The organism is Thauera sp. AutoDN2, assembly GCF_051280715.1.
Lineage (GTDB): Bacteria > Pseudomonadota > Gammaproteobacteria > Burkholderiales > Rhodocyclaceae > Thauera.
On the sequence record NZ_JBNCAR010000020.1, the window covers coordinates 1 to 55409 of the forward strand.

The following is a 55409-nucleotide window of genomic DNA, read 5'->3' on the forward strand; positions in this document are numbered from 1 at the left end:
TGAGAGGGTTCACAAGATGGCTGCATAACCTATTGAACGTGAACCACTTTTTCGGCAAATTTCAGAAAGGCCATGTCATTCGAGTGCGATGGCCCTGGGTGCGAAGGGGGCTGTACGCCCTTCGGGCGGATAGTGCCATCGGTTGGGTCGTGAGAACCGCACTGATTCATCATGGCGCTTGGCCTCGAGCGCCCGCATGCGGGCATCGTCATCCAGATCGACCATTTCCCGGTGCTGCCGGAGCCTGGCCTTGGGAGGATGTGATAGCGCATTCATCCGTGGGCGCGGGTTCTCCACTGACGACGCCAGCAAGCGCGCCATCGAAAACAATTTTTGTGAAGAAATGGCGCTCAAGAAGAAACCAGAGCATAACGGGAATAAGCATCGGGAGTATCAGATAACCCACCTGATAGCCGAGTCCGATGAGATTTGCATGCCCATCCGTGAAGTAGGTAACGGTTTGGCTCCATCGTCCGTACTGAATGCCAACCACCAGGAGCCAGTTCAGGCAGATCCCCCATGCCTGAAAGGGAAGCAGCAGCAGCGCAGAGAGGGGGAGTTTCCACCAGATGCCGCATGCGCGTGATGCGAGCAGCAATGCCGCCAGCAGCGGGAGGCCAAAGCCGTACTTGAGTGCAGAAATCTCCGGGGCGAGCTCGCCGAACACCCCTGCTGGCAGATTGGGTGCGGGAACGGTGGTATGCAAGCTCACGTTGCTCCCTTCGATCTCGTACCCGTACACCCACCCAGGGAACAGGGCGGTCATGGCCTCGCCTGCGAGCCATGAGATCGGCGCCGAAAAAAAGTCTCCGAACCAGAACCAGATGGCGATGGCCGGTATCAGCCACAACAAGGTTCGGATAAAGAAGCCGCCGATGATGCTAAGCGGCCCGAACATGCGCTTCCTCAGCCTTGGCGACTTGGCGAATCCACACCAGCCATACGATCAGTACGTCGACCATGATCAGAATTTGCCACAGGTAAAGGTGCGCGAATTCAAAGATGACGTGGTCCCAGGCGGCCAGGTAGAAGAGGCTGATGATCCGTCCGATATTGACGATCTGAATCGCAAGGAAACCCAGAATGAGACCAGCAACCCTGAGTTGCCAAGAGGATGGGTAGGCCAGTACTGCTGCCGCCAAAATGATGCAGGCCTCGATGCCGTTGCATCCCGCTTCGATGGATACGCCGAGGCCAGAGCCAGCGTGCTGCAAGATCTTGCCGTACGCGATGACGCTATGGTCGAACAGGCTGATCACCCAAGCACTGATGCTGGCCAGTAGTGCGGTCCAGGGCAGGACGACGGCTTCCTGCACTGGATGAGTGAGTTCGAGCGTGAACAGCGCGAGCAGAAGCGCGAGAAACGTGAGCAGGAAGCGAGTCATAAGCGTGCGGTAAGTACCGCTGCAGGATTGGCCGTCCAAAAGAACATCATTCGCGTTTCGTGCGTCGGGACGGATCGAGGTGGCTTAGTTCAGCTCGGCCCAAGTAGTACCTTTCTTACGGTCGTACCGCAGCGAGACCTTGGAAGTGGAGCACAGGTTGAGGTTCTCCCACACGGCTTCTTCGCCGTCATCGTAGACCACCTTCATGTCCCATTGGCAGCCCTTCGAGCCTTGCTCGAACTCGATGTCGACGCTTTCGTTGCTCGCGAGGACGTCGCTGCCCATGACGTCTTCTTCCCAGTCGTTGCTTGAGGCTGACGAGACATACACCTCACTTATCACGTAGCCAGTCTTGTTCAAGAGGCTAAAATCGAGGTTCTCGGCATGTGCGGCATTTGCGGCAAAGAGCGGAGCGCAGACGAGCGCCAGCATCGGGAAAAGCTTATTCATCATTGTCCTTCATCTTGATAATCGGCAAAGGCATTCACGAAGGTTCATAACCCTGTGGAGCCTTTATTGGGATGCGTTCTTCGCGGGGGCGGAGAATGCAGCAGCAGTATATTCGTGTGGGCAGCGCGAACGTCATGGGTGAGCAGCTTTTCGTGCAGTGCATCCCCGTGAACGAAAAATGCCATCCAGAAGGATGGCATTCTCTTTTGATGCTGGCTCCCCGACCTGGGCTCGAACCAGGGACCTACGGATTAACAGTCCGGCGCTCTACCGACTGAGCTATCGGGGAATTACCTTTTTACAGCTTTTGCTGCGAGTTACTCTTCCGCAGCCTTCGCTGCGACTTGCTGTTCCTGTGAGAAACACCAAGTCCTGAAACTTGGCTCCCCGACCTGGGCTCGAACCAGGGACCTACGGATTAACAGTCCGGCGCTCTACCGACTGAGCTATCGGGGAACAGAGGCGCGCATTTTAGGCAGACCACGCGCGCGCGTCAAGGCAGAGCGGCGTTTTTCTGGATGCCGCCTGCCTCGACGTGCTCCGGTGTCAGCCCTTGACCACCTGCGCGATCGCCTTGGCGACGTAGCCGATGTTCTTCGAGTTGAGCGCGGCCAGGCAGATGCGGCCGGTCGACACGGCGTAGATGCCGAAGTCGGACTTCAGCGTCTCGACCTGTGCGGCGGTCAGGCCCGTGTAGGAGAACATGCCGCGCTGCTTGATCACGAAGGAGAAGTCCTGCGCCACGCCTTCGGCCGTGAGCTGGTCGACCAGGCCGGTGCGCATGGCGCGGATGCGCTCGCGCATGCCGCCGAGCTCGTCTTCCCACATCTGGCGCAGCTCGGGCGAGGACAGCACCGCGGCGACGATGGCGCCGCCGTGGATCGGCGGGTTGGAGTAGTTGGTGCGGATCACGCGCTTGACCTGCGACAGCACGCGGCCGGCTTCTTCCTTGCTGGCGGTGACGATGGACAGCGCGCCGACGCGCTCGCCGTAGAGCGAGAAGCTCTTCGAGAACGAGCTCGACACGAAGAACTGCAGGCCGCTGGCCGACAGGGCGCGCACGGCCACGGCGTCGGCGTCGATGCCTTCGGCAAAGCCCTGATAGGCCATGTCGAGGAAGGGGATGAGGCCGCGCTCACGGCACACGGCGACCACTTCGTTCCACTGCGCATCGGACAGGTCGGCGCCGGTGGGGTTGTGGCAGCAGGCGTGCAGCACGATGATCGAGCCGGGCTGCAGGCTGTCGAGCTTGGCCTTCATGCCGGCGAAGTTCACGCCGCGGGTGGCGGCGTCGTAGTAGGGGTAGTTTTCGACCGGGAAGCCGGCGGATTCGAACAGCGCGCGGTGGTTCTCCCAGCTCGGGTCGGAGATGTACACGGTGGCGCCGGGCACCAGGCGCTTGAGGTAGTCGGCGCCGACCTTGAGCGCGCCGGTGCCGCCCAGGGCCTCGACGGTGATGGTCTGGCCGCTGGTGGCGAGCTGTGAGTCCTTGCCGAAGAGCAGGCCCTGCACCGCGTTGTTGTAGGCGGCGGGGCCTTCGATCGGCTGATAGCCGCGCGGCGGCATGGCTTCGAGGCGGGCCTTCTCGGCGGCGCGCACGGCGGCGAGCAGCGGGATCTTGCCGTTGTCGTCGTAGTACACACCGACGCCGAGGTTGACCTTCTCGGCGCGGGTGTCGGCGGCGAAGGCCTCGTTCAGGCCAAGGATCGGGTCACGGGGCGCCATCTCGACGGCGGCGAAGATCGAAGCGGACATGAGGACTCCAGTTGTTCCGGTAGGGCGGCGGTGGGTGTGCGTGGTGGGAACGGACTTGCGCCGTGCCTTGTCACGCGATTTGGGAAATAATCGGCGTTTTCGTCCGGTCTCGCCATGCGGCGGTGCACCGGAATGGAGCAGGAATTTTAGCATGACGAGTCAAGGCAATAGCGCCGGAAACGATGCACCGCAGCAAGGCGGTGCAGTGCTCACTTTCGAGGGCAGCCCCTTCCGCCTGCACCAGCCCTTTCCGCCCGCCGGCGACCAGCCCGAGGCCATCCGCCTGCTGTGCGAGGGGGTGGAAGACGGCCTGATGTACCAGACCCTGCTCGGCGTGACCGGCTCGGGCAAGACCTACACCATGGCCAACGTCATCGCCCGCATGGGCCGCCCGGCGCTGGTGCTGGCGCCCAACAAGACGCTGGCCGCGCAGTTGTACGCCGAGTTCAAGGAGTTCCTGCCCGAGAACGCGGTCGAGTACTTCGTCAGCTACTACGACTACTACCAGCCCGAGGCCTACGTGCCCTCGCGCGACCTCTTCATCGAGAAGGATTCGTCGATCAACGAGCACATCGAGCAGATGCGGCTGTCAGCGACCAAAAGCCTGATGGAGCGGCGCGACGTGGTGATCGTGGCCACGGTGTCGTGCATCTACGGCATCGGCGACCCGGTCGATTACCACGCGATGATCCTGCACCTGCGCGAAGGCGAGCGCATGGCGCACCGCGACCTCATCCAGCGCCTGGTGGCGATGCAGTACACCCGCGCCGACATCGACTTTCGCCGCGGCACTTTCCGCGTGCGCGGCGACGTGATCGACGTCTTTCCGGCGGAGAACGCCGAACTCGCGGTGCGCATCGAGATGTTCGACGACGAGATCGAGCATCTGACCCTGTTCGATCCGCTCACCGGGCACCTCAAGCACAAGCTGGCGCGCTTCACCGTATATCCGTCCAGCCACTACGTAACGCCGCGCGCCACGGTGCTCGAGGCGATCGAGAAGATCAAGGAGGAGTTGAAGGAGCGCATCGCCACGTTCCAGCGCGAGGGCAAGCTGGTGGAGGCGCAGCGCATCGAGCAGCGCACCCGCTTCGACCTCGAGATGTTGAACGAGATGGGCTTCTGCAAGGGCATCGAGAATTACTCGCGGCATCTGTCGGGTCGCGGCCCGGGCGAGCCGCCGCCGACGCTGATCGACTACCTGCCGGCCGATGCGCTGTTGTTCATCGACGAGTCGCACGTGGCCATCGGCCAGGTCGGCGGAATGTACAAGGGCGACCGCTCGCGCAAGGAGAACCTCGTTGGCTACGGCTTCCGCCTGCCCTCGGCGCTGGACAACCGGCCGCTGAAGTTCGACGAGTTCGAACGCCTGATGCCGCAGACCGTGTTCGTCTCCGCCACGCCGGCGAAGTACGAGGAGGAACACCAGGGGCAGGTGGTGGAGCAGGTGGTGCGCCCGACCGGCCTGATCGACCCGGTGGTCGAGGTGCGCCCGGCAATGACGCAGGTGGACGACCTGCTTGGCGAGATCAAGAAGCGGCTCGAGGTGAACGAGCGTGTGCTGGTCACCGTGCTCACCAAGCGCATGGCCGAGGACCTCACCGACTACCTCGCCGACAACGGCATTCGCGTGCGCTACCTGCACTCGGACATCGACACGGTGGAACGGGTCGAGATCATCCGCGACTTGCGCCTGGGCGAGTTCGACGTGCTGGTAGGCATCAACCTGCTGCGCGAGGGTCTGGACATCCCCGAGGTGTCGCTGGTGGCGATTCTCGATGCGGACAAGGAGGGTTTCCTGCGCTCCGAACGCTCGCTGATCCAGACCATCGGTCGCGCTGCGCGCCACCTCCACGGCACCGCCATCCTCTACGCCGACCGCATGACCGATTCGATGAAGGCGGCCATCGGCGAGACCGAGCGCCGCCGGCAGAAGCAGGTCGCCTTCAACGAGGCGAACGGCATCGTGCCCAAGTCGGTGACGAAACGCATCAAGGACATCATCGACGGGGTCTATGATTCGGATGGAGCCAAGCGCGATGCCGCACGCGTGGCCGAGAAGGATGCCGATTATGCGGTGATGGACGAGAAGGCACTGGCGCGGGCGATCAAGCGCCTGGAAAAGGAGATGCAGGAACACGCCCGCAACCTGGAGTTCGAGAAGGCCGCTGCAGCGCGCGACGAGCTGTTCAAGCTTCGCCAGCGCGCATTTGGCGCAGACCAGCACGGCAGCGTTTGACGAACGAACAAGAAGAAAGCATAGGAAGGAGGGGATGAAATGACGAGGGTTCTTTTCGTCTGCACTGGGAATATCTGCCGTTCGCCAACCGCGGAGGGCGTTGCGCGGCACTTCATCGAGACCGGTGGGCTGAGTGGCCTGGTGGAAGTCGATTCTGCCGGCACGCATGGTTACCACGCCGGCGAGGCGCCCGATCCACGTACGCAGAAGGCCGCGCAGCAGCGCGGTTACGACCTGTCGGGTCTGCGCGCGCGCAAGCTTGAGGCGCGTGATTTCCTCGAGTTCGACCTGCTGCTGGCGATGGACCGCGGCCATCTGGAAGCGATGCGTCGCCAGTGCCCACCGGTATACCAGCCGCGGCTGCGGCTGTTTCTGGAATTCGACGGTTTACGACGCTTCGGTGACGAGGTGCCCGATCCATACTACGGTGGGCCGCGCGGCTTCGATCTCGTGCTCGACATGTGCGAGCACGGCGTGCGCGGGCTGCTGGATGCGGTGGCAACCCGGGTCTGAGTTCTGGCTGGCGGCGCCTCTCCGGTGGGACGGCGCAGGGTGCGGACGAAAAGAAGGCCATCCGATTTTGGATGGCCTTCTTCCGCGTGAGACGCTCTGCCTGTAAGGCTTACTTCTGCGTTTCGACCTGTTGCAGCGGTTCGTCGATAACCACCGGTGCCGGACGCGGCTTGCGGCCCAGACGGACGGGCGCTTCGACGGCGCCCGTGCCGAACTGGGAGAGCTTGCCGGGATCAGTTTCAATCTTGATCAGGCCGCTGTCATCGGCCGGCACTGCGGCGACTGCCGGTGCCTCAGGCGTGCGTGCGGGCTGAGCCGCCTCGGTCTCCGTGGCCACGGTCCGTGCCTCACTCGCCGGCGTTTCGGGTGCCGCAGTCTGGGCGAGTGGTGCAGCAGGAGCAGGCCCCACGTCTGCAGCGGCCTCTGGCGCCGATTCGATGGAAACGGCGTCGGTGGCAACAGCTTCGGCGGCAGCGGCTTCGGTCGCAACCGTCTGCTGCTCGACGGCCTCTGCGAGGGAAGCCTCCACCTTTTCGTGCTCGACCGGTTCCTGGCTGGCGAGCGCGCTTGCGGCCTGTTCCGTTGCAGCCTCCGGTTCAGCGGCGGGCGCAGTGGTTTCGGCTTGCTCGGCCACTGTTGCGCTGACTGCCTCGGCGTGGGCGACCTGGGTGGCAGCGACCTGGGGGGCATCGCGTTCGGTGGCGAGCGCACCGGTTCCCGCCGGCAGCGGTGCCAGAGCCTGCTCGGACGGCGTGGTCTCTTCGGTCTGCACGGTTTCGGCTGCCGCGACGGCGACCGGAAGCTCGGCTGCAGCCTGTTCGGTCTGCAGGGCGGGGATCCCGGCGATGGTGTCGACTGCCTGCGGGGTAGCCTCGGTAGCCGTTGCGGCGCTCACGGTTTCGGCTGCGGGTTCGCCAGCGGTAGCGGTCGCTTCGGCAGAGGGCGCTTCTGCTGCGGGCGCGGAGTCGTCGCGCGCTTCGTCGCCGTCGCTCGACTCAGTGGCGGAGGTGACCGCCTGGCCTTCGCTGGTGCGACGGCCACGGCCGCGCCCGCGCCGACGGCGCTTCTCGGACGGTGCCGTTTCGCCCTCGGTGGATTCCGCCTGTGCGGTCGCGTCGACTTCCGCCGCGCCAGTATCGGTGCTCGGGGCGGCCATGCTTGCTGCGGCGGCGGTCTTTAGCAGCTCTTCCTCTGCGCTCGGTGCGCGGTTCTCGGTGCTGCGCTCCGTGCTGTCCTCGCTGCGGTTGCCGCGCTGGCCACGGCCGCGGCGGCTGCCCTCACTGCGCTCTGCGCGTTCGCCTCGCTCGCCCTGGCTGCGCTGAGGTTTCTCGGCGCCCTCGGGGCGTTCGCTGCGTTCGGTTCGCTCGGTGCGCTCGCCACGGCCACTGCGGCCGCCCTGCTGCGATTCGCCGTCGCGTTCGCCACGCCGGCTACGGTTGCCGTTGCTGCGGCGGCCTTCGCCGTTGCGCTCACTGCGACCGCGCGGCTCGCGCTTGGGCGTTTCCTCGATGACCGCTGCGGGCGCAGGCGCGGATTCCGCCTTACCAGCCGAGAGCCAGCCGAACAGACGTGCGAACAGGCCCTTGGCGGCAGGCGCAGCCGCAGCGGCGGGCGCGGGGGCCGTGACCGGGGCGGGCTGTGATGGTGCGATACCCTTGACCGCTGCTTCAGGACGGGCGGGGCGCTCGTTGGCCTTGGAGGGCAGACGGGCGTCCTCCTCGGCGGGCTTTTGCACCATCTGGTAGCTGGCCAGCGCGATGTCTTCGGCGTTGAGCTGGTCGTGACGCAGGCGAATGATCTCGTGTGCCGGCGTCTCGAGGTGGCGGTTCGGCACGATGATCAGCTGCACCTTGTGGCGCATCTCGATGCGTGCGATGTCGACCCGTTTCTCGTTGAGCAGGAAGGTGGCCACGTCGACCGGCACCTGCAGGTGCACTGCGCCCGTGTTGTCCTTCATGGCCTCTTCTTCGAGGATGCGGACGATGTGCAGGGCCGACGATTCGGTGCTGCGGATGTGGCCGGTGCCGTTGCAGCGCGGGCAGGGGATGTAGCTGGTCTCGGCCAGCGCCGGACGCAGGCGCTGGCGCGACAGTTCGAGCAGGCCGAAGCGGCTGATCTTGCCCGTCTGCACGCGGGCGCGGTCGTGGCGCAGTGCGTCGCGCAGGCGGTTCTCGACCTCGCGTTGGTTCTTGGCCGACTCCATGTCGATGAAGTCGATCACGATCAGGCCGCCCAGGTCGCGCAGGCGCAACTGGCGGGCGATCTCGTCGGCTGCCTCGCAGTTGGTGCGGAAGGCGGTTTCCTCGATATCCGAGCCCTTGGTGGCACGGCCCGAGTTGACGTCGATCGAGACCAGCGCCTCGGTGTGGTCGATCACGACTGCACCGCCCGAAGGCAGGTTCACCTGGCGCGAGTAGGCGGATTCGATCTGGTGCTCGATCTGGAAGCGCGAGAACAGCGGCACGTCGTCGCTGTAGCGCTTCACTCGGGCGACGTTGCCCGGCATCACGTGGGCCATGAACTGCGTGGCCTGCTCGTAGATGTCGTCGGTGTCGATCAGGATCTCACCGATATCAGGCTGGAAGTAATCGCGGATCGCGCGGATGACCAGGCTGCCTTCCTGATAGATGAGGAAGGCGCCGGACTGGCTCTGGGCTGCACCCTCGATCGCGCGCCACAGCTGCAGCAGGTAGTTGAGGTCCCACTGCAGTTCTTCGGCGCTGCGGCCGATGGCTGCGGTGCGGGCGATCAAGCTCATGCCCTGGGGCACTTCGAGCTGGTCCATGTTCTCGCGCAACTCGGCGCGCTCGTCACCCTCGACGCGGCGCGAGACACCGCCGCCGCGCGGGTTGTTGGGCATGAGCACGAGGTAGCGGCCCGCCAGCGAGATGTAGGTGGTGAGCGCTGCACCCTTGTTGCCGCGCTCGTCCTTCTCGACCTGGACGATGAGCTCCTGGCCTTCCTTCAGTGCCTCCTTGATGGAGGCCTTGCCGGCATCCACGCCCGGCTGGAAATAGGCCCGGGAAATTTCCTTGAACGGCAGAAAGCCGTGGCGATCAGCGCCATAGTCGACGAAAGCCGCCTCGAGGCTGGGCTCGATACGGGTGATGACCGCCTTGTAGATGTTGCTCTTGCGTTCTTCTTTTGCGGCCGATTCGATATCGAGGTCGATCAGTTTCTGACCGTCCACGATCGCGACGCGCAGTTCTTCGGCCTGCGTCGCATTGAAAAGCATGCGCTTCATTTGGATCGTTCTCCCGCGCAAATCACACGGGCAGGACGAACGGCGCGCACCATCGCGCTTTCCGGGTTCAGGAGCGATTGGGTAGAACTGCTGCTTTCATCCGGTGGGTTGATCGGGCTGTGATGGGTCGGCTGGTCGAAATTCTCTTGCTCCCGCCCGGCGTGCCGCGTGGGCTTCGGGCCGGAGCATTTGATCCTGCGTGTGTGACTTGTACGTCAAAATCCAACCCGTGGGCTGGATGGGTATGTCGAAGGTGATCGCTTGCGTTACCATCGGCGCCTTTTCGGCCTTGGATGGCATGCAAGGGTGTAGCCGGGAGCGCTCTTCAGGGCTCATTGCCAGCAGTCTGCCTGCGTCTTCCTTGGCAGATGTTTCGACCTGCAGGATGTTGTGACGCCGCACTTGGCTGGACGCGACCGGTTAACCGCGCAGAAGTATATTTCATGACGACGATTGAAAGCAAAGCGATCGCTGTGCGCCACGAGCGCATCGACGACGCGGCCGCAGGGCAGCGCATCGACAATTACCTGCTGCGCCTCGCCAAGGGCGTGCCGAAGAGTCACGTCTATCGCATCCTGCGCAGCGGTGAGGTGCGGGTGAATGGGCGTCGTGTGCAGCAGACCTACCGTCTGCAGGAGGGCGACGAGGTGCGCATCCCGCCCATCCGCATCGCCGAGCCGACGCGCAGCGCGCCCGCGCCGGCGGGCAAGCCGTTGCCGGTGGTCTATGAGGACGATGCGCTGCTGGTCATCGACAAGCCATCGGGCAAGGCGGTGCATGGCGGCAGCGGGGTGAGCTACGGCGTGATCGAGCAGTTGCGCGTGCAGCGCCCGGAGCTGCGCATGCTCGAGCTTGCGCATCGCCTCGATCGCGAGACCTCGGGCTTGCTGATCGTCGCCAAGAAGCGCTCGGCCCTGACGGCGCTGCACGACATGATGCGCGCGGGGAGTGTGGAGAAGCGCTACCTGACGCTGGTGCCCGGGCGCTGGACGAACGCGATGCAGCACGTCAGGGCGCCGCTGTACAAGTACCTGACCCCGGAGGGTGAGCGTCGCGTGCGTGTGGCCGAGGACGGCAAGCCTGCGCACAGCATCGTGCGTCTGGTTCGGCGCTGGCGCGACTACAGCCTGCTCGAGGTGGAACTCAAGACCGGGCGCACCCATCAGATCCGCGTGCATCTCGCCCACCTGGGCTTTCCCTTGTGCGGCGACGACAAATACGGCGATTTCGCGCTCAACAAGCAGCTCGAGGGCGAGGGACTGCGGCGCATGTTCCTGCATGCGGCGCTGTTGCGTTTCGCCCATCCCTTGAGCGGCGCGGCGCTGTCCTTCGCATCGCAGCTGCCCGACGACCTGCAATCCTTCATCGAGCGGCTCGATGCCGCGGAGAAAAATGCCCATGGCTGAACGTTTTGACCTCATCGTCTTCGACTGGGATGGCACGCTGATGGATTCGGCGGGCGCGATCGTGCGCGCGATGCAGGCCGCGACCCGCGACCTCGGCCTCGCCGAGCTGGCGGAGGAGCGTGCGCGCTACGTGATCGGGCTGGGGCTGGGCGAGGCCCTGCGTCATGCGGTCCCGGACCTGGAAGAGTCGGCCTATCCGCGCATGGTGGAGCGTTACCGGCACCACTATCTGTCCTCGGATCATGAGCTCTCGCTGTTCGAGGGCGTGGTCGAGATGATCGACGCGCTCGCAGCGCGCGGGCACCTGCTCGCGGTCGCCACTGGCAAGAGTCGGATCGGGCTCGACCGGGCGCTGGGGCATTCCGGGCTGGGGCGCTATTTCCACGCCACGCGCTGTGCGGATGAGTGCTTCTCCAAGCCCCATCCGGCGATGCTCGAGGCGCTGATGGACGAGCTGGGCGCCAGCCCGGAGCGCACGCTGATGATCGGCGATACCACGCACGACCTGCAGATGGCGAAAAATGCGCGCACTGCGAGTCTCGGCGTGGGCTTCGGTGCACACCCCCTGGCGGCGCTCGAGGCAGAGTCGCCGCTTGCCTGCGTTCGCACGCCGGCCGAGATGGCGAGCTGGCTGTTGATGCACGCCTGAGCAGCTTCCGGGGTGCTTTCGACCCGTAGCGCTTGCGTCGGGGTGGGGGCTGCTCGGGGCGTCAGGCGAGAACGAGGAACAGGGTCGGTCGCCGTGCCAATGCGGGCCGTTCCGCCTTTCGCCAGTCTCGCACGGTGCGGGTGAGGATCGTCTCGCCTGCCGTATTGAGGTCGCAGGCGACGCAGACGCGGGTGGCGGGGCCGAGCTGCTTCAGCAGTGCTTCGAGCATGCGTTCGTTGCGGTACGGCGTCTCGATGAAGAGCTGCGTGCGCCCGAGCCGGCGCGATTCTTCCTCCAGGGCGCGCAGGCGCGCATCGCGCTCCATCTCGGCGACCGGGAGATAGCCGTGGAAGGCGAAGCTCTGGCCGTTCAGTCCGGAGCCCATCAGCCCGAGCAGAATGGAGGACGGGCCGACCAGTGGCGCGACGCGGACCCCGAGCGCGTGCGCGCGGGCCACGAGGCGGGCGCCCGGGTCGGCCACCGCGGGGCAGCCGGCGTCCGACATCAGGCCGAGGTCGTGACCAGCGAGCGCGGGTGCGAGCAGGGCGTCGAAGGCGGCGTCCGTCGCCTTGTCCGGATCTCCGGGGAGTTCCTGGATGTCCGTTTCGCGCAGGGGGTAGGGGTAGTCCAGCTGTTTGAGATGCGCGCGTGCCGCGCGCGCAGTTTCGACCACGAAGTGGCGCAGCTCCGCCGCGACGGCTTGCGCCTGCGCGGGCAGGAAGGCTGGCCAGGGCGTGGTCTCGCCCAGCGCCACCGGCAGCAGGTACAGCGTTCCCTTGCTGGTGGCGTGGTTTGCCGCCGCGCTCATGGCAACGCCACGCCTTCGGCGCGCAGCATGCGGGACAGGGCGATCAGCGGCAGGCCGATCAGTGCGGTGGGGTCGTCGCCGCGCATGGCTTCGAGGAGCGCGATGCCCAGTCCTTCGGACTTCGCGCTGCCGGCGCAGTCGAGCGGTCGCTCGCGCGCAACATAGCGTTGGATCTCCGCGTCGCTCAAGTCGCGGAAGCGCACATGGGTGGGGACGCCTTCCACCTGGATGTGACCGCTGCGGGTGTTGAGCAGGGCGAGCGCGGTGTGAAACACGACCGTCCTGCCGCGCATGCGCTGCAACTGGGCGATCGCGCGCTCTTCGGTGCCGGGTTTGCCGAAGATCTCGTCATCGAGATAGGCAACCTGATCGCTGCCGATGATCAGCGCGTCCGGCCAGCGCGCAGCGACCGCGCGCGCCTTCTCGCAGGCGAGGCGCTCGGCGGTGGCGGCCGGGCGCTCGCCTGCGAGCGGTGCCTCGTCGGTCTCGGGTCGGTCCGTGTCGAAGGGGAGTTGCAGCCGCTCGAGCAGAATCTTGCGGTAGGCAGAGGTGGAGGCGAGGACGAGATTCATGATGTGGCTTTACACGCAAGTGGAAAAAATCATATCATGCGCGGCTTATGTCGCAACAAGGCGTTCCGTCCAGGATCATTCATGATCCGTTCAGGTTTGCTACCGAGCACCGCGCCCTGCAGGGTGAAGTGCAGGTGACGGATTTGCCGCGTCTGGCCGACGCGCTGGCCTCCACCGAGGCCGCGCTGAAGTGGTCGCTGGAGGGGGCGACGGTCGACGGTGTGCAAGGTACGGAGCCCCGTCTGCGGTTGACGGTTGCGGGCGAGCTCGATCTGTCTTGTCAGCGTTGTCTGGGCGGGCTTGCATGGCCTGTGCAGCTTGAGACGGTGCTGCAGCCGGTGCGCGCCGGTCAGCCGATCCCCGAGGAAGAGCTCGAGGACGATCAGGTCGATGCGATCGAGATCGATGGCGATCTCGATGTGCTTGCGCTGCTCGAGGACGAGGTGCTGCTTGCCATGCCAATCGCCCCGCGACACCAGGTTTGTGAACTGCCATCCCCAGCGGGGGCGGCGTCAAAAGAATCGCCTTTCGCTGCGCTGGCGTCGCTGCGAGGCAGTCCCAGCGCGAAATAGGCGCGATATTTGTTTTAGGAGTCTTATCCATGGCCGTTCAACAGAACAAGAAGTCCCCGTCCAAGCGTGGCATGCACCGTGCCCACGATTTCCTCACCGGCCCGGCGCTGGCGGTCGAGGCGACCACCGGTGAAGTGCATCTGCGCCACCACATCAGCCCGAACGGTTTCTACCGCGGCAAGAAGGTTCTGAAGGCCAAGGGCGAGTAATCCGGCAGCCTGGATGCGCGAAGGCGGCGCAGGGCGCTTGGCGCCCGCGCCGCCTTTTTTCCGACCACGATAACTAGAAAGCACGCGATATGCCGATGGGTGTCACCATTGCGATCGACTGCATGGGTGGCGATCACGGCCCGGTCGTGACCGTGCCCGCAGCGCTGGATTTCCTGCGCAGCCACCCCCAGGCCGGGGCGATCCTTGTCGGCCGGGAAGAGGCGATTCAGCCCCTGCTGGGCAATGCAGCCTCCGAATACGGCGCCCGGCTCCGGGTGCATCCTGCCAGCGAGGTCGTAGCTATGGACGATCCGCCTGCGATCGCCATGCGCAACAAGAAGGACTCTTCGATGCGGGTCGCGATCGACCTGGTCAAGTCGGGGGAGGCCAACGCGGCAGTGTCCGCTGGCAACACCGGCGCATTGATGGCGATCTCCCGTTTCGTGCTCAAGACGCTGCCTGGCATCGACCGGCCCGCGATCGCGACCATCCTGCCGTCGGTGAAGGGGCATACCTATGTCCTCGATCTGGGTGCCAACGTCGATTGCAGTGCCGAGCACCTGCTGCAGTTCGGCGTGATGGGCGCGATGCTGGTAGCGGCGATCGAGCACAAGGAACGCCCCAGCGTCGGTCTGCTGAACATCGGCGAAGAGGTCATCAAGGGTAACGACGTCGTGAAGGAAGCGTCCGAACTGCTGCGTGGCAGCGGGCTCAACTTCTACGGCAACGTCGAGGGCAACGACATCTACGAAGGTACGGTTGATGTGGTTGTCTGCGATGGCTTCGTGGGCAACGTCGCGCTCAAGACCTCCGAGGGGCTGGCGCAGATGATCGGCGCGTTCCTGAAGCAGGAGTTCAAGCGTTCCCTGCTGACCCGGCTGATGGGTCTGTGTGCGTTGCCGGTGCTGCTGCGCTTCAAGAAGCGGGTCGATCACCGGCTCTACAATGGCGCGCCGCTGCTGGGTCTGCGCGGGGTGGTGCTGAAGAGTCACGGGTCTGCCGACAAGCTGGCGTTCGGCAATGCGCTGGGGCGTGCAGCCGAGGCGGCTTCGAACCGCCTGATCGAGCGCATCAGCGAGCGTATGGCGAGCATGAACGAGGTGAATGGATGATCTACGCACGCATCGCGGGTACCGGAAGTTTCCTGCCCGGCAGTCCGGTCAGCAACGACGATCTCGTCGCCCGGGGGATCGATACCTCTGACGAGTGGATCGTCACCCGCTCGGGCATCCGTGCACGCCACCTCGCGGCCGCTGACGTGGGTGCCAGCGATCTGGCGCGCATCGCCGCCGAGCGCGCGATCGAGGCGGCCGGCTGCGAGGCCGATGACATCGATCTGGTCATTGTCGCCACCTCGACGCCCGACTACATCTTCCCCAGTACGGCCGCGCTGGTGCAGTCCAAACTCGGCATCCGTAACGGCGGTCCGGCGTTCGACGTGCAGGCGGTGTGCAGCGGCTTTGTGTACGCGCTCTCCATCGCGGAGAAGTTCATCCGTTCGGGCAGCCACAAGCGCGCGCTCGTGATCGGCGCAGAGGTGTTCTCGCGTATCCTCGACTGGTCCGACCGCGCTACCTGCGTGCTGTTTGGCGACGGCGCCGGCGCGGTGGTGCTCGAGGCTTCCGAGCGGCCGGGCATCCTGTCTTCCGCGCTGCATGCCGACGGCAGCCATCACCCGATCCTGTGCGTGCCGGGCGGCGTGGCTTCCGGGCAGGTGATCGGCGACCCCTTCCTGCGCATGGACGGCCAGGCCGTGTTCAAGTTTGCGGTCAAGGTGCTCGGCGACGTGGCCCAGGAAGTGCTGGACATCGCGGGCGAGGGTAACGAAAGTGTCGACTGGCTGGTCCCTCATCAGGCGAACATCCGCATCATTCAGGCCACGGCGAAGCGCCTCGGCCTGCCGATGGAGCGCGTGGTCACGACGGTCGATCACCACGGCAATACCTCGGCGGCGTCGATCCCGCTTGCCCTTGATGAGGCGGTGCGTGGCGGAATGATCCGTCCGGGGCACCGGGTCATCATCGAAGGCGTGGGTGGCGGCTTCACCTGGGGCGCCGCCCTGATCGATTTCTGAACATTCCCGAACTCCCAAAACTGGAGAACAGCATGGCATTTGCGCTGGTTTTTCCCGGCCAGGGCTCGCAGTCGGTCGGCATGATGGCCGCCTATGGCGAATCGGCCGTGATTCGTGACACCTTCGCCGAAGCGTCCGAGGCGCTGGGCGAGGATATCTGGACGATGGTCTGTGATGGCCCGGCGGAACGTCTGGCGCTGACCGTCAATACCCAGCCCCTGATGCTGACTGCGGGCGTGGCGGCCTATCGTGCCTGGCTTGCTGCAGGTGGTCCGAAGCCCGACATGGTCGCCGGCCATAGCCTCGGGGAGTACTCGGCTCTGGTCGCCGCGGGTGCGCTGGCCTTCAAGGATGCGGTGCCGCTGGTGCGCTTCCGCGCCCAGGCCATGCAGGAAGCGGTGCCGGCGGGCGAGGGCGCGATGGCTGCAGTGATGGGGCTGGAGGCCGACGCGGTGCGGGAGGCCTGCGCCGAGGCGGCGCAGGGACAGGTCGTCGAGGCGGCCAACCTGAACGCCCCTGGCCAGATCGTGATCGCGGGCGCAAAGGCTGCGGTGGAGCGTGCAGGTGAGATCGCCAAGGCCAAGGGCGCCAAACGCGCCGTGCTGCTGCCGGTTTCCGCGCCCTTCCACTGTGCACTGATGCGTCCGGCTGCGGAGCGCCTGGCTGAACGTCTGGCCGGTGTGTCGATCGCGCAGCCGGAGATTGCCGTCATCAACAACGTCGATGTTGCGGTGTACGACGAGCCGGAGAAGATCCGTGATGCGCTGGTGCGCCAGGCATATGCGCCGGTGCGCTGGATTGAACTGGTGCAGGCGATGGCCGGCCGTGGCATGAGCCACATCATCGAGTGCGGACCGGGCAAGGTGCTTGCAGGCATGACCAAGCGCATCGCCAAGGATGTGGAAGGGGGTTCGGCGCACGATGCGGCCAGCCTCGAGCAAGCCATTGGCGCAGTGAGGTGAATCATGAGTTTTTCGCTTGAAGGTCAGGTCGCGCTGATCACCGGCGCGTCGCGCGGCATCGGTCGTGCGGTGGCGCTCGAACTGGGGCGCCTCGGCGCTACCGTGGTCGGCACCGCAACGTCCGACTCCGGCGCTGCCGACATCGGTAAAGCGCTCGCCGAGACAGGTGTGCAGGGGGCCGGCATGGCGCTTGACGTCACCGATGCCGCGGCCTGCGAGGCGCTGGTCGGCGAGATCGAGAAGCGCTTCGGTGCCATCGGCATCCTGGTCAACAATGCCGGGATTACGCGCGACAACATCTCGATGCGCATGAAGGACGAGGAATGGGACGCGGTGATCGACACGAACCTGCGCGCCGTTTTCCGCATGAGCAAGCTCGTGATGCGCGGCATGATGAAGGCCCGCAACGGGCGCATCATCAACATCACCTCGGTGGTGGCCAGCTCCGGTAATGCGGGTCAGGCCAACTACGCTGCGGCGAAGGCCGGCGTGGCGGGCATGACGCGCGCACTGGCGCGCGAGTTGGGGAGCCGCAACATCACGGTGAACTGTGTTGCCCCCGGTTTCATTGATACCGACATGACGCGCGCGCTTCCCGAAGCCGCGCGCGACGCCCTGTTGGGCAACATCGCGCTGGGTCGCCTGGGTCGTCCGGAAGAGATTGCCGGCGCCGTGGCGTTCCTCGCATCTCCCGCGGCCGCGTACGTGACGGGAACCACCCTGCACGTGAATGGCGGCATGTACATGTCCTGACGCTCGTCGGGATAGCGGTTCCCCGGCGTTTTGGTAGAATACGCCGGCTTTTTAAATACACCTGTCTCAGGAAGGAGTTGGTTCATGGAGAACATCGAACAGCGCGTCAAGAAGATCGTCGCTGAGCAACTTGGCGTGAACGAATCGGAGATCAAGAACGAATCTTCGTTCGTGGATGATCTGGGCGCGGATTCGCTGGACACCGTGGAACTCGTCATGGCGCTGGAAGAGGAATTCGAGTGCGAGATTCCGGACGAAGAGGCCGAGAAGATCACCACCGTCCAGCAGGCGATCGACTACGTCAACGCCCACCTCAAGAAGTAAGCCTCGTTCGCGCTCCTGAAGCGTTGCCTGCCCGGTGCCCGCAGGGTTCTGCGGTGACCCCGGGCGGGTTTTCGTTCTTTGGGGTTTCATTCCTTATTACCGAATTCAACGGAGTTGCCTGTGTCGCGTCGTAGAGTCGTCGTCACCGGTCTGGGCGTGATCTCGCCGGTGGGCAATACGGTTCCGGAAGCCTGGAACAACCTGATTGCCGGCAAGAGCGGCATCGGTCCGATCACCCGCTTCGACGCCAGCAATTTCGCTTCGCGCGTTGCGGGCGAAGTGAAGGATTTCGATGTGTCCGCCTACCTCTCGCCCAAGGAGGCACGCCGCATGGATGTATTCATCCATTACGGCATGGCAGCGGGCATCCAGGCAATCCGCGACTCCGGCCTCGAGGTCACCGACGCCAACGCCGATCGCATCGGTGTCAATATCGGCTCCGGCATCGGCGGTCTGCCGATGATCGAGGAAACGCACAACGACTTCCTCGGCGGTGGTCCGCGCAAGATCTCGCCCTTCTTCATTCCCGGCACGATCATCAACATGATCTCGGGCAACCTGTCGATCATGTTCGGCATGAAGGGGCCCAATCTCGCGGTGGTCACGGCCTGCACGACCGGACTGCATGCGATCGGCATGAGTGCGCGCATGATCGAATATGGCGATGCCGACGTGATGGTCTGCGGCGGCGCCGAGTCGACCGTCACCAATCTCGCCATCGGCGGCTTTTCCTCGGCCAAGGCGCTGTCCACGCGCAACGACGACCCCGCGACTGCCAGCCGTCCCTGGGACAGGGATCGCGACGGCTTCGTGCTTGGCGAAGGCGCCGGTGTGATGGTGATCGAAGAGTACGAGCATGCGGTCAGGCGTGGCGCGAAGATCTACGCCGAGCTTGGCGGCTTCGGCATGAGTGGCGATGCCTATCACATGACGGCGCCCGATACCGACGGTCCGCGTCGCAGCATGCTTAACGCATTGAAGAACGCCGGCGTCAATCACGATCAGGTGCAGTATCTCAACGCGCATGGCACCTCCACGCCACTCGGCGACAAGAACGAAACCGAGGCGATCAAGCTTGCCTTTGGCGTCGAGAATGCCAGGAAGCTGGTCGTGAACTCGACCAAATCGATGACGGGTCACCTGCTCGGCGGGGCGGGCGGCGTCGAGTCGGTGTTTACTGTACTTGCGGTGCATAACCAGATTTCGCCGCCGACGATCAACATCTTCGAACAGGACCCCGAGTGCGATCTGGACTACTGCGCGAACGTCGCGCGGGAAATGAAGATCGATGTCGCGCTGAAGAACAACTTCGGCTTCGGCGGTACGAACGGGACGCTGGTCTTCCGGCGCTTCTGAACCCGGTCCGTCGCGGGCGACATGCAGTTCCCGCGCGAGATCAGGATGCAGCCCTCCCGGGCTGTGATGGCGTCAGTGCTGGTTGCGCATCTCGCAGCCGCGCTGGCGCTTTTTCACGTTTTCGGTTCGGGCGTCGGCGTGGAGGATGAAGTCGTGAATGGCGCTCGGATCGCAGCCCTGCTGATGGTGTGGGGCGTGCTGCTGGCGACTTTGTGGCACGGTCTGCGCGCCGAGGCTGCAAAACGTGGGGTGAGCATCCTGCTGGAGCCGGGAGGTGAACTGGTGTGGTTTGCCTCCGACGTGGAACAGGGTGTGCTGTGCGGCACAGCGCCCTCTGCGACCGTGGATCTTGGTTGGGCGGTGTGGCTGAGGCCGGTGCCGCGGGTCGAGATGGGCGAGGGCACAGGAATGCCGGCGCCGGTGCCTTGGCTCATGCTGGTGCGCGCCAACGTGGGAGGCAGCGACTGGCGCGCGCTGAAGGTCTGGTTGCGGCACAAGACATTACGGGGCCCGGCTGCCGCGACCGAATCCCCGCCGCACTCGGTGGTCTGAAGCTTCGCCGCCGGCGGCAGCGCGCGGCGGCGTGAGTCGGCCTTCAAGCGTCAGCGCGCAAGCCCCTTGGGTGTTGCCGGGCGCAGGACAGTGTCGCGAGCCCGTGGCAGCATCTCGGGGTAGTCGCGCGAATGATGCAGGCCACGGCTTTCCTTGCGCCGAAGCGCGCAACGCACGATCAGATCAGCGGTGACCACGAGGTTGCGCAGTTCGATCAGGTCGTTGCTGATGCGGAAATTCGAGTAGAACTCGTTGATCTCGCGTTCGAGCAGGCGGATGCGGTGCTGCGCGCGACGCAGGCGTTTGGTGGTGCGCACGATGCCGACGTAGTCCCACATGAAGCGGCGCAGCTCTGCCCAGTTGTGGGCGATGACGATCTCCTCGTCGGCATCGGTGACCCGGCTCTCGTCCCAGTCCGGCAGCTTCGGTGCCGGCAGGTGCTGCTTGGAAAGGATGTCCTTCGCTGCGGCTTCGCCAAACACCAGACATTCGAGCAACGAGTTGCTCGCCAGGCGGTTTGCGCCGTGCAGGCCGGTGCAGGCGGATTCGCCCACCGCGTACAGGCCCGGCACATCCGTACGTGCGGATAGGTCGGTGACGATGCCGCCGCAGGAATAATGCGCTGCCGGAACGACCGGGATGGGTTCGCGCGTGATGTCGATGCCCAGTTCCAGGCAGCGTGCGTAGATGTTCGGAAAATGCCCGCGCAGCCAGTCGGCAGGCTTGTGGCTGATGTCGAGGTAGACGCAGTCGATGCCGCGTTTCTTCATCTCGAAGTCAATCGCGCGTGCGACGATGTCGCGCGGCGCGAGTTCCTCGCGTGCATCGTGCTCGGGCATGAAGCGCGTGCCATCGGGCAGTTTCAGCAGTCCACCTTCACCGCGCACCGCTTCGGAGATGAGGAAAGACTTCGCCTGCGGGTGGTACAGGCAGGTGGGGTGGAACTGGATGAATTCCATGTTGCCCACCCGGCATCCGGCGCGCCACGCCATGGCCACGCCGTCGCCGGTCGCGACGTCGGGGTTGGTCGTGTACAGGTAGACCTTGCCGGTGCCGCCGGTAGCGAGCACGGTGTGCTGGGCGGAGAACGTGACCACACGGTCGTTGACGATGTCGAGTACGTAGGCGCCGAGGCAGCCGGCGCCGGGGTGGCCGACCTTGTCACCGACGACCAGGTCCACTGCGATGTGGTGGTCGTAGATGTCGATGTTCGGGTGGTTGCGAACATGGTCGCCGAGCGTGGCCTGCACTGCAGCGCCGGTGGCGTCTGCGGCATGGATGATGCGTCGGTGCGAGTGCCCGCCCTCGCGCGTGAGGTGGTAGCCGAGCTCTGAATCTGCCTCGCGCGTGAAGGGCACGCCGCGGTCGATCAGCCACTCGATGGCGCGCTTGCCGTTCTCGACCACGAAGCGGGTCGACTTGGGGTTGCACAGGCCGGCGCCGGCAACGAAGGTGTCCTGGATGTGCGCTTCGATGCTGTCGGTGGTGTCGAGCACCGCGGCGATGCCGCCTTGCGCCCAGTTGCTGGCGCTGTCGGCCAGTTCACGTTTGGTGACCAGCGCGACGCGAAGGTGGTCGGCAAGCCGGAGCGCCATGGATTGGCCAGCCGTGCCGCTGCCAAGAATGAGAACGTCGTACTGTTTCAGCAAGATGTCGCTCGGGCCGGATTAAAGGGAGAAGGAATATAGCACGCCATGAGAGGCCCCAATAAACCCGCTCGACCGTGCGGGCCTTGCGAGTGACTGCTCGCGAACTGCTCGATCCTGGCGGCTGGTGCCGCCTTGACAGGTGCGCCAGGCATGCAGGTCTGCATGCGAGGCGGGTTACTGAGCGGCGTTTGCGGATGAGCGCCTGAACTATTTTGCAGGGGCCGGGTCATCTGACTGTCTTCGACTACTGCTGTTGGCGTGACCGGTCGCTTATAATCCGGGCGTTTTGTCATTCAAATACCCGGAAGAACCCAGTTCCCATGAGCGATCGTGAACTCGATCAGCAACTCGTCGAGCGCGTGCAGCGCGGCGACAAGCAGGCGTTCGGCTTGCTGGTATCCAAGTACCAGCGCAAGCTGAACCGTCTGCTTTCCAGGCTGATACGCGATCCAGCCGAAGTCGAGGACGTTGCGCAGGAGACCTTCATCAAGGCCTACCGCGCATTGGGCTCGTTCCGGGGAGACAGTGCGTTCTACACCTGGCTGTACCGTATCGGTGTCAATACGGCCAAGAACTATCTCGTCTCCCAGGGCAGAAGGGCGCCAACGTCGACCAGTTTCGACTCCGAGGAGGCGGAAACCTTCGAGGACGGCGATCAGTTGCGTGACATCAACACGCCCGAGCGGCTGATGATGACCCGCCAGATCGGCGAGACCGTGGAGGACGCAATGGCCGCGCTGCCGGAGGAATTGAGAACCGCCATCATGCTGCGCGAGCTCGAGGGTCTGAGCTACGAGGAGATCGCCGGCATCATGGAGTGCCCGATAGGGACCGTGCGCTCGCGGATCTTCCGTGCGCGCGAAGCGATTGCTGAACGTCTGCGGCCTCTGCTCGATACGGCCCCGGACAAACGTTGGTAGGTAACGAGTATGAAGGACAAGGTATCGGCTCTGCTCGATGGAGATCTCGACGATCAGGCCTCTCTGGCCGTGTTCGAACGCTTGCGTCGGGATCCGGATCTGCGCGAGGACTGGGAAACCTACTGTCTGATCGGCGACACGCTGCGCGGAGACCAGCCGCGATCGAGCGGGTTCGTCGCGCGCGTCATGAGTGAACTCGAGGACGAACCCACGCTGCTCGCACCGCTCGCCCAGCCGGCGCGCGCGCAGGCGGATGGTGATGGGCGCAGACTGTGGCGGTCGCTGATGCCGCTGGCCGCCTCGGTGATGGGCGTGGCCGCGGTCGGACTCGTCGCTGCGACGCTCTATCGGCAGGAGGCGCCGGCGCCGCAGATTGCTTCCAACGCGGCCGTCGTGCAGCTCGTCAAGGCCGCGCCGTCACAGGCGGGTACGGCAGGCTTGGGCGACGACCCGCTGCGCGAATACGTGTTCGCGCACCAGGGCCTGTCGCGTAGCGGCCCGCTGCCGGCGGGCGTGCAGTACGTTCGCACCGTTTCCGATCAGCGTCTGGGTGCCAACCGATGAGGTTGTTCGCGGTCGCGCTCGGCTTTTGCGCCCTGCTGGCGCAGGGGCCCGCTCGGGCGGACGCGCCCTCCGATCCGTTGTCCTGGCTTGGCCGGATTGCCTCGGCCGCGCAGCGGCTCAATTATGTGGGTACGTTCGTCTATCAATCCGGCGGACAGGTCGAGACCTCCCGTATCGTTCATCGCGTGGAAGGTGGGGTCGAATACGAACGCCTCGAAGTGCTCGATGGCAGTCCGCGCGAGGTGATCCGGCGGGGGAACGAGGTTCACTGCGTGTTGCCCGAGCGGCGTACGGTGATCATCGACGAAGCGGCCGGGCGACGTGCCTTTCCTGCGCGGCTACCGGGCTCGCCAGGTGGTCTCGCCGAGCACTACCGCATCCGCAAGGGCGAGGTGAGTCGCGTCGCAGGATACGAGGCGCAATCCGTGGTGCTGGAGCCTCGGGACAACCTGCGCTATGGACATGTGCTGTGGGCGGAGATGCAGACGGGCCTGCTGCTGAAGTCGCGTACGGTGGACGCGGGCGGCGGGCTGGTCGAGCAGTTCAGTTTCAGTGACTTGCAGATCGGTGGCGAGGTCGATCCCGCCCTGCTCGAGTCCCGCTTCGATCAGGGCGAGGGCTGGCAGGTAGTCAATGCGCGCGGCAACGATCTGGACGAGCGTGATGCAGGGTGGTCGCTCGCGGAGCCCTTGCCCGGCTACACCCTCAGTTCGGTGATGCGCAGGCCGCTCGGCCGTGAGCGCGGTGAGGCCTTGCACATGGTGTTCAGCGATGGTCTCGCTGCGATCTCGGTCTTCATCGAGCCTGTCGGGGACGCGTCGGCGATCGGCCTCGGGCCGATCTCGAACGGAGCCATCAGCATTTTCAAACGCACGGTGAACGGGCATCTGGTCACGACCCTGGGCGAAGCGCCTGAGCAGGCCGTGCGGCGGCTCGGCGAGAGCGTGCGGGCCCGCGAGCAATGATGCAGGCGCGGGCGCGCGTTCTTCGGGTCGAGGGCGGGCAGGCCTGGTTGAAGCTGTCCGAGAGTACCGGTGGCTGCGGGCGCTGCGACGAGCCGGGGGGCTGCCGCTCGGTGCAGATCAGTCATGCCTTCGGCCTGCCGAAGGAGGAGTTCGTGCTGCCGACCGGGCTGGATCTGAAGCCGGGTGACAGCGTGCTGATCAGTATCCCGGAGGGCGCTCCGTTGCGCGCGGCATTCGCGAGCTACGGGCTGGCCTCGCTGCTGCTGCTGCTGGGGGCTGCGCTGGGAAATCACCTGGGCGGCGCAGTGCGGGCGGATCTCTACGCCCTGGTCGGTGCACTCCTTGGTCTCGGCCTTGCCTGGGCAGCCAACCGGGCGCTTCCGCGTAGCCGCAACTGGCGCAGTCGCCTGCACATGGAGCTCACGCGGGAGGACGAGTGCGTACGAACCTTGCGCCCCTTGCAGCAATGAAGCGTCCGTCCGCGCATTCTCCCGACTGGGCCTTGCGCGTCTTCGTGGTCGTGCTCTGCGCGTGGCTGCTGCTTCCCCTCGGGACCGTGCGTGCGGCACAGATCGTGCTGCCCGACTTCCGCGTGCTTGCCGCTCAGCAGGGCGCAGCCGTGGTCAACATCAGCGCGACGCAGCGCAGTGAAGCCCCGGTGCGCATGCCGTTCCGGCTTCCGGAACTGGACGAGTCGGACCCGATGTTCGACTTCTTCCGAAAATTCATCCCCCGCACGCCGGACAACCCCGGTCTGGGCGCCGACCCGGAGGACCGTTCGCTCGGGTCTGGCTTCATCATTGACGCGGACGGTTACATCCTCACCAATGCGCACGTGATCGAGGGCGCCGAAGAGGTGCTGGTGCGGCTCGCGGACAAGCGCGAGTACGATGCCACCGTAATCGGCGCGGATGTCCGTAGTGACATTGCACTGCTGCACATCGACGCCGCTGATCTGCCGCACGTGGTGCTTGGCGATCCGGAAGCGCTGCAGGTGGGGGAGTGGGTACTGGCGATCGGATCGCCGTTCGGATTCGAGCAGTCGGTGACGGCAGGCATCGTCAGCGCGAAGGGGCGCAGCCTGCCGGATGAGAACTTCGTACCCTTCATCCAGACCGATGTGGCGATCAACCCGGGTAATTCGGGTGGGCCGCTGTTCAACCTGCGCGGTGAGGTGGTCGGCATCAACTCGCAGATCTACAGCCGTACCGGTGGCTTCATGGGCCTGTCGTTCGCAATTCCGATCGATGTTGCCATGGACGTACAAGCACAGTTGCGCACCCAGGGCCGGGTGGAGCGTGGCCGGATCGGGGTGTCCATCCAGGAGGTCACGCGCGACCTGGCAGACAGCTTTGGTCTGCCCCGCCCTGCGGGCGCGCTGGTGAGCATGGTCGAACCGGAGGGGCCCGCTGCGCGCGCGGGCGTGATGCAAGGGGACGTGATCGTGCGCTTCAACGCGCGTGTGGTGGAAAGCTCCGCCGACCTGCCGCGCATTGTCGCCGCGGCGCGCCCGGGCAGCAGGGCGCAGGTGGAGATCTACCGCGGTGGCGTGCCGGAGGTGCTGGAGATCGAGGTCGGCGAGTGGCAGGATCCGGAGCAGGCGCCCGAGCAGGCCGCTGCGCAGGGGCCGGCTCAGGCGCCCAACCGCCTCGGTCTGGAACTGGCCGAGCCCACAGCGGTGCAGCGCCGTGAGCGTGGCATTGAAAACGGCCTGCTGGTGCAGCGTGCGCAGGGTCCAGCCGCGCGTGCCGAGATCGTGCCCGGCGACCTGGTGCTGGCGCTGGTGAGAAAGGGGCAGCAGATCCGCCTGGGCAAGCTCGCCGATTTCGAGCACGCGGTCGCTGGGCTTGCACCCGGCGAGCAGGTGACGCTGCTCGTCCATCGTGGCGATGGTGCATCCTTCGTCAGCCTGAGGGCGGCGCGATGACCGGCGAGACGGCAGATGCCTGCTTCACGGTCATGAGTCGGCAGTGGTGCCACCTGTGCCACGACCTTGTTGCCGCGCTCGAGCCGATCGCGCAGGAGTATGGCTGGCGCATATGCGTGCTGGACGTCGATGAGGATCCTGCGCTGGAGGCGCGCTGGGATGAACTGGTGCCCGTGCTGCTGCACGGCGAACAGGTGTTGTGCAACTACCATCTCGACGAAGCGGCGGTACGCGCTTATTGCAGTGGTTTTCCGCTAGAATCGCGGGCTTGACGCGGTCGCCAAGCACCGGCCGCGACCCTTCCGAACATTTTTCCGAAACGGGTGCTGTGAGGCACCCTTTTCGTTTCGCATGAACCACATACGCAATTTCTCCATCATCGCCCACATCGACCACGGCAAATCCACCCTGGCCGACCGACTCATCCACTTCTGCGGCGGACTGTCCGAGCGCGAGATGGAAGCGCAGGTGCTCGACTCGATGGACATCGAGCGCGAGCGCGGCATCACCATCAAGGCGCAGACCGCGGCGTTGCATTACAAGGCGAAGGATGGTCAGGTTTATAACCTGAATCTGATCGACACGCCGGGACACGTCGACTTCTCTTACGAGGTCAGCCGCTCGCTTGCCGCGTGCGAGGGGGCGCTGCTCGTCGTCGATGCCTCGCAGGGCGTCGAGGCGCAGACGGTGGCCAACTGCTATACCGCGCTCGACCTCGATGTCGAAGTGGTGCCGGTGCTCAACAAGATCGACCTGCCTGCGGCGGATCCCGAGAACGCGCGTGGCGAGATCGAGGACGTGATCGGCGTCGACGCCTCCGAGGCGATCCTGTGCTCGGCCAAGACCGGCCTGGGCGTGGAAGACGTGCTCGAGGCCATCGTGGCACGCGTGCCGCCGCCGGTGGGCGAGCCCGAGGGGCCGCTCAAGGCGCTGATCATCGACTCGTGGTTCGACAACTACGTCGGCGTGGTGATGCTGGTGCGGGTGGTCGATGGCGTGCTGAAGCCCAAGGACCGCATCCTGCTGATGTCGAACGGTCTGCAGTATCCATGTGACCAGGTCGGCGTCTTCACTCCGCGCTCGGTGGCGCGTGCAGAACTGCGGGCCGGCGAGGTGGGCTTCATCATCGCCGGTATCAAGGAGATCGAAGCCGCCAAGGTGGGCGACACCGTCACGCTCGCCAGCCGGCCCGCAGCCGAGGCGCTGCCCGGCTTCAAGGAGATCAAGCCGCAGGTGTTCGCCGGCCTGTATCCAGTTGAATCCTCCGAGTACGACCAACTTCGCGACTCGCTGGAGAAACTGCGCCTGAATGACGCCTCGCTGCAGTTCGAACCGGAGGTCTCGCAGGCGCTCGGCTTCGGCTTCCGTTGTGGCTTCCTTGGTCTGCTGCACATGGATATCGTGCAGGAGCGCCTGGAGCGCGAGTTCGACATGGACCTCATTACCACCGCGCCGACCGTGGTGTACGAGGTGGTGCTCAACGATGGCTCGGTGATCCACGTCGAGAACCCGGCCAAGCTGCCGGAGCCGGGCAAATACCAGGAGATCCGCGAGCCCATCATCACCGCGACCATCTTCCTGCCGCAGGACTACGTCGGTCCGGTGATCACGCTGTGCAACCAGAAGCGGGGCAACCAGATCGACATGCGCTACCACGGCCGTCAGGTGCAGCTGATCTACGAGATGCCGATGAACGAGGTCGTGATGGACTTCTTCGACAAGCTCAAGTCGGTGTCGCGCGGCTATGCTTCGCTCGACTACGACTTCAAGGAGTACCGCACGGCCGATCTGGTCAAGCTGGACCTCATGGTGGGCGGCGAGAAGGTCGATGCGCTGTCGGTCATCGTGCACCGCGCCAGCGCACAGTACCGCGGGCGCGAGCTGGCGAGCAAGCTGCGCGGGCTGATTCCGCGCCAGATGTTCGATGTGCCGGTGCAGGCGGCGATCGGTGCGCACATCATCGCGCGCGAGACGATCAAGGCGCTGCGCAAAAACGTGCTCGCCAAGTGCTATGGCGGCGACATCACGCGCAAGAAGAAGCTGCTCGAGAAGCAGAAGGAAGGCAAGAAGCGCATGAAGCAGGTGGGCAACGTGGAAATTCCGCAGGAGGCCTTCCTCGCCGTGCTGCGCACCGACGAAGGCAAGTGACGGAAACCGCATGAATTTCGCCCTGACTCTTTTCCTGCTGCTGGTCGCCACCGGCGTGCTGTGGTTCTTCGACCGCTTCCACGCGCGCAAGCTGCGCCCGGCCGGTGCGCCCAACCCCTGGTGGGTGGAGTACGGCGCGAGCTTCTTTCCGGTGATCCTGATCGTGTTCGGCCTGCGTTCCTTCGTGGTCGAGCCGTTCAAGATCCCTTCAGGCTCGATGATTCCGACGTTGCTGGTGGGCGACTTCATCCTGGTCAACAAGTGGACCTACGGTATCCGGCTGCCGGTGATCAACAAGAAGATCATCGACCTCAACGATCCTCAGCGCGGTGACGTAATGGTGTTCCGCTATCCGGCGGACCCCTCGATGGACTACATCAAGCGCGTGGTTGGCCTGCCGGGCGATCGGGTCGAGTACGTCAACAAGCGGCTTACCATCAACGGCGAGGCTGTCCCGATCGAAGAGAACGGCACCTACCTGCATCCGGACCGGCTGTATTACTCACCGCAATACACCGAGCAGCTCGGCACGGTCGAACACTCGGTGCTGATCGAGCGCGAGGCGCCGGCCTTTGTGCCGCATGTGCTGAATTTCCCGAACCGTGACAATTGCACCTATACGCACTCCGGCCTGCGCTGTACCGTGCCCGAAGGGCATTTCTTCGTGCTCGGCGACAACCGTGACGCAAGCAGCGACAGCCGGGTCTGGGGGTTCGTCCCGGAAGAGAACATCGTGGGGCGCGCCTTCTTCATCTGGTTCAACTTCAGCGACATGAAGCGCATCGGCAGCTTTCATTAAGACTCGGGAGACCTCATGAACCACACATCCCAACGCGGCGTGAGCCTGCTCGGCGTGATGATCGTCGGCGCCTTTGCGGCCTTTCTGTTGATCGTCGCCTTTCGCACGGTGCCGGTTTTCAATGAGTACATGGCGATCAAGCGCATCGTCGGCATCCTGGCCAATGACATCGACAATGGCACGTCGGTGATCGAGGCGCGACGCAATTTCGACCGGCGCAAGTCCATCGACGACGTTTCGAGTGTTTCCGGTGCCGATCTGGTGATCGACCGCAGCGGAGGAAAGACCGTGGTGGAGGTCCAGTACGCCCGCACGGTGCCGCTGGTGGCCAACGTGAGTCTGCTGTTCGAGCTCAGTCCGAGCAGCGAGGTGCGTTGACCCGATGACCGCGGAACGCTTGCAGGCCCGACTCGGGCACGTCTTCGCCTCGCCCGGCCTGCTGCAGGAGGCGCTCACGCACCGCAGCTTCGGCCAGCCGAACAACGAGCGCTTCGAGTTCCTCGGCGACAGCATCCTCAACTGCGTCATGTCGATCGCGCTCTTCGAGCGTTTCGAGGCCCTGCGTGAGGGAGAACTCTCGCGGGTCCGTGCGTCGCTGGTGCGTCAGGATGCGCTGTATCGCGTCGCGTTAGATCTCGAACTCGGCGAGTGCCTTCGCCTTGGGGAGGGCGAACTGCGGTCCGGTGGGGCGGGCAGGCCCTCGATCCTTGCCGATGCGGTGGAGGCGGTTTTTGCGGCTGTGTTTCTCGATGGCGGTTTCGCGGCTGCCAAGGCGGTCATCGACCGTCTCTACGCACCGCTGCTCGCCGAGGTCGACCCACGCAAGCCCAGCAAGGACCCCAAGACAGCGCTGCAGGAGTGGCTGCAGGGCCGCAGATTGCCGCTGCCGGCGTATTCGATGGTGCAGGTGCTGGGCGAAGCGCACTCGCAGGAGTTCGAGGTAGCCTGCGACATTCCCAAACTCGGTGTTCGCACCCTGGGCCGCGGCCCGAGCCGGCGCATCGCCGAACAACAGTCGGCCGAGCTTGCGCTCGCCGCGGTGAGAAAGAAATGAGCGAAGTCCCCAGCATGCCGGCGGCAAGCGCTGAAGGTCGCGACGAGCAGGCATCCCGTGCCGGCTTCGTCGCCATCGTCGGCCGCCCCAATGTCGGCAAGTCCACGCTGCTCAACCGTTTGATCGGGCAGAAGATCAGCATCGTCTCAAGTAAGGCGCAGACCACACGCCATCGCGTCACCGGCATCCTCACAGAGCAGGGGGTGCAGTTCGTCTTCGTCGATACGCCGGGCTTTCAGACCCACCACCGCAACGCGCTCAACCGTGCGATGAACCGCACGGTGTCGCAGGCGCTGGCCGACGTCGACCTGGTGTTCTTCGTCATCGAGGCGGGGCGCTTCACCGACGATGACCGCAAGGTGCTCAGCGTGATCCCGGAGTCGTCACGGGTGATTCTCGTCATCAACAAGGTGGATCAGCTCAAGGACAAGGCGCGCCTGCTGCCCTTCATTGATGAGCTCCGCCAGTTGCGGGCGTTCGCCGAGATCGTGCCGTTGTCGGCGGAGAAGGGGCGCAACGTCGAGGCCCTGATTGCTGCGGCCACGCCATTGTTGCCGGTCGGTGAGCCGATGTTCGAGGAAGACGAGGTGACTGATCGCAGCGAGCGCTTCCTCGCCTCCGAGTTCCTGCGCGAGAAGCTGTTCCGCCTGCTGGGCGACGAGTTGCCTTACGGTATCGCGGTCGAGATCGAGAAGTTCGAGGTCGAGGGCAATCTTCGCCGTATCTTCGCGGCGGTGATCGTCGACAAACCCGGCCACAAGGCCATGGTGATTGGCCGTGGGGGCGAGAAGCTCAAGCGGATTTCGAGCGAGGCGCGTGTCGAGCTCGAGAAGCTCTTCGATGCCAAGGTCTTCCTCGAGGTTTGGGTCAAGGTGAAGAGCGGCTGGGCCGACGACGAGCGCGCGCTGAAGAGCCTGGGGTACGAGTAAGCCGGGCGCCCTGTCATGGCAGGACCCAAGCAGCGCGTCGAGCAGCAGCCCGCATGGGTGCTCCACACCTATCCGTGGCGCGAAACAAGCCTGATCGTGGAGATCTTCGCGCGCGAACATGGCCGCGTGGGACTGGTCGCCAAGGGTGCGCGCAGACCGTATTCCCAGCTGCGTGGCGTGCTCCTGGCATTCCAGCCCTTGCGGATGGACTGGTCCGGCGGCGGTGAGGTGAAGACCCTGGTGCGCGCCGAATGGCAGGGTGGCCAGCCGCTGCTCTCGGGGCGGGGGCTGCTGTGCGGTTACTATCTGAACGAGCTTCTGGTGCGTCTGACCGCGCGCGAGGATGCGCACCCGCGTCTCTTCGATGCCTACGTCGATGCGGTGCGCGCGCTCGGCCGCGGTGAGCCGGCGTCGCCGATCCTGCGTCGGTTCGAGCTCGCCCTGCTGCAGGATCTGGGGTACGAGGCCGGGCTCGCGGTGGACGCCGACAGCGGCGCGGCGATTCAGCCCGACGGGCGCTACCTTTATATAATCGAACGCGGGCCCGTAAGGCTGGAAACGCTGGAGGCGGAGGGGATCGAATCCGGGGCGCTCGGCGAGCAGCCACTGCTCTCCGGACAGACCCTGCTCGACATGGCCGCCGACGATTTTTCCCGCGCAGAGACGCTGGCCCAGTCCAAGCAGTTGCTGCGCATGCTGATCAACCACACCTTGGGCGGCCAGCCGTTGCAGTCGCGCCGGGTGCTGAAGGAATTGCAGGAACTCTGATGATCGAACTCGGCGTCAATATCGACCACGTCGCCACGCTGCGCCAGGCGCGCCGCACCTGGGAGCCCGACCCGGTGTGGGCTGCGGTGGAGGCCCATCTCGGCGGGGCGGACGGCATCACCATCCACCTGCGCGAGGATCGCCGCCACATCAACGACGAGGATGTGCGCCGCTTGGCCGAGCTCACCCAGGTCAAACTCAACCTCGAGATGGCGGCCACCGACGAGATGGTCGCGATCGCCTGCCGCACCCAGCCGCAGATGGCGATGCTGGTGCCCGAGGGGCGCCACGAGATCACCACCGAAGGCGGGCTCGATGTGGTAGCGCAGGAGGCGCGGCTCAAGGACGTCATCGCCCGCCTGGCCGACGCCGGCATCGTCACCAGCGTCTTCATCGACGCGGAGCTTGAGCAGATCGAGGCTGCCGCCCGCATTGGCGCGCGTGTCTGCGAAATCCACACCGGTCCTTACGCCCACGCCTTCCACGCCGCCGGCCGCGATGCCGAGGCGCCGGACGTGGTCGGCGAGATCGACAAGATCCGCAACGCGGGTGAGGCCGTGCGCCGCCTGGGCATGCGCTTCAACGCGGGCCATGCGCTCAACTACTACAACGTGCAGCCGATCGCCCGCCTGCATGGCATCCGCGAGCTGCACATCGGCCATTCGATCGTCAGCCGTTCGGTCTTCGTCGGCCTGCGCGAGGCGGTGGTCGAGATGAAGCGCTTGATGCGCGAAGCCGCGCAGACCGCGTGAGCCAGGCGCGCAAGGAACGCAAGCGGTGAGCGGCCGACAAGACAAAGGGCAGGGCGCACCATGATCCACGGCATCGGTACGGATCTCGTGCAGTTGCGGCGCATGCGCGAGGCGCTTGAACGCCACGGCGAGCGCTTCGCGTTGCGCATCCTGGCAGCGAGCGAGGTCGAGGGCTGGCGCGCTCACCGCGACCCGGCCCGCTTCCTCGCCAAGCGCTTTGCCGCCAAGGAAGCCTTCGGCAAGGCGCTCGGCACCGGCGTCGCCGTGCCGGCCACGCTACACGCCGTCGCCGTCGGCCATGACGCGCGCGGCAAGCCCGAATACCGCTACGACGAGCGGCTCACAGCGCACATGCGCGACAACGGGCTGCGTGCGCACTTGAGCATCAGCGACGAGGACGAGCACATCGTCGCGTTTGCGCTCATAGAGCGGCTTGGGTCCAACGACCTACCTTGATCTGTACAGCCTGCTCGGCGCAGTGCTGGAGACCCTTGGCACGCGCTCTCGAGGTGTTGGGGGCAGTGGTGGCCAGGGTGGTCATGGCGGGCTCCGTGTTTGATGGATGACGACATTGTTCACGCTCTGAACGATCAAGCAGCCAGGCGCTGCCAAATAGGGTAATCATTCATTAATCGGGGTAATGAAATGGTGCGTTACCCCAATTATGGGTACGATTACCCCATTTACGGCCCCCGAGAAACTTCATGCACTCACTCTTGCCCGACTACCTCGCCAAACTGCGCTTTAATGCCCAGCAACTGGCGACGCTGCGCGCTTTGGGCGAGTACCGGGGCAAGCAGCAGCTGTATGTGGCGCAGTCGCCGGAGGTGTTGAGCGACTTGCAGCAGGTGGCCGTGGTGGAGTCCACCGAGTCATCTAACCGCCTGGAGGGCGTAGTGGTAGCGGCGCACCGCCTGAAGTCGCTGGTGCTCAAAAACGCCACGCCGCAAAGCCGTTCTGAGCAAGAGGTGGCAGGCTACCGTGACGCGCTGGGCCTGATCCACGAAAGCGGCGAGCAGATGCCCTTCTCGGAGGGCACTGTTCTGCAGCTTCACGGCATTCTGTATCGCTATATGCCACAGCCGGGTGGGCACTGGAAAGCCACCAACAACGACATCGTTGAACGCCACCCTGACGGCAGCTCACGGATTCGCTTCAGGCCCGTGGCGGCGCATCTCACGCCTATGGCGATTACCGATCTGATTGCGCGCTACCGCACGGCACTGGATCAACATCTGGCCGACCCGCTGGTACTGGTTCCGCTGGTCATCCTCGATTTTCTCTGCATCCATCCCTTCCCGGATGGCAACGGCCGCATGGCACGGCTGTTAACCCTGCAATTGCTCTATCACTTCGACTACGCGGTGGGCCGCTTCATCAGTCTGGAGCGCATCTTCGAAGAATCGAAAGAGAGCTACTACGAAACGCTGGAGGCTAGTTCGCAAGGCTGGCATGACGGCGCCCACGATATTGCCCCGTGGCTCGACTACTTCTGGGGCGCACTGCTTCGGGCCTACAAGGAATTCGAGGAGCGTGTCGGCACCATCGAACGTGGACGCGGCGCCAAGGGCGACCGTGTGCGCGCCGAAATCCTCAAGCGCAACCTACCGTTCTCGATCTCCGAAATCGAAGAAGCCTGTCCCGGCATAAGCCGCGACATGGTCCGCGTCGTCTTGCGTACTATGAAATCTGAAGGGCTGATCACGCCAACGGGCAAAGGCCGTGCGGCCAAGTGGGAACAGATACCGCAAGCTATCGGGCAAGCCACCCATGCCCAGCAAAATTCATCAGGGAAAAAGCAATGAACCCCATCGAACAACAATTCTTCATCGACCTTGAAAAAAAGCTCTGGACCGCCGCCGACAAGCTGCGCTCCAACCTGGATGCTGCCGTCTACAAGCACGTGGTGCTGGGCCTGATCTTCCTCAAGTACGTTTCCGACGCCTTCGAAGAGCGGCAGAAAGAGCTGCGCGAGCAGTTCCAGAACCCCGACCATGATTACTACATGGCCCCGGAGGACTATCCCGACGATTACGAAGCTCACATCAAAGCCGAACTGGAAGTCCGCGACTACTACACCGAGAAAAACGTCTTCTGGGTGCCGCTGGAAGCGCGCTGGCAAACCCTGCGCGACTGCGCCCAACTGCCGCCCAAAGCCCCGCTGCCGTGGAACAAGCCCGGCAAGGACGAGCCGGAAGAAATGCGCAGTGTTGGCTGGCTGATCGACAACGCCATGGAGGCCATCGAGCGCGAGAACGAGAAAAAGCTCAAGAACGTGCTCAACAAGGACTTCGCACGCACCCAGATCGACAGCCACAAGCTGGCCGACCTGATCGCCCACTTTTCCGACACCGACTTCAACCGCAAGGAATACAACGGCCAGCCGCTGAGCCTCAAGAGCAAGGACATCCTCGGCCACGTCTATGAATATTTCCTTGGGCAGTTCGCGCTGGCCGAAGGCAAGAAAGGCGGCCAGTACTACACGCCCAAGAGCATCGTCACGCTGATAGTTGAAATGTTGCAGCCCTTCAAGGGGCGCGTGTACGACCCGGCCATGGGTTCGGGCGGCTTTTTTGTGCAGAGCGAAGAGTTCATCGAAGAGCACGGTGGCAAGGTCGCCAACGGCAAAACCGGGCAGATCAGCGTCTACGGCCAGGAAAGCAACCCCACCACGTGGCGCCTGGCCGCCATGAACATGGCGATTCGCGGTATCGACTTCAACTTCGGCGGCGCTCCTGGCGACACGCTGCTCAACGACCTGCACCCCGACTTGCGCGCCGACTTCGTCATGGCCAACCCGCCCTTCAATATGAAGGAGTGGTGGAACGAAAAACTGGCTAGCGACCCGCGCTGGATGGCCGGCACCCCGCCGCAGGGCAACGCCAACTTTGCCTGGTTGCAGCACATGCTCTACCACCTGGCTCCGGCGGGCAGCATGGCGCTGCTGCTGGCCAATGGCTCTATGAGCAGCAATACCAACAACGAGGGCGAAATCCGCAAGAAGCTGATCGAGGACGACTACGTGGAATGCATGGTCGCGCTGCCCGGCCAGCTCTTTACCAACACGCAAATCCCGGCCTGCATCTGGTTCCTCACCCGCGACAAGCGCAACGGCCTGGCGCTCACCAAAACCAAGCGCGACCGGCGCGGTGAATTCCTGTTCATCGACGCCCGCCAGCTCGGCTACATGAAAGACAGGGTGCTGCGCGACTTCACGGTCGATGACATCAAAAAGATCGCCGACACCTTCCATGCCTGGCAGCTGGGTGAAGGTTATGAGGACGTAGCTGGCTTTTGTTACGCCGCCACGCTCGACGACATCCGCAAGCACGAGCATGTGCTGACGCCGGGGCGCTATGTGGGCGCGGAAGAGCAGGAAGACGATGGGGAGTTCTTCGCCGACAAGATGGCGCGGCTGACGGCGCAACTGGCAGAGCAGTTTGCCGAAAGCGCCAAACTTGAGGGCGAGATCAAGGGAAGCTTGGCGGGGTTGGGTTATGAGCTCTGAATGGATTGAGACAACCCTTGGGGAGGTGCTCACCCTTCAGAGGGGAATTGACCTGCCTGTGCAAGATCGACGTAGCGGTTCTGTACCGGTTGTCGCATCAACAGGCATTGTCGGTTTTCATAACGAAGCGCCTGTGAAGGGACCTGGCGTTGTCATCGGGCGAAGTGGAAGTATCGGCGGAGGGCAGTTCATTCGACAAGATTTCTGGCCCCTCAATACAACGTTGTGGGTTAAGGACTTCCACGGCAACGACCCCAGGTATTGCTATTACCTGCTTCGTTCAATGGACTTCTCGGGCCTAAATGCTGGGAGTGGTGTTCCCACGCTAAATCGCAATCACCTCCATCCGCTAAAGGTTCGGAGGCCGCCTATCGATCGACAACGTGCAATTGCAAATACTCTTGGCGGATTGGACGACAAAATCGACCTCAACCGCCACATCAACCAAACCCTCGAAGCCATAGCGCAAGCCCTCTTCAAATCGTGGTTTGTCGATTTCGACCCGGTCAGAGCCAAGATCGCCGCCAAGCAGGAAGGCCGCGACCCGCTGCGCGCCGCCATGAGCGCCATCAGCGGCAAGCCCGACGCCGAACTCGATGCCCTGCCGCCCGAGCAATACGAACAACTCGCCGCCATAGCCGCGCTGTTCCCGGATGAGATGGAGGAGTCGGAGTTGGGTGAGATTCCGAAGGGATGGTCCTGTGGTGCGCTCGGTGATATTTGTAGCTTTACGGCAGGCAGCGCGTTCAAACCGGAACATCAGGGTAGTACAGAGGGGGACTATCCGTTCATCAAGGTGAGCGATATGAACCTTGCGGGCAACGAAGTCTTCATTCAATCGGCTAACAACTACGTCAGCAAAGCTCAACAGTCTGAGATGAAGGCGAAGTTGCACCCGGTGGGCGCGACCGTTTTTGCCAAGATTGGGGTGGCACTGATTTCGAATCGCCGGAGATTGCTGACTTCCCCGACCATCATTGACAACAACTTGATGTCAGCCAGTCCCGTTGAAGGCAAATCCGGGCAGTACTTTTTTTATTCGCTGCTCAGTACACTCGATTTCAATACTTTGGTCTCGGGCACCGCCCTGCCGTACATCAATGTTTCCGACCTTAAGAAGATACCCATTGTGCGGCCACCGTCCGAAGCTTGCCGTGCTTTTGAGGCGAAGGCGTCCTCGATTTTCTCAATGATGCAGACGCTGGCAGCACAGAGCTCAACCCTTGCGACGACTCGAGATGTGTTGCTCCCTAAGTTGCTGTCAGGGGAAATTGAAACATCTGGAACATTTGAGGGCTGACCATGGATTTTTGGCGCCCGAAATATCACGAATATCTCAACTCTGAAGGGGATGTGGACATCATTGGCTCCACCTTCCAGCGCAGCAGAATATTGAGAGAGCTAGAGCCGGAAACATATCAATTGTCTTTTGAGGATTGGGTGGAGGAGCGAAAGAGCAACCTGCGCGACGTGTCGCGCCAGGTGCTTGCTGCGCACGACAATGCAAATCGTTTTAGTGCACTTAAGAAGGCATATGGCTCTCGAAATGTTGTCCCTTTTCTTGGTGCGGGACTTTCGGTGCCCAGCGGGTACCCAGGGTGGACGAAATTTTTATGGGATATGCAGTGTGAGTCGCACGTCAAGGCGGACGAATTGGAGTCGCTATTAGGCGCGGGGGATTACGAGGGGGCCGCTCAGTTACTTCACGATGATCTTGGTCCGGCGCTATTTGATAAGCAACTTCAGGAATGTTTCGACAAAGACTGTGCCGCGAATGGCGCAATCAATTTGTTCCCGCTCGTGTTTGCAGAAGCCAATGTCATTACAACCAATTTCGACAAATTGCTGGAATCCACCTTTTCCGGGCAATCGCAGGGCTTTGATCAAGTGGTTTTCGGCGGCAATTTGGGAGAGGCATTACGTGTTCTAAGTGCCGGTGGAAGATACCTACTGAAGCTACACGGCTCCTCTGAAACAGTTGCCAATCGCGTCTTGCTGCGTGATGAATATGCGCTAGCCTATGGTGAGGCTGGAGTCGTAGAGAAATTCTTCTCCCGTTTTTTGTTTGGCAAGTCACTGCTATTTGTTGGCTGTAGCTTATTGACAGACCGCACACTTCGAACGATGGAGCAAGTGGTCGCCACAGAAGGGGCGCACACCCTGCCACAGCACTACGCCTTCCTTGAATTGAAGGAGGGGATCGATCGCGTCGAGCGCAAAAAGGCATTGGCAAAGGCCAATATATTTCCGATCTGGTATCCAGAGGGTGAGCACGATGAATCTATCGAGGCGCTTCTGTTGGCATTGATGGAGGAGTGAAATGACCCAAATTCAGAAAATCACTATCAAGGGTTACAAATCCATCGCCAAACTGGAGAACTTTGCGCTGCGCCCACTGAATGTGCTGATTGGCGCCAATGGTGCGGGCAAGAGCAATTTCATCGGGCTGTTTCGCTTCCTGGCTTCAGTGGTGGGCGACAATTTCCCGGTCGATGTACAGAAGTGGGGGGGGCCTGAGGCGCTGTTACATTACGGCAGCAAGGTAACGTCCCAGATGGACCTGGAGGTGTATTTCACCCCTAGCAATGGCATCCAGAATGGTTATCGCATCAGCCTGACGCCGACTCAGGACAACCGGCTGATTTTCAGTCGTGAAGAGCCATGGATTGACGGTCACTATGCGATCAAGGCGTATTCCTTAGGAGCAGGCCATGAACTGGCCAGGATTCGCAGTGACAAGGACTCTCCCAGTGCGACGGTCAGTAGCCACGTGATGGACCGACTGAAAATCTGGCGGCAATATCACTTTCACGATACGGGTGATACGGCGGCGGTCAAGCGCATCCATGCCATCAATGACAACCTGCGTCTCAAACCCGATGCGGCTAACCTAGCCGCGTATCTGCGCAAGCTCAAGACCACGCCCTTCTTCGAGCGCAGTTATGACCGCATCGTGGAAACCATACGTCGCGCGGCGCCATTCTTTGGCGATTTCGTGTTTCGTGACGAAGCCAGCGAGTTCATTGAGCTGGAGTGGACAGAGCGCGGGCGGCCTGACACGCCATGGAAAGCGCATGTACTTTCCGACGGTACGCTACGGTTTATTTGCCTGACCACGTTGCTGCTGCAGCCGCAAGCTTTGCTACCCGACACCATCTTGATCGACGAACCGGAACTGGGACTGCATCCCTTTGCCATAAATTTGTTGGCTGAGATGTTGAAGGAAGCCGCCGAGTCGAAACAGGTGATCGTTTCCACACAGTCGGTGGAGTTGCTGAACAACTTTCAACCGGAAGACGTGGTGGTGGTTCAGCGCGAGGGCGATGCATCGGTGTTCAACCGTTTGGACGCCGACGAGTTGGCTGATTGGTTGACCGAGGATTACAGCCTGGGTGAATTGTGGAAACGCAATGTGCTGGGCGGGAGGCCAACCCGATGAGCCGCGTTGTGGTGGTCTGCGAGGGCGAGACCGAAGAAGAATTCGTCCGAGATGTGATGGCCCCCGGCTTTTATGGTGTGGGCCTGTACCTTGAACCGCAAATGGTGGAAACATCACCGGGACATCGCGGTGGCGCATTGAACTATGACCGGGTGAAACTGCATTTGCGCAACACCCTGTGCCAGAAGAGCGCCCCTGTGGTGACAACACTCTTGGACTTGTACAAGCTGGACAAGCGATTTCCGGGCTTTGAGCAGTCCAAAGCGATACCTGATTTGGGCCAAAAGCTTGATCTGCTTCGGCGTGAGTTGCATTCAGATATCGTGGCTGCTGCTGGCTGTCAGCCGGAACGGTTCATCCCCTACATCCAGCCCTATGAGTTTGAGGCCTTGCTGTTCAGTGATGTCTCTGCATTAACCCAGGTGAATCCCTCTTGGTCGAAAAAGTCTATTGAGCGGCTAATTGAAATCCGCGCGGCTGCCGAGTCGCCCGAACACATCAACGATCGACCAGAAACCAAACCGGCTGCGCATCTAGAACGCGAATTGAGCAACCCCAGCTATCGCAAGCGCAGGCATGGCCCGATCGCTGCGCAGAAGATTGGTCTGGCCAAGATTGAGGCCGAGTGTGCGTTCTTTGCCGCATGGCTGGCACGAATCAGGGAGTTGGCACAGCCATGATGAACGAACAACAACTCGAAGACCTGTGCATAGGCTGGTTTCAGGAAACCGGCTGGCAGTTTGTTCATGGGCCGGATATCGCGCCCGACGGTGCAAGCCCGGAACGGGCTGACTACCGGCAGGTGATCCTGCGCGACCGGCTGCTAGCGGCCCTGGGTCGGATCAACCCGCACATTCCAACCGCTGCGCTGGAACAGGCTGTACACGTTGTGCAAACCATCAGCGAGCCGCAGGCCGTGGTGCGCAATCGTAGTTTTCACCGGCTGCTGCTTTCGGGTGTGGCTGTGGAGTTCACGGTAGGGGACGAAAAGAAAAGCGATCTGGTACACCTGATCGATTTCGCCAACCCGCGGCACAACGAACTTCTGGTGATCAACCAGTTCACGGTCACCGGCAGCAAGCAACCTCGGCGGCCTGATCTGGTGGTCTTCATCAATGGCCTGCCGCTGGCGGTGATCGAGCTGAAGAATCCTGCCAACGAACAGACCGACGCTTGGGATGCGTTCAACCAGCTACAAACCTACAAGGACGAAATTAGCGACCTGTTCAACAGCAATGAGGCGCTGGTGGTCAGCGATGGCTGGACGGCGCGGGTGGGTTCGCTCACTGCCAACGCCGAGCGGATGTTGCCCTGGCGCACCATCGCCAACGAAGATGACCGCCCCCGCCTGCAACTGGAGTTGGAAACCGTGGTGCGCGGCTTTTTTGCACCGGAGCTGTTTCTCGATTACATCCGCCACTTCGTGCTGTTCGAGCAGGATGGTGATGCAGTGATTAAGAAAATCGCGGGCTATCACCAGTTCCATGCTGTGCGTGAAGCGGTGCGCGCCACGGTGATCGCGGCGAGTTCGCCCGACAAAGGCTTGCTGGAGGTGCGGGAAGAGCGCGCCACCTATAGCAAAGAAGTGAAGCCAGGCTCGCGCAAGGCCGGTGTGGTGTGGCACACGCAGGGCTCGGGCAAGAGCATCACCATGGCCTGCTACGCGGGCAAGCTGCTGCAACAGCCGGAGATGAAGAACCCCACGCTGGTGGTCGTGACGGACCGTAACGATTTGGATGGCCAGCTGTTTGCCACCTTCTGCGCTGCCGGTGACTTACTCAAAACCACGCCATTACAGGCGGGCAGCCGCGATGAGCTACGCGAGATGCTGGTCTCACGCCAGGCAGGCGGCATCATCTTCACCACGGTGCAGAAATTCGCCCTGCTGGATGAGGAAGACGAACACCCGCTGCTGTCCGACCGATCCAATATCGTGGTCATCTCGGATGAAGCGCATCGCAGCCAGTACGGTACCAAGGGACGTTTCGATGAGAAGGCGGGTAAGTATGTGTTTGGCTATGCCAAGCACCTGCGCGATGCGCTGAAAAACGCTACCTTCATCGGCTTCACAGGCACGCCCATTTCCTTGGAGGACAAGGACACCCGCGCGGTGTTTGGCGACTACGTCAGCATCTACGACATTCAGGATGCCGTGGACGATGGTGCCACGGTGCCGATCTACTACGAGAGCCGGCTGGCCAAGCTGGATGTGAAGCAGGCCGAGATCGACGCGCTCAACGAGCAGGTCGACGAGGTGGTTGAAGACGAAGAGGACATCGCCAGCCGCGAAAAGACTAAGAGCGAATGGGCCGCGCTGGAAAAACTGGTGGGTGCGGAACCGCGTCTAGCACAAGTGGCGAAGGACTTGGTTGAGCACTACGAAACCCGCAACGCGACGCTAGACGGCAAGGCCATGATCGTGTGCATGAGCCGTGACATTTGTGCCCAGCTTTACAAAGCCATCGTCACCCTGCGGCCAGACTGGCACAACGACGATCCGGAAAAAGGTGCCATCAAAGTGGTGATGACCGGCTCGGCGGCCGACAAGGAACTGCTGCAACCGCATCTGTACAGCAAGCAGGTGAAAAAGAGCCTGGAGAAGCGCTTCAAGGATGCCAAAGACCCGCTGAAGCTGGTGATCGTGCGCGACATGTGGCTGACCGGCTTTGATGCGCCGTGCTGCCACACCATGTACGTGGACAAGCCCATGAAGGGCCACAACCTGATGCAGGCGATTGCGAGGGTGAACCGGGTGTTCAAGAACAAGCCGGGCGGCCTCGTGGTGGACTACATCGGCATCGCCAACGAATTGAAGGCCGCGCTCAAGACCTACACCGAAGCCAAGGGCAAAGGCGACCCCACGCACAACGCCGCTGAAGCGCTGGCTGTGTTGTTGGAGAAGATGGACATCGTGCGCGGCATGATGCACGGCTGCGACTACAGCGGGTTCGAAACCAAGGCAGCGGCTTTGCTGGTGCCCTGTGCCAACCATCTGCTGGGCCTGAAGGATGGCAAGCAGCGCTTCCTGGACACGATGGTGGCGGTAGCCAAGGCCTATTCGCTGTGCGGCACGCTGGACGAGGCCACCGCGCTGCGAAAGGAAATCGCCTTTTTCTCAGCCATCAAGGCGGCCATCACCAAGTTCACTACGGTAGACAAGAAGCGATCCACCGAAGAGAAAAACAGTGCGCTGAAGCAGATCCTGGACAACGCCATCGTTGCCGACGGTGTGGCCGACATTTTTGCGCTTGCCGGATTGGACAAGCCGAACATCGGCCTGCTGTCCGACGAGTTCCTTGAAGACGTGCGCCAGATGGACAGCCGCAATCTGGCCGTCGAGTTGCTAGAGAAATTGCTGCGCGATGAAATCAAGGCGCGAGCGCGTAACAACGTGGTTCAGGAGAAGAAATACGGCGACCGGCTGCTGGAGACCCTGCGCAGGTATCACAACCGTGCCATCGAAACGGCACAGGTCATCGAAGAGTTGATCCAGATGGCCAAGGAATTCCAGGCCGTGCTGGAGCGTGAAGCCGCACTGGGCTTGGGGCAGGATGAGATCGCCTTCTATGACGCACTGGCCAATAACGAGAGCGCGATGCGCGAGTTGGGTGACGACACGCTGAAGAAGATTGCGATCGAAATCACGGAAAAACTCCGCGCCAGTACGACGGTGGACTGGCAGGTGCGGGAAAGCGTGCGTGCGCGGCTGCGGATTTTGGTGCGACGCTGTCTACAAAAGTGGAAGTACCCACCTGACAAACAGCCTGAAGCGGTCGAACTTGTGTTGCAGCAGGCAGAATCGCTTTCGCATAAGTGGTCCACCTGACCCGATTGGCCGACTGCGTTCGAGTTTGCCAAACCCCGCCACCAGAGAAGTTTGACCAATGAGCAATCCCATTTTCCGCCCGCGCGGCCCCGTCATGATCGACGTCGGCGGCACCGCCCTGACCGACGAGGAGCGCGAGCGCCTGCTCGACCCGCTCGTCGGCGGGGTGATCCTGTTCGCGCGCAACTACGCCGATTCCGACCAGCTGCGCGCGCTCACCGCCGATATCCGTGCGCTGCGCGACCCGGCGCTGATCATCGCGGTCGATCATGAGGGCGGTAGGGTACAGCGCTTCCGCACCGACGGCTTCACCCGCCTGCCGTCGATGCGCAGCCTGGGGGCGCTGTGGGCGAGGGACCACCTTGCGGCGCTCGAAGCGGCGCGTGCGACCGGCTTCGTGCTCGCGGCCGAGCTGCGGGCGCACGGCGTCGACCTCAGCTTCACCCCGGTGCTGGATCTGGATTACGGTTGCTGCCGCGCGATCGGTAACCGCGCCTTCCATCGCGACCCGCAGGTGGTCTCCGCGCTCGCGCAGGCGCTGTGCGCCGGCATGGCGGAGGCGGGCATGGGCTGCGTGGGCAAGCACTTCCCCGGCCACGGCTTCGTCGAGGCTGACTCGCACCACGATGTGCCGGTCGACACACGCGACTTCGATACGGTGTGGAACGAGGACATCGCCCCCTACCGCCACCGCCTCGGCCGTCAGCTCGCCGGCGTGATGCCCGCGCACGTGATCTACCCCAAGGCCGACCCCAGCCCGGAACCCCAGCCGGCCGGCTTCTCGCCCTTCTGGCTCAAGGACGTGCTGCGCGAGCGGCTCGGCTTCAAGGGCGTGATATTCAGCGATGACCTCAACATGGAAGGCGCCCGCGTCGCTGGCGACATCGTCGGCCGGGCGAAAGCCGCGTACGCCGCGGGCTGCGACATGCTGCTGGTGTGCAATCGCCCGGACCTCGCTGCCGAACTGCTCGACCGCTGGGCCCCGGTTCCCGACCCGGACAATCTCGCCCGCCTCGCCGCGATCGTGCCGACCGCCCCGCAGCCTGCGTGGCTCGCCGACCCCTTCGCGCTCGAACTCCATGCCGCCTATGTCCACGCCCGCGACCGCGTCGCCGCCATCCCCGACGACAGCAGCGCCGCACCCACCATGACCGCCGCCACCATCGGCGAGCAGCGCACCGAGGTCCTCCATAAGCACGGATGATCGACAGGGGGTTTTCCATGTACCGTCGAGCATGCACTGCGCTGGAGTGGATGCGGGGCGTTCCTGGAATGGGCGAGGACTGTCTGAGTGAGCGTAGCGAGCGAGTTCCGCAGCCCATGGAAGGAATGCCCCGTGTCCGCTCCGAGGCACAGATGGTTTCAAGCCCTAATCTGCATCACCACTCATGACCGATCCGACGTCCTCTAACGCCTTCGACCCCAAGCCCTTCCTGCGCACCCTCACCGAGGAGCCCGGGGTCTATCGCATGATCGGCGCCGACGACAAGGTGCTCTACGTCGGCAAGGCCAAGAACCTCAAGCGCCGCGTCTCCAGCTACTTCCAGAAGACCGTCTCCAGCCCGCGCATCGCCATGATGGTGGCGCAGGTGCTGCGCGTCGATATCACCGCCACGCGCAGCGAGGCCGAGGCCCTGATCCTCGAGAACAACCTCATCAAGAGCCTGGCGCCGCGCTACAACATCCTCTTCCGCGACGACAAGACCTACCCCTACATCGAACTCTCCGCCGACGAGTTCCCGCGCCTTGCCTACCACCGCGGCGCCTTCACCAAGGGCGCGCGCTACTTCGGCCCCTTCCCCAACGCCTGGGCGGTGCGCGAGAGCATCCACCTGCTGCAGAAGACCTTCCAACTGCGCACCTGCGAGAACACCGTCTTCGCCAACCGCTCGCGCCCCTGCCTGCTGCACCAGATCAAGCGCTGCACCGCGCCCTGCGTCGGCCTCGTCGAGCCCGAGGCCTATGCCGCAGATGTGAAGCTCGCCACCCGCTTCCTCGACGGTCAGGCCAACGAGGTGATCGACGACCTGACCAGCCGCATGCAGGCCGCTGCCGAGCGCCTCGCCTTCGAGGAGGCTGCTGCCTGCCGCGACCAGGTGCGCGTGCTGCAGGCGGTGCTGCACAAGCAGTTCGTTGACAGCCGCAAGGACGAGGACGTCGATGTGCTCGCCGCGATCGAGGCCGACGGCCTGACCTGCGTGAACATCGCCATGGTGCGCGGCGGCCGCCACCTCGGCGACCGCCCGCAGTTCCCCAGCGGCGCGGCGGTGTCGGGCGCGATGGACAGCCTGCTCGCCTTCGTCGAGCAGCACTACAGCCAGCACCCGATCCCGGCGCGCATCCTGGTGAACCTGCCGCCGGAGGCCGTGAAGGAGACGCTCGCCGAGATCACCGAGCGCCCGCCGGGCGTGGTGTCGCCGCGCTTCGAGGCGGAAAGGGCGTGGGTGGAGATGGCGGAGAAGAACGCCCGCTTCGCCATCCAGGCGCGTGCGCGCGACACCGGCCGCATCGAGCAGCGCCTCGAGGCCCTGCGCGCCGCGCTCGACCTCGACGAGGCGCCGCAGCGCATCGAGTGCTTCGACATCAGCCACACCATGGGCGAGGCCACGGTGGCGTCCTGCGTGGTGTGCGAGGCGGGCGCCATGAAGCGCGCCGAGTACCGCCGCTACAACATCACCGGCATCACCGGCGGCGACGACTTCGCCGCGATGCGCCAGGCGCTGGAGCGGCGCTACGGCAAGGTCGCGGCCGGGGAGGGCGTGTGCCCGGACCTCATCCTGATCGACGGCGGCAAGGGCCAGGTCAGCGCCGCGCGGGCGATCCTCGCCGAGGTGGGGCTGGAGGCGGTGGCGATGGTGGGCGTGGCCAAGGGTGAGGGGCGCAAGGCGGGGCTGGAGACGCTGATCTTCCCCGACGGTCGCGAGGGGTTGGTGCTGGGCGGCGAGTCGGCTGCGCTGCACCTGATCGTGGAGATCCGCGACGAGGCTCACCGCTTCGCCATCACCGGGCACCGCGCCAAGCGCGGCAAGGCGCGGGTGGGCTCGAAGCTGGAGGACATTCCCGGCGTGGGACCCTCGCGCCGGCGCAACCTGCTCGCCGCCTTCGGCGGGCTGGACGGGGTGCGCGAGGCGACGGTAGAAGACCTCTGCCGGGTCGAAGGTGTCAGCCGCAAGCTCGCGGAGCAGATCCACGCCGCGCTGCGCTGAGCGGGGGCATCTGCAGGCCGGCCCGAGGCGCTGAGCGGCCGCATGGTGTGTTCAGGAGGTGAGCGCGTCCTTCACCCAGGCGTTGGCCTGTTTGGCGTCGAAGCTGCTCCCATACTTCGCCTTCAGCGCACCCATCACCGTGCCCATCTGCTTGGGCGAGCGCTCGGCGAGGCCGGCGACGGTCTCGGCGATGAAGGCCTTCACCTCGGCCTCGCTTGCCATCGGCGGCAGGTAGGACGTCAGGATCGTCGATTCCTGCCCCAGCAACGCGAGGCGGTCGGCGTCCTTTATCACGGCCACCGCTTCCTGATTGTTCTTCAGGAACTTGCGGATCGTCTGCTGCACCTCGTCGTCGCTGCTTTCGCGGTTGCCAGCATTCTTGCCGACCATTTCGGCTTCGGCGATCAGTGTGCTGAGCAGGGTTGCGCGTACGCCGTCGGCGGCCTTGCGGGCGAGCAGGGAATCCTTTTTCAGTTGGGCGATCAGGCTCATGGGGTGACTCCGTCGGGTTCTGTGGCGAGGCTCGCCGGGTGCGGGCGCCCCCGTGCGTGCCGGAAAAGTCGGGATTCTAGCGCAGCGATGATGTGCGCCGAGTGCTGCGCTCACTCGCTGCTGTCCCTTGGGCTCAGGGAGGCGATGCATCCTGGGTGCTCGGGCTGCTCGCGGGCCAGGGCGCACGGTTGCGATAGATGGAGCGCGCCCGCGCGGGTACGATTCAGGGAACAATCCGTTGCGCGATCCGCCGCACGACGATGTCTGACTACCATGAATTCTGAGGAGCCCTGAACATGAACGTTTCCTTGATCGTCACTCTCGTGGGCGAGGACCGCCCGGGGCTGGTCAATACGCTTGCCGAGTGTGCGGCCGCGAACGGTGCCAATTGGCTGGACAGCAGCATGGCGCACCTGGCCGGCAAGTTCGCAGGCATCGTGCGGCTCGACACCGCCGAGGCGAACGCCGACCGCCTCGAGGCGGCGCTGCGCGGGCTTTCTTCGGCCGGACTGAGCCTGAGCATCGAGCGCGGCACCCCCACCGCGGGCGCGGTCGGTGGCGAGCGGATTCACATGGAACTGCTCGCCCACGACCGCCCGGGCATCGTGCGCGACATCTCGTCGGTGCTGGCGCAGCACGGCGCGAGCATCGACCGCATGGACAGCGCCTGCGAAAGCGCGTCGTTCAGCGGCGAGGCGATGTTCCGCGCCGAGCTTGATGTGCGCGTGCCGGGGAGCGTGTCACCCGCGCAACTGCAGGCGGCGCTTGAGTCGCTGGCCAACGAGTTGATGGTCGACCTGAAGCTCGAAGCGAAGGGCTGAGCCCGCCATGACGGTGCGCAATGTTGGCACCGTCCGATTCGACGATTCGCTCCCCGGGGCATGAAGCCCCGGTACGAGTGCGTTGGTCAGGCTTATTTCTGGTCGGGGCGATAGATTTTTTCGGGGTTCATCTTTGCCGACCAGGGAAGGCCGCTGTTCTGCCAGCCGTTCTTGATGCGCAGGCCCGCCTGCGTGCCATCCTTCAGGGCACTGCCCTGGAATCCGTCCACCACGTAGCGAGCGTTCGGGAAGCCATTTTCGCGCAGGAAGGCAGCGCTGGGTTCGCCGCGCTCGCTGCCCGAGCGGCACATGGTGATGATTTCGGCATCCGAGCTCAGGCCGCGCTTGGCGAGTTGCAGCTTGACCTGGTTGATGAAGTCCGGGTTGCGGTAGAGGCGGAAGATGTTCTTCTCCGCGTTCCACTGCGTGCGATCGACAAGCATGTAGGGCACATTGGCGTGCACGGCGTCCGTGGAGCCGATGAACATGATCTCTACGGGGTCGCGCACGTCGATGAAGAGCACGTTCTTCTCGTCGTTCTGGATCTTGGCGTAGGCGTCCTTGTTGGAGATGGCGATGTCGGCTGCCTGGGCGGCGAAGCTGGTGAAGCCGATGGCGGCGGCGATCAGAAGTCGTTTCATGACGGGATGCTCCACAGGTTGGAAAGCGGGATGCTTGAATGAAAAAACCCCGCTGCGCAGCAGATGCGCCACGGGGCTCAGGACTCCAAGCTCAGCGAGCAGGCCGCATCATGGCCGCGATCGGCCAGGTGAGGGCGGCGCCCACGCCGCCGAAGGCGGCTGCGTAGAGGAAGAGGTTGCCCCAGTCGACCCAGTAACCCATGTTGGCGAATGAGGATTTGGTCATGCCCGGGGTGATGAAGAAGGTGATTGCGGTAACGACCACGAAGACCACGAGGGCGGGTTTGAGCGCCTTGGCCCAGCCTGCGTTGCCGCGCTTCACGGCCATGATCGTCAGCAGGATCCAGAGCGCCGCGGTGATGATCACCTGGGGCAGGTAAAGGAGCCCCAGTTCGAAGAGGATGTTGAGCGTCAGCCAGATTTCGTACATGTCGTCTCCTCCTTATACCCGGCCCTTGGCCACTGCCATGTAGGCGGGCTTGAGCAGGCGATATTTCATGACCCAGGCGAAGTAGCTGTCCTGCAGCGGGTCGATTGCCGGGAGCGATGGGGTCAGTCGGTTCTCGTAGTCGAACTCGATCAGCAGTGCAGCGCCTTCACGCACCAGCAGCGGGCAGGAGGTGTAGCCGTCGAAGACCTGGGACGGCTCGCGCCCCGCAATCACGTCGATCAGGTTCTGCACCACCATCGGCGTGCTCTTCTTGACCGTTGCGGCGGTCTTGCCCTTGGGCGTGCCGTTGATGTCCCCGATGCCGAACACGTTGGGGAAACGCTTGTGGCGCAGGGTGTCCTTATCCACTTCGAGCCAACCGCCCGCAGCGAAGCCACCTTCCTGCCAGGCGAGCGGACTGTTCTTCACCGAGTCCGGTGCGCGCATCGGGGGCACCACGTGGAGGAAGTCGTACTCCAGTTCGCTCCGCTCGCCTTCGGGGCTGGCGAAGGTCGCGCGACGGGCGCCAATGTCGACCGCCACGAGCTTGCTGTTGAAATGGACCGGGATGTCGAGTTTTGCCCAGCGCTCCAGCACCTCCTGGTTGATCCGTGGGACGCTGAAGATGTTGCCGAGGGCCGAATGGAACTGGACGTCCGACGTGTCACGCGTGCCGGCCTGCTTGAGCCGGTCCACCAGCATGAAGGTCATTTTCAGGGGCGCCCCCGCGCACTTGAGCGCGGTGGACGGCAGCGTCATCAGGGCTTTGCCGCCTTTCTGGCGGAAGCTGTCCATCGCGTTCCACGTAGCCTGCGCCGCCTCGGGACTGGGATATACGCAACCCAGACCGTTGGTGCCGATCGCGGCCACGTCCATGCCTTCGATCAGGTTGAAGTCCATGTGCAGGCCGGTGGCGACGATCAGGTAGTCGTATTCGATGCGGTGGCCTGCATCGGTGACGATTGCGTTCGCTTCGGGGTCGAACTCGGCAACCATCTCCTTCACCCACTCGACGCCGGAGGGGATCAGGTCGGCGTTGCGGTCGCTGACCTTCTCGACCGGCCACACGCCCGTGGCGACCAAGGTGTAGCCAGGCTGATAGTTGTGGATTTCCTTGCGGTCGACGATGGTGATCTTCGCGCCATCGAGTTCGCGCGCTAGCCGGTTGGCCGCAGCGAGGCCACCGAGGCCGCTGCCGGCGATCACGATCCGGGCGTTCGTCTTCAGGGCAGCCTGTGCCTTCCGTGGCGAGGCGCTCAGCCCGATCCCTGCCGCGACGGGCAGGGCCGATGCGCCGAAAAGCAGTCGACGCCGATTGGCGTCGACTTCCTGAACGGCTTCAGTCTGCGTGTCTTTCACTGTCATTGACTCCTCCGGTGCGAGTGAATCGGCGTGCCGGACCCGAAGCCGGCACGCCTGTTTTTGTGGGTATAACTATATAAGTAAAAACTTAACATTTGTTAAGGAATATTTTCCTCTTACCCTATAGCGCAAATTCCGCTACCCGCCATAGCGCCAGCGTGATGCCGGTGAGGCAGGCCAATGGTGAGAACAGATAGCGCGCAATCCGGTTATGCGCACGAAAACCGACACCACTGACAAAGCCCGCGCTCATTGCCCAGAACAGTGCCATTGCCGCCCAATGGTCGGCTGCGCCGTCCGGGCCAGACAGCGCGCCCGGCCAGGCGGTGATGCCGAGCATCACCGCGATCGCTGTCAGCAGCGGCAAAAGGCGGATACGGGGGGGGGCGGACGCGGACGCAGCGGTTGAACCCGCTGCGTCCGGTGGGGTGCGATCGGGTGCGCTCATGACGGCGGCCCTCATTCCTCGACTCCGGTGGGACGGCGCCCACGCGAGCGCTCGCGCGCTTCCTCGTTCTCGCCCCACAGGGCGTTCAGGATGGCCAGCAGCACCGCGAAACCGATGCCGAGTACCCAGGCGAAATACCACATGTCGTTCTCCTTGTTCGGTATGCGCGTTCAGTACGCGGAATGCTCGTTTTCGCGGATATAGGCCGCGGTGACCTTGCCGGCCATCACGCTGTAGGCCCAACTCGTGTAGGCGACGATGATCGGCATGAAGATGATCGTGGCCCAGAACATGATGCCCAGCGTGCGATGGCTCGAGACCGCGTCCCACACGGTGAGGCTGGCGCCCGGCACCGTGGAGGAGGGCATCACGAAGGGGAACATCGACACGCCGGCGGTGCCGATCACGCCGACGATGGCGAGCGACGAAGCGATGAAGGCGGCCAGCGTACGGCCCTTCCACACCAGCAACAGCGCAGCGAGCCCGCCCGCGTAGGCCAGTGCCGGCACCAACATCGTCAGCGGCGCCTTGTCGTAGTTGGCCAGCCAGGCGCCGGGCTGCAGCTCGACCGTCTTCGCGAGCGGATTGGGCAGCGCAGCGGTGTCCACCGCCGAGGTGATGGCGTAACCGAAGTTGCCGTTGGCGATCCAAAGCCCGGCGGCGGTGAAGCCGGCCAGCATCAGCACGCCGAAGATCAGCGCAGCGGTGGTGGCGCGGCGCTGGATGTCGCCCTCGGTGCGGTGCGCGAGGTAGATCGCGCCGTGGAAGGTGATCATCGCCGTGCTCACCACGCCGGCCAGCAGCGCGAAGGGATTGAGCAGGCCCCAGAACGAGCCGGTGTAATAGGGCACCAGAGTGTCGTCGAAGTGGAAGGGCACGCCCTGCAGCAGGTTGCCGAAGGCGACGCCGAAGATCAGCGGCGGCACCGCACCGCCGATGAAGAGCCCCCAGTCCCAGGTGCTGCGCCAGGTGGCGTTGTGGATCTTGCTGCGGTAGTCGAAGCCCACCGGGCGGAAGAACAGCGCCCACAGCACCGCCAGCATCGCCCAGTAGAAGCCCGAGAAGGCGGTCGCATAGACGATCGGCCAGGCGGCGAAGATGGCGCCGCCGCCGGTGATGAACCACACCTGGTTGCCGTCCCAGTGCGGGCCGACGGTGTTGATGACGACGCGGCGCTCCTCGTCGTTCTTGCCGACGAAGGGCAGCAGCGTGCCCACGCCCATGTCGTGGCCGTCCATGATGGCGAAGCCGACGAGCAATACGCCCACCAGCAGCCACCAGATGAGTTTCAGTGTCGGGTAGTCGAAGATCATGATGTCCGCTCCGGATCAGGCGTGGGCGTGGTGGGTTTCGTTCATGTAGCGGCCGGTGCCCAGGCTGCCCGGGCCCTGGCGGGCGAACTTCACCATCAGGTACATCTCGACGATCAGCAGCAGGGTATAGAAGCCGACGAAGCCGGCGAGCGAGCCGTAAAGGCTGTTGACCGTCAGCGTCGACACCGACAAATGGGTGGGTAGCACGCCGTAGATGGTCCAGGGCTGGCGGCCGTACTCGGCCACGAACCAGCCCATCTCGCACGAGATCCACGGCATGGGCAGGAACCACAGCGCCCACTTCAGCAGCCACGGCCGCTGGGCGAAATCACCCTTGATCGAGTACCACAGCGCCAGGCCGAATAGCGCCAGCATCGCGAAGCCCAACGCGACCATGATGCGGAAGGTCCAGAACAGCGGCGTCACCTTGGGCAGCGTGTCGCGTGCGGCGCGGTCGATCAGCTCGGGGGTGACGTCGTCCATGGAGGCGACGTATTTCTTGAGCAGAAGGCCGAAGCCGAGGTCGTCCTTGACCTTGTCGAAGGCCTCGCGCAGGGCCGCATCCTGAGGGTTCTTGCGCAGCGCCTCGAGCAGCTTCACCGCCTCCACGCCCACCTTCACACGCTCGCGGTTCAGCGCGTAGATCTGGTTGAGGCCGGGCAGCTCCTTGTCGAGCGAGCGCGTGCCGATCAGGCCCATCACCCACGGAATGTGGAGGGCGAAGTCGTTCTTCATCTCGGCTTCGTTGGGCACGGCGATGACGTTGAAGCTGGCGGGCGCGGGTTCGGTCTCCCACATCGCCTCCATCGCCGCGAGCTTGGTCTGCTGCGCTTCGCCCAGCGCGTAGCCGGACTCGTCGCCGAGCACGATCACCGAGCAGATCGAGGCGAAGCCGAAGGCCGCCGCAATGCGGAACGAGCGCTTGGCGAACTCCACGTCGCGCCCGCGCAGCAGGTACCAGGCCGAGATCGACAGCACGAACATCGCCCCGGTCACGTAGCCCGCCGACACCGTATGCACGAACTTGCCCTGCGCCACCGGGTTGAACACCACCGCCCAGAAATCGGTGAGTTCCATGCGCATCGTCTCGTAGCTGAACTCCGAGCCCACCGGGTTCTGCATCCAGCCATTGGCGATCAGGATCCACAGCGCCGAAAGGTTGGTGCCCACCGCCATCAGGATCGTCACCAGCAGGTGCTGCTGGCGCGACAGGCGGTCCCAGCCGAAGAAGAACAGGCCGATGAAGGTGGATTCGAGGAAGAAGGCCATCAGCCCCTCGATCGCCAGCGGCGCGCCGAAGATGTCGCCCACGTAGTGCGAGTAGTAGGCCCAGTTGGTGCCGAACTGGAACTCTAGCGTGATGCCGGTGGTGACGCCGAGCGCGAAGTTGATGCCGAACAGCTTGCCCCAGAAGCGGGTCATGTCCTTGTAGATCGTCTTGCCGGTCATCACGTAAACGCTTTCCATGATGACCAGCATCCACACCATGCCGATGGTGAGCGGCACGAACAGGAAGTGGTACATCGCCGTGGCGGCGAACTGCAGCCGCGACAGGTCGACGAGTTGCTCACTGACCATGGGTTTCTCCAGATGTCGTGTGTAGTTTTGAGCTTGCAGGGGTGGCAACCTGGGCGGCCATGGCGCCGGGATCGACCGGCACCTTCGCGTCACGGATGAAGGCCCACCACAGTGCGGTGATGAGCATCAGCTTGATGACGATGACCACGGTGATTTCACGCACCAGGCGACGATCGGTGGTGTTCATGAGGGGCTCCGGTTGTCGGTGCGCTCCCTTAATCAAGAGCCGTGCCAGTTCCTGTCATGTTCTGGATTTGATGTAAATCAAGACTTTCCGGTGGGATACACACGTCGGCATTGACGTGTTTTCTGTCACGGTGGCAGACTGGTGGCGTATAAACCGTCATGAGTGGCAGCCATGCAACCCGATTCACGTCCCTTGCCCGAACTCGTATCCTTTCTCGAAACCCTTGCTGAGCCGCACATCCTGTGCGACCGGGACTACCGCATCATTGCCGCCAACGCGGCGTATCGCAGCGCGCTCGGCGATGGGCGCAGCGTGGTCGGGCGGGCGTGCTACGACGTATCGCACCACTACAGCGTGCCGTGTGACCGGGCGGGCGAGTCCTGTCCGCTTGCGCGCAGCCTGCAGTCGGGTCAGCGCGAGCGCGTGCTGCACCTGCACCACACGCCGCGGGGGGAGGAATACGTCAACATCGAGCTCTCGCCGATACGCGACGCCAGCGGAGAGATCGCCTGGTTCATCGAAAAAATGGAGCCCATGCAGGTGGCGCGCGGCGCGACCGAGCATCAGGGCATGATCGGGCGCTCCCCAGCCTTCCAGCACATGCTCGAGCTGATCTCCAGGGTGGCGCCGTCCGATGCGAGCGTGCTGCTGCAGGGCGAATCGGGAACGGGCAAGGAGTTGCTCGCTGCGGCCGTGCATGAGGCCAGCCGGCGTGCCGAAGGGCCTTTCGTTGTGGTGGACTGCTCGGGGCTCCCCGAGACCTTGTTCGAAAGCGAGGTGTTCGGCCATGAGCGCGGTGCCTTCACCGGTGCCACCGCGCGCAAACCCGGGCTGGTCGAGGCGGCCAGTGGCGGCACCCTGTTTCTGGATGAAGTCGGCGACATTCCACTCGGCATGCAGGTGAAGCTGCTGCGCCTGCTCGAGACCGGCACCTACCGCCGTGTCGGTTCGACTGAACTGCGGCGCGCCGACATCCGCCTGGTCTCGGCCACGCATCGCCCGCTCAAGCGCATGATTGCCGAGGGCAGCTTCCGCCAGGATCTCTACTTCCGCATCAACACGTTCCCGATTCGCGTTCCGGCCTTGCGCGAAAGGGAGGGTGACCTCGCTCCGCTGATCGAGGCGCTGCTCGAACGGGTGGCACCCAAGCGCAGGTTGTCGCTGTCACCCGCTGCCATGCGGGTGCTGTGCGACTACCCCTTTCCGGGTAACGTGCGCGAACTGCGCAACGTGCTCGAACGTGCCAGCCTGATGTGCGATGGAGACATCATCGGTCCCGAGCATCTGCCGGAGGAAGTGCTGGACCCGGTGCCTGATGAGGACGACATGTTTGGCGTGGCCGCGATTCCCTCTCCCACCGTGCAAGGTGCATCGGTCGACCTCGACGAGATCCAGCGCCAGGCGATGTTGCGTGCGGTGCGTGGCCACCGTGGCAGCCGGCGCGAGCTGGCGCAGAAGCTCGGCATCAGCGAGCGCACGCTGTACCGCCGTCTGCGTGAGCTCGGCCTGCTTGAGGACCGGGGTGGCTAGGGCGTGGGGGAAGACGGACCTGGCGTCAGGAGTCCGGGGTCAGGAGCCTGCGCGCGCGGAGCTGGTCGCCTGCGAGCGCGGTGGAAAGGCAGTGAGGGGGTAGGGGGTGCTGCCAAACTGACCGAAATGGCAGGTGAAATGGCGGTTTGGCGGAGTTTGGCGGCTCGGCACCTGTTCTGTCGCGCTACACTGGCTTTATTTTCGGGTGTTTTGAGAGCTGGCACGGTCGTTGCTTATGTAGTGTCGTGCGAAGCGGGACGAGTCGTGATCGCTGCATGATCGTCCCCCCCTCAACGGTCTTGCCCCCGGCAGCGCTGGCCCGACGATATC

55 protein-coding genes and 2 tRNA genes are annotated in these 55409 nt (G+C 63.8%); 38 read left to right on the plus strand and 19 right to left on the minus strand.

The window, feature by feature from the left end:
- Positions 1–208: 208 nt before the first annotated feature.
- The 6 genes from ACPT9U_RS11550 to ACPT9U_RS11575 all read right to left on the minus strand — a co-directional run bounded on the left by ACPT9U_RS11550 (position 209) and on the right by ACPT9U_RS11575 (position 3590).
- Entirely contained in the window at positions 209–898 is a 690-nt protein-coding gene (locus ACPT9U_RS11550; protein ID WP_435751040.1) for an exosortase H-associated membrane protein, read from the minus strand.
- Positions 882–1385, minus strand: coding sequence for an exosortase H (gene xrtH / locus ACPT9U_RS11555; protein WP_435751041.1), 504 nt, complete (start codon positions 1383–1385; stop codon positions 882–884). The genes ACPT9U_RS11550 and xrtH overlap by 17 nt, the downstream gene beginning before the upstream one ends.
- A gap of 84 nt (positions 1386–1469) precedes the next feature.
- Positions 1470–1838, minus strand: coding sequence for a hypothetical protein (locus ACPT9U_RS11560; RefSeq protein ID WP_435751042.1), 369 nt, complete (start codon positions 1836–1838; stop codon positions 1470–1472).
- A gap of 210 nt (positions 1839–2048) precedes the next feature.
- Positions 2049–2124 (minus strand) — tRNA-Asn (locus ACPT9U_RS11565).
- Positions 2125–2215: 91 nt separating this feature from the next.
- A tRNA-Asn gene (locus ACPT9U_RS11570) sits at positions 2216–2291 on the minus strand.
- 90 nt (positions 2292–2381) lie between these two features.
- Positions 2382–3590, minus strand: a complete 1209-nt coding sequence (locus tag ACPT9U_RS11575; RefSeq protein ID WP_435751043.1) for an amino acid aminotransferase — start codon at positions 3588–3590, stop codon at positions 2382–2384.
- Between the two features lie 151 nt (positions 3591–3741).
- Between ACPT9U_RS11575 and uvrB the strand changes: the two genes are divergently transcribed.
- A complete protein-coding gene (gene uvrB / locus ACPT9U_RS11580; protein WP_435751044.1) occupies positions 3742–5829 on the plus strand; it encodes an excinuclease ABC subunit UvrB in 2088 nt (695 codons plus the stop codon).
- A 39-nt stretch (positions 5830–5868) separates the two neighbouring features.
- Positions 5869–6342, plus strand: coding sequence for a low molecular weight protein-tyrosine-phosphatase (locus ACPT9U_RS11585; RefSeq protein WP_418364680.1), 474 nt, complete (start codon positions 5869–5871; stop codon positions 6340–6342).
- Between the two features lie 109 nt (positions 6343–6451).
- On the opposite strand, the gene ACPT9U_RS11590 is transcribed toward ACPT9U_RS11585, so the two are convergent.
- A complete protein-coding gene (locus ACPT9U_RS11590; protein WP_435751045.1) occupies positions 6452–9586 on the minus strand; it encodes an Rne/Rng family ribonuclease in 3135 nt (1044 codons plus the stop codon).
- 443 nt (positions 9587–10029) lie between these two features.
- On the opposite strand from ACPT9U_RS11590, the gene ACPT9U_RS11595 reads away from it, so the two are divergent.
- Together ACPT9U_RS11595 and ACPT9U_RS11600 are read left to right on the plus strand one after the other, a co-directional pair.
- Positions 10030–10992 carry an RluA family pseudouridine synthase gene (locus ACPT9U_RS11595; protein WP_435751046.1) on the plus strand — a complete coding sequence of 321 codons (963 nt, stop codon included), beginning with the start codon at positions 10030–10032 and terminating at the stop codon, positions 10990–10992.
- The gene (locus ACPT9U_RS11600) at positions 10985–11641 is read left to right on the plus strand and encodes an HAD-IA family hydrolase (protein ID WP_435751047.1); all 657 of its coding nucleotides are present in this window, start codon (positions 10985–10987) and stop codon (positions 11639–11641) included. Before ACPT9U_RS11595 ends, ACPT9U_RS11600 begins: the two co-directional genes overlap by 8 nt.
- A gap of 61 nt (positions 11642–11702) precedes the next feature.
- Here ACPT9U_RS11600 and ACPT9U_RS11605 read toward each other — a convergent pair whose 3' ends face one another.
- The gene (locus ACPT9U_RS11605) at positions 11703–12449 is read right to left on the minus strand and encodes an SAM-dependent methyltransferase (protein WP_435751048.1); all 747 of its coding nucleotides are present in this window, start codon (positions 12447–12449) and stop codon (positions 11703–11705) included.
- Positions 12446–13021, minus strand: coding sequence for a Maf family protein (locus ACPT9U_RS11610; protein WP_435751049.1), 576 nt, complete (start codon positions 13019–13021; stop codon positions 12446–12448). Before ACPT9U_RS11610 ends, ACPT9U_RS11605 begins: the two co-directional genes overlap by 4 nt.
- Before the next feature lie 47 nt (positions 13022–13068).
- Between ACPT9U_RS11610 and ACPT9U_RS11615 the strand changes: the two genes are divergently transcribed.
- From ACPT9U_RS11615 to ACPT9U_RS11655, 9 genes are all read left to right on the plus strand, one after another.
- The gene (locus ACPT9U_RS11615; RefSeq protein WP_435751050.1) at positions 13069–13593 is read left to right on the plus strand and encodes a YceD family protein; all 525 of its coding nucleotides are present in this window, start codon (positions 13069–13071) and stop codon (positions 13591–13593) included.
- 29 nt (positions 13594–13622) lie between these two features.
- Positions 13623–13802, plus strand: a complete 180-nt coding sequence (gene rpmF / locus ACPT9U_RS11620) for a 50S ribosomal protein L32 (RefSeq protein ID WP_418364673.1) — start codon at positions 13623–13625, stop codon at positions 13800–13802.
- 95 nt (positions 13803–13897) lie between these two features.
- The gene (gene plsX, locus ACPT9U_RS11625; RefSeq protein ID WP_435751051.1) at positions 13898–14914 is read left to right on the plus strand and encodes a phosphate acyltransferase PlsX; all 1017 of its coding nucleotides are present in this window, start codon (positions 13898–13900) and stop codon (positions 14912–14914) included.
- Complete coding sequence (locus ACPT9U_RS11630; RefSeq protein WP_418364671.1) at positions 14911–15876, plus strand: beta-ketoacyl-ACP synthase III; 966 nt, start codon at positions 14911–14913, stop codon at positions 15874–15876. Before plsX ends, ACPT9U_RS11630 begins: the two co-directional genes overlap by 4 nt.
- A 32-nt stretch (positions 15877–15908) precedes the next feature.
- Entirely contained in the window at positions 15909–16838 is a 930-nt protein-coding gene (fabD, locus tag ACPT9U_RS11635) for an ACP S-malonyltransferase (RefSeq protein ID WP_435751052.1), read from the plus strand.
- Positions 16839–16841: 3 nt separating this feature from the next.
- The gene (fabG, locus tag ACPT9U_RS11640) at positions 16842–17591 is read left to right on the plus strand and encodes a 3-oxoacyl-ACP reductase FabG (RefSeq protein ID WP_418364669.1); all 750 of its coding nucleotides are present in this window, start codon (positions 16842–16844) and stop codon (positions 17589–17591) included.
- An 84-nt stretch (positions 17592–17675) separates the two neighbouring features.
- The gene (gene acpP / locus ACPT9U_RS11645; protein WP_011765359.1) at positions 17676–17915 is read left to right on the plus strand and encodes an acyl carrier protein; all 240 of its coding nucleotides are present in this window, start codon (positions 17676–17678) and stop codon (positions 17913–17915) included.
- A gap of 120 nt (positions 17916–18035) precedes the next feature.
- Positions 18036–19271, plus strand: coding sequence for a beta-ketoacyl-ACP synthase II (fabF, locus tag ACPT9U_RS11650; RefSeq protein ID WP_418364668.1), 1236 nt, complete (start codon positions 18036–18038; stop codon positions 19269–19271).
- Positions 19272–19316: 45 nt separating this feature from the next.
- On the plus strand, positions 19317–19823 hold the full coding sequence (locus ACPT9U_RS11655) for a hypothetical protein (protein WP_435751053.1): 507 nt from the start codon (positions 19317–19319) through the stop codon (positions 19821–19823).
- Positions 19824–19873: 50 nt separating this feature from the next.
- On the opposite strand, the gene nadB is transcribed toward ACPT9U_RS11655, so the two are convergent.
- Positions 19874–21472 carry an L-aspartate oxidase gene (gene nadB / locus ACPT9U_RS11660; RefSeq protein ID WP_435751054.1) on the minus strand — a complete coding sequence of 533 codons (1599 nt, stop codon included), beginning with the start codon at positions 21470–21472 and terminating at the stop codon, positions 19874–19876.
- 320 nt (positions 21473–21792) lie between these two features.
- Between nadB and rpoE the strand changes: the two genes are divergently transcribed.
- From rpoE to uvrC, 23 genes are all read left to right on the plus strand, one after another.
- Positions 21793–22392 (plus strand): RNA polymerase sigma factor RpoE, encoded by a 600-nt coding sequence (gene rpoE, locus ACPT9U_RS11665; protein WP_418364665.1) that lies wholly within the window; start codon positions 21793–21795, stop codon positions 22390–22392.
- 9 nt (positions 22393–22401) lie between these two features.
- Positions 22402–22956 (plus strand): sigma-E factor negative regulatory protein, encoded by a 555-nt coding sequence (locus ACPT9U_RS11670; protein WP_418364664.1) that lies wholly within the window; start codon positions 22402–22404, stop codon positions 22954–22956.
- Complete coding sequence (locus ACPT9U_RS11675) at positions 22953–23921, plus strand: MucB/RseB C-terminal domain-containing protein (RefSeq protein WP_435751055.1); 969 nt, start codon at positions 22953–22955, stop codon at positions 23919–23921. Before ACPT9U_RS11670 ends, ACPT9U_RS11675 begins: the two co-directional genes overlap by 4 nt.
- A complete protein-coding gene (locus ACPT9U_RS11680; protein ID WP_435751056.1) occupies positions 23918–24391 on the plus strand; it encodes a SoxR reducing system RseC family protein in 474 nt (157 codons plus the stop codon). Before ACPT9U_RS11675 ends, ACPT9U_RS11680 begins: the two co-directional genes overlap by 4 nt.
- Positions 24388–25848, plus strand: a complete 1461-nt coding sequence (locus ACPT9U_RS11685) for a Do family serine endopeptidase (protein WP_435751057.1) — start codon at positions 24388–24390, stop codon at positions 25846–25848. The genes ACPT9U_RS11680 and ACPT9U_RS11685 overlap by 4 nt, the downstream gene beginning before the upstream one ends.
- Positions 25845–26120, plus strand: a complete 276-nt coding sequence (locus tag ACPT9U_RS11690) for a glutaredoxin family protein (protein ID WP_418364660.1) — start codon at positions 25845–25847, stop codon at positions 26118–26120. The genes ACPT9U_RS11685 and ACPT9U_RS11690 overlap by 4 nt, the downstream gene beginning before the upstream one ends.
- A gap of 79 nt (positions 26121–26199) precedes the next feature.
- Positions 26200–27996: a translation elongation factor 4 gene (gene lepA / locus ACPT9U_RS11695; RefSeq protein ID WP_435751058.1), complete on the plus strand. Its 1797-nt coding sequence runs from the start codon at positions 26200–26202 to the stop codon at positions 27994–27996.
- A 10-nt stretch (positions 27997–28006) separates the two neighbouring features.
- Positions 28007–28795: a signal peptidase I gene (gene lepB, locus ACPT9U_RS11700; RefSeq protein ID WP_435751059.1), complete on the plus strand. Its 789-nt coding sequence runs from the start codon at positions 28007–28009 to the stop codon at positions 28793–28795.
- 15 nt (positions 28796–28810) lie between these two features.
- A complete protein-coding gene (locus tag ACPT9U_RS11705; RefSeq protein WP_418364657.1) occupies positions 28811–29173 on the plus strand; it encodes a DUF4845 domain-containing protein in 363 nt (120 codons plus the stop codon).
- A gap of 4 nt (positions 29174–29177) precedes the next feature.
- Positions 29178–29849: a ribonuclease III gene (gene rnc / locus ACPT9U_RS11710; RefSeq protein WP_435751060.1), complete on the plus strand. Its 672-nt coding sequence runs from the start codon at positions 29178–29180 to the stop codon at positions 29847–29849.
- Positions 29846–30778, plus strand: coding sequence for a GTPase Era (era, locus tag ACPT9U_RS11715; protein WP_435751062.1), 933 nt, complete (start codon positions 29846–29848; stop codon positions 30776–30778). Before rnc ends, era begins: the two co-directional genes overlap by 4 nt.
- A gap of 15 nt (positions 30779–30793) precedes the next feature.
- Positions 30794–31546 (plus strand): DNA repair protein RecO, encoded by a 753-nt coding sequence (gene recO / locus ACPT9U_RS11720; RefSeq protein WP_435751063.1) that lies wholly within the window; start codon positions 30794–30796, stop codon positions 31544–31546.
- Positions 31546–32298, plus strand: a complete 753-nt coding sequence (locus ACPT9U_RS11725; RefSeq protein WP_418364653.1) for a pyridoxine 5'-phosphate synthase — start codon at positions 31546–31548, stop codon at positions 32296–32298. The genes recO and ACPT9U_RS11725 overlap by 1 nt, the downstream gene beginning before the upstream one ends.
- A 60-nt stretch (positions 32299–32358) precedes the next feature.
- Entirely contained in the window at positions 32359–32754 is a 396-nt protein-coding gene (gene acpS, locus ACPT9U_RS11730) for a holo-ACP synthase (RefSeq protein ID WP_435751064.1), read from the plus strand.
- Positions 32755–33002: 248 nt separating this feature from the next.
- On the plus strand, positions 33003–34103 hold the full coding sequence (locus ACPT9U_RS11735) for a Fic family protein (protein ID WP_435751065.1): 1101 nt from the start codon (positions 33003–33005) through the stop codon (positions 34101–34103).
- Positions 34100–35806 carry a type I restriction-modification system subunit M gene (locus tag ACPT9U_RS11740; RefSeq protein WP_435751066.1) on the plus strand — a complete coding sequence of 569 codons (1707 nt, stop codon included), beginning with the start codon at positions 34100–34102 and terminating at the stop codon, positions 35804–35806. Before ACPT9U_RS11735 ends, ACPT9U_RS11740 begins: the two co-directional genes overlap by 4 nt.
- The gene (locus ACPT9U_RS11745; protein WP_435751067.1) at positions 35796–37106 is read left to right on the plus strand and encodes a restriction endonuclease subunit S; all 1311 of its coding nucleotides are present in this window, start codon (positions 35796–35798) and stop codon (positions 37104–37106) included. The genes ACPT9U_RS11740 and ACPT9U_RS11745 overlap by 11 nt, the downstream gene beginning before the upstream one ends.
- A gap of 2 nt (positions 37107–37108) precedes the next feature.
- The gene (locus ACPT9U_RS11750) at positions 37109–38125 is read left to right on the plus strand and encodes an SIR2 family protein (RefSeq protein WP_435751068.1); all 1017 of its coding nucleotides are present in this window, start codon (positions 37109–37111) and stop codon (positions 38123–38125) included.
- A gap of 1 nt (position 38126) precedes the next feature.
- A complete protein-coding gene (locus ACPT9U_RS11755; RefSeq protein WP_435751069.1) occupies positions 38127–39245 on the plus strand; it encodes an AAA family ATPase in 1119 nt (372 codons plus the stop codon).
- The gene (locus tag ACPT9U_RS11760) at positions 39242–39925 is read left to right on the plus strand and encodes a DUF4276 family protein (protein WP_435751070.1); all 684 of its coding nucleotides are present in this window, start codon (positions 39242–39244) and stop codon (positions 39923–39925) included. Before ACPT9U_RS11755 ends, ACPT9U_RS11760 begins: the two co-directional genes overlap by 4 nt.
- Positions 39922–43071, plus strand: a complete 3150-nt coding sequence (locus ACPT9U_RS11765) for a type I restriction endonuclease subunit R (protein ID WP_435751072.1) — start codon at positions 39922–39924, stop codon at positions 43069–43071. Before ACPT9U_RS11760 ends, ACPT9U_RS11765 begins: the two co-directional genes overlap by 4 nt.
- A 58-nt stretch (positions 43072–43129) precedes the next feature.
- Entirely contained in the window at positions 43130–44275 is a 1146-nt protein-coding gene (gene nagZ, locus ACPT9U_RS11770; protein WP_435751073.1) for a beta-N-acetylhexosaminidase, read from the plus strand.
- 184 nt (positions 44276–44459) lie between these two features.
- On the plus strand, positions 44460–46277 hold the full coding sequence (gene uvrC / locus ACPT9U_RS11775) for an excinuclease ABC subunit UvrC (RefSeq protein ID WP_435751074.1): 1818 nt from the start codon (positions 44460–44462) through the stop codon (positions 46275–46277).
- 51 nt (positions 46278–46328) lie between these two features.
- Here the strand turns inward: uvrC and ACPT9U_RS11780 are convergent, their stop codons facing one another.
- Positions 46329–46769 carry a GatB/YqeY domain-containing protein gene (locus ACPT9U_RS11780; protein WP_418364649.1) on the minus strand — a complete coding sequence of 147 codons (441 nt, stop codon included), beginning with the start codon at positions 46767–46769 and terminating at the stop codon, positions 46329–46331.
- 296 nt (positions 46770–47065) lie between these two features.
- On the opposite strand from ACPT9U_RS11780, the gene ACPT9U_RS11785 reads away from it, so the two are divergent.
- Entirely contained in the window at positions 47066–47590 is a 525-nt protein-coding gene (locus tag ACPT9U_RS11785; protein WP_435751075.1) for a glycine cleavage system protein R, read from the plus strand.
- Positions 47591–47682: 92 nt separating this feature from the next.
- Here the strand turns inward: ACPT9U_RS11785 and ACPT9U_RS11790 are convergent, their stop codons facing one another.
- The 8 genes from ACPT9U_RS11790 to cydP form a co-directional block, all read right to left on the minus strand.
- Entirely contained in the window at positions 47683–48231 is a 549-nt protein-coding gene (locus tag ACPT9U_RS11790; RefSeq protein ID WP_435751076.1) for a rhodanese-like domain-containing protein, read from the minus strand.
- Between the two features lie 91 nt (positions 48232–48322).
- The gene (locus tag ACPT9U_RS11795) at positions 48323–48661 is read right to left on the minus strand and encodes a hypothetical protein (protein WP_418364647.1); all 339 of its coding nucleotides are present in this window, start codon (positions 48659–48661) and stop codon (positions 48323–48325) included.
- A 12-nt stretch (positions 48662–48673) separates the two neighbouring features.
- Positions 48674–50026 (minus strand): NAD(P)/FAD-dependent oxidoreductase, encoded by a 1353-nt coding sequence (locus tag ACPT9U_RS11800; protein WP_418364646.1) that lies wholly within the window; start codon positions 50024–50026, stop codon positions 48674–48676.
- 118 nt (positions 50027–50144) lie between these two features.
- Positions 50145–50471, minus strand: coding sequence for a cyd operon YbgE family protein (locus tag ACPT9U_RS11805; RefSeq protein ID WP_418364645.1), 327 nt, complete (start codon positions 50469–50471; stop codon positions 50145–50147).
- Between the two features lie 11 nt (positions 50472–50482).
- Positions 50483–50614: a cytochrome bd-I oxidase subunit CydX gene (gene cydX / locus ACPT9U_RS11810; protein WP_418364644.1), complete on the minus strand. Its 132-nt coding sequence runs from the start codon at positions 50612–50614 to the stop codon at positions 50483–50485.
- A gap of 27 nt (positions 50615–50641) precedes the next feature.
- A complete protein-coding gene (gene cydB, locus ACPT9U_RS11815; protein ID WP_435751077.1) occupies positions 50642–51784 on the minus strand; it encodes a cytochrome d ubiquinol oxidase subunit II in 1143 nt (380 codons plus the stop codon).
- Between the two features lie 15 nt (positions 51785–51799).
- Positions 51800–53362: a cytochrome ubiquinol oxidase subunit I gene (locus ACPT9U_RS11820; protein WP_435751079.1), complete on the minus strand. Its 1563-nt coding sequence runs from the start codon at positions 53360–53362 to the stop codon at positions 51800–51802.
- A complete protein-coding gene (gene cydP / locus ACPT9U_RS11825; protein ID WP_418364641.1) occupies positions 53352–53549 on the minus strand; it encodes a cytochrome oxidase putative small subunit CydP in 198 nt (65 codons plus the stop codon). Before cydP ends, ACPT9U_RS11820 begins: the two co-directional genes overlap by 11 nt.
- Positions 53550–53720: 171 nt before the next feature.
- Here cydP and ACPT9U_RS11830 point away from each other — a divergent pair, with 171 nt between their 5' ends.
- Positions 53721–55079, plus strand: coding sequence for a sigma-54 interaction domain-containing protein (locus ACPT9U_RS11830; protein WP_418364640.1), 1359 nt, complete (start codon positions 53721–53723; stop codon positions 55077–55079).
- The last annotated feature ends 330 nt before the right edge of the window (positions 55080–55409 follow it).

Bases quoted from the DNA above. Each gene is read 5' to 3' on its own strand.
- ACPT9U_RS11630 (WP_418364671.1), top strand. From the start codon at position 14,911: ATGATCTACGCACGCATCGCGGGTACCGGAAGTTTCCTGCCCGGCAGT.
- fabD (WP_435751052.1), top strand. From the start codon at position 15,909: ATGGCATTTGCGCTGGTTTTTCCCGGCCAGGGCTCGCAGTCGGTCGGC.
- ACPT9U_RS11655 (WP_435751053.1), top strand. From the start codon at position 19,317: ATGCAGCCCTCCCGGGCTGTGATGGCGTCAGTGCTGGTTGCGCATCTC.
- era (WP_435751062.1), top strand. From the start codon at position 29,846: ATGAGCGAAGTCCCCAGCATGCCGGCGGCAAGCGCTGAAGGTCGCGAC.
- ACPT9U_RS11690 (WP_418364660.1), top strand. From the start codon at position 25,845: ATGACCGGCGAGACGGCAGATGCCTGCTTCACGGTCATGAGTCGGCAG.
- uvrC (WP_435751074.1), top strand. From the start codon at position 44,460: ATGACCGATCCGACGTCCTCTAACGCCTTCGACCCCAAGCCCTTCCTG.
- rpmF (WP_418364673.1), top strand. From the start codon at position 13,623: ATGGCCGTTCAACAGAACAAGAAGTCCCCGTCCAAGCGTGGCATGCAC.
- ACPT9U_RS11560 (WP_435751042.1), bottom strand. From the start codon at position 1,838: ATGATGAATAAGCTTTTCCCGATGCTGGCGCTCGTCTGCGCTCCGCTC.
- cydP (WP_418364641.1), bottom strand. From the start codon at position 53,549: ATGAACACCACCGATCGTCGCCTGGTGCGTGAAATCACCGTGGTCATC.
- ACPT9U_RS11585 (WP_418364680.1), top strand. From the start codon at position 5,869: ATGACGAGGGTTCTTTTCGTCTGCACTGGGAATATCTGCCGTTCGCCA.
- nagZ (WP_435751073.1), top strand. From the start codon at position 43,130: ATGAGCAATCCCATTTTCCGCCCGCGCGGCCCCGTCATGATCGACGTC.
- plsX (WP_435751051.1), top strand. From the start codon at position 13,898: ATGGGTGTCACCATTGCGATCGACTGCATGGGTGGCGATCACGGCCCG.
- cydB (WP_435751077.1), bottom strand. From the start codon at position 51,784: ATGATCTTCGACTACCCGACACTGAAACTCATCTGGTGGCTGCTGGTG.
- ACPT9U_RS11590 (WP_435751045.1), bottom strand. From the start codon at position 9,586: ATGAAGCGCATGCTTTTCAATGCGACGCAGGCCGAAGAACTGCGCGTC.
- ACPT9U_RS11820 (WP_435751079.1), bottom strand. From the start codon at position 53,362: ATGGTCAGTGAGCAACTCGTCGACCTGTCGCGGCTGCAGTTCGCCGCC.
- ACPT9U_RS11685 (WP_435751057.1), top strand. From the start codon at position 24,388: ATGAAGCGTCCGTCCGCGCATTCTCCCGACTGGGCCTTGCGCGTCTTC.
- ACPT9U_RS11740 (WP_435751066.1), top strand. From the start codon at position 34,100: ATGAACCCCATCGAACAACAATTCTTCATCGACCTTGAAAAAAAGCTC.
- acpS (WP_435751064.1), top strand. From the start codon at position 32,359: ATGATCCACGGCATCGGTACGGATCTCGTGCAGTTGCGGCGCATGCGC.
- ACPT9U_RS11830 (WP_418364640.1), top strand. From the start codon at position 53,721: ATGCAACCCGATTCACGTCCCTTGCCCGAACTCGTATCCTTTCTCGAA.
- fabG (WP_418364669.1), top strand. From the start codon at position 16,842: ATGAGTTTTTCGCTTGAAGGTCAGGTCGCGCTGATCACCGGCGCGTCG.
- ACPT9U_RS11600 (WP_435751047.1), top strand. From the start codon at position 10,985: ATGGCTGAACGTTTTGACCTCATCGTCTTCGACTGGGATGGCACGCTG.
- ACPT9U_RS11745 (WP_435751067.1), top strand. From the start codon at position 35,796: ATGAGCTCTGAATGGATTGAGACAACCCTTGGGGAGGTGCTCACCCTT.
- ACPT9U_RS11805 (WP_418364645.1), bottom strand. From the start codon at position 50,471: ATGAGCGCACCCGATCGCACCCCACCGGACGCAGCGGGTTCAACCGCT.
- ACPT9U_RS11760 (WP_435751070.1), top strand. From the start codon at position 39,242: ATGAGCCGCGTTGTGGTGGTCTGCGAGGGCGAGACCGAAGAAGAATTC.
- recO (WP_435751063.1), top strand. From the start codon at position 30,794: ATGGCAGGACCCAAGCAGCGCGTCGAGCAGCAGCCCGCATGGGTGCTC.
- rpoE (WP_418364665.1), top strand. From the start codon at position 21,793: ATGAGCGATCGTGAACTCGATCAGCAACTCGTCGAGCGCGTGCAGCGC.
- ACPT9U_RS11790 (WP_435751076.1), bottom strand. From the start codon at position 48,231: ATGAAACGACTTCTGATCGCCGCCGCCATCGGCTTCACCAGCTTCGCC.
- xrtH (WP_435751041.1), bottom strand. From the start codon at position 1,385: ATGACTCGCTTCCTGCTCACGTTTCTCGCGCTTCTGCTCGCGCTGTTC.
- rnc (WP_435751060.1), top strand. From the start codon at position 29,178: ATGACCGCGGAACGCTTGCAGGCCCGACTCGGGCACGTCTTCGCCTCG.
- ACPT9U_RS11755 (WP_435751069.1), top strand. From the start codon at position 38,127: ATGACCCAAATTCAGAAAATCACTATCAAGGGTTACAAATCCATCGCC.
- ACPT9U_RS11785 (WP_435751075.1), top strand. From the start codon at position 47,066: ATGAACGTTTCCTTGATCGTCACTCTCGTGGGCGAGGACCGCCCGGGG.
- ACPT9U_RS11705 (WP_418364657.1), top strand. From the start codon at position 28,811: ATGAACCACACATCCCAACGCGGCGTGAGCCTGCTCGGCGTGATGATC.
- lepB (WP_435751059.1), top strand. From the start codon at position 28,007: ATGAATTTCGCCCTGACTCTTTTCCTGCTGCTGGTCGCCACCGGCGTG.
- ACPT9U_RS11800 (WP_418364646.1), bottom strand. From the start codon at position 50,026: ATGACAGTGAAAGACACGCAGACTGAAGCCGTTCAGGAAGTCGACGCC.
- ACPT9U_RS11615 (WP_435751050.1), top strand. From the start codon at position 13,069: ATGTCGCAACAAGGCGTTCCGTCCAGGATCATTCATGATCCGTTCAGG.
- uvrB (WP_435751044.1), top strand. From the start codon at position 3,742: ATGACGAGTCAAGGCAATAGCGCCGGAAACGATGCACCGCAGCAAGGC.
- ACPT9U_RS11680 (WP_435751056.1), top strand. From the start codon at position 23,918: ATGATGCAGGCGCGGGCGCGCGTTCTTCGGGTCGAGGGCGGGCAGGCC.
- ACPT9U_RS11575 (WP_435751043.1), bottom strand. From the start codon at position 3,590: ATGTCCGCTTCGATCTTCGCCGCCGTCGAGATGGCGCCCCGTGACCCG.
- ACPT9U_RS11670 (WP_418364664.1), top strand. From the start codon at position 22,402: ATGAAGGACAAGGTATCGGCTCTGCTCGATGGAGATCTCGACGATCAG.
- ACPT9U_RS11675 (WP_435751055.1), top strand. From the start codon at position 22,953: ATGAGGTTGTTCGCGGTCGCGCTCGGCTTTTGCGCCCTGCTGGCGCAG.
- ACPT9U_RS11595 (WP_435751046.1), top strand. From the start codon at position 10,030: ATGACGACGATTGAAAGCAAAGCGATCGCTGTGCGCCACGAGCGCATC.
- lepA (WP_435751058.1), top strand. From the start codon at position 26,200: ATGAACCACATACGCAATTTCTCCATCATCGCCCACATCGACCACGGC.
- ACPT9U_RS11750 (WP_435751068.1), top strand. From the start codon at position 37,109: ATGGATTTTTGGCGCCCGAAATATCACGAATATCTCAACTCTGAAGGG.
- cydX (WP_418364644.1), bottom strand. From the start codon at position 50,614: ATGTGGTATTTCGCCTGGGTACTCGGCATCGGTTTCGCGGTGCTGCTG.
- ACPT9U_RS11610 (WP_435751049.1), bottom strand. From the start codon at position 13,021: ATGAATCTCGTCCTCGCCTCCACCTCTGCCTACCGCAAGATTCTGCTC.
- ACPT9U_RS11765 (WP_435751072.1), top strand. From the start codon at position 39,922: ATGATGAACGAACAACAACTCGAAGACCTGTGCATAGGCTGGTTTCAG.
- ACPT9U_RS11780 (WP_418364649.1), bottom strand. From the start codon at position 46,769: ATGAGCCTGATCGCCCAACTGAAAAAGGATTCCCTGCTCGCCCGCAAG.
- ACPT9U_RS11735 (WP_435751065.1), top strand. From the start codon at position 33,003: ATGCACTCACTCTTGCCCGACTACCTCGCCAAACTGCGCTTTAATGCC.
- ACPT9U_RS11550 (WP_435751040.1), bottom strand. From the start codon at position 898: ATGTTCGGGCCGCTTAGCATCATCGGCGGCTTCTTTATCCGAACCTTG.
- ACPT9U_RS11795 (WP_418364647.1), bottom strand. From the start codon at position 48,661: ATGTACGAAATCTGGCTGACGCTCAACATCCTCTTCGAACTGGGGCTC.
- acpP (WP_011765359.1), top strand. From the start codon at position 17,676: ATGGAGAACATCGAACAGCGCGTCAAGAAGATCGTCGCTGAGCAACTT.
- ACPT9U_RS11725 (WP_418364653.1), top strand. From the start codon at position 31,546: ATGATCGAACTCGGCGTCAATATCGACCACGTCGCCACGCTGCGCCAG.
- ACPT9U_RS11605 (WP_435751048.1), bottom strand. From the start codon at position 12,449: ATGAGCGCGGCGGCAAACCACGCCACCAGCAAGGGAACGCTGTACCTG.